The sequence below is a fragment of the Rhizorhabdus dicambivorans genome (assembly GCF_002355275.1).
Classification (GTDB): Bacteria; Pseudomonadota; Alphaproteobacteria; order Sphingomonadales; family Sphingomonadaceae; genus Rhizorhabdus; species Rhizorhabdus dicambivorans.
On record NZ_CP023449.1, the window covers coordinates 396,758 to 451,665 of the forward strand.

Genomic DNA, 54,908 nt, shown 5'->3' on the forward strand with positions numbered 1-54,908 from the left:
CGCTCCTGAGCGCTTATAGGCACGTTCGAGAGCAGCTAGGCGGGTGGTGGCGGTGGCCAGCCGGTCGGGTGTCCAGCGGTGAAGAAGCCCCGCTACCACCTTCTGATCCTTCCAGAAAATCGCCTTGCCCGCGCCGGCCATGACCGAATCGACGCTCTGCCCGGCGGCCACCTCGGCGCGCAGCGGCGCGACCTGGGCGATGCGGCGGAGCAGGGCCCGGACCACGCCGATCGCCTCGGTCGGGCCGATCAGCGCCAGTTCAGCGGCGGCCTGATCGGGCCGCCCGCCCATCACCGCGTCGACGATCGCGCCGAGGTCGCTCTCGTCATTGGCGGCGCCGATCGCGCCCAGAGCGGCCATGTCGGCGGGCTTCGGCTCCTCGGGTGAGGCGTCGAGGAACAGCGCCAGCTTCTCCAGCTCGCGGGCCATCAGCGCCCGATCGGCATTGGTAGCGGCGACCAGCGCCTGTGCCGCGCGCGGATCGAGCCGCAGCCCCAGCTCGCGGGCCAGCTCGGCCGCCACCTGGTCGGCGGCGCGGCCCTCGGGCAGATAGGAAGCGAAGGCGAGGGCGGCGCCAGAGGCCAGCGCCAGCTTCACCAGCTTGGCGTCCTTGCGCAGATTGCCCGCCACCACCACCACCGGATTGCCGGCCGAGGGCGCCTCCAGAAGCGCCTGGGCGGCGTCGATGATCTCGTCCCCGGCCGGATCGACGCGGATATGGCGCGCGCCGCCGAACAGCGAGATCGAGGCGGCCTCGTCCGCTAGCCGGGCCGGGTCTTCCTTGAGCTGCGCCGAGGTCAGGTCGATCCGCTCGGCATCGGCACCCATCGCCTTGTCGATCCGCGCCGCCAGCGCGCGCGATCCCGATTCGTCGGGGCCGTAGAGCAGGATCAGCCGGATCGCGGGATCGGGCTTGTCGAGCGCCCGGGCGATCTGGCCGGCATCGGCCTTCACGGGTTCCTGCTGCGCCCCGCATAGGTGGCGATGCGGGCGACGATCTGGTCGGCGAGCGTGTCGGACAGCCGCTCGAGCGCGGTCTGCTCGGCGGCGACGGTGGCATATTCGGAGCCGGTCACATCGATTCCGGCATCGGCGGCGGCGGTCTGGTCGAGCAGCACGCCACCGGTCGCGGCGTCGAGCAGGCGATAGCGCGCGCGCAGGGTACGGCGTTCGCGGCTGATCGCGTTGTCCTGGCGGATGCCGAGGCCGGTGATGTCGTCGTCGAGCTCGACCTCCAGCCGATAGCGCGCGCTGGTCTCGCCCTGGCGGTGGAGCCGGTCGTTGAGCGCATTGCGCACCAGCCAGCCGCGCTGCCCGCCGATCGGCGCGACCTCGACCGAGCGGAGCGCCACCGCGACCGATCCGTCGCCGCCGCTGCCGTAGAGCGGGCGCAACGCGCAGCCGGGGAGGGTCAGGAAGAGGGCGAAGGCCAGCCATAGCCCGTTCGTGTCGAGCGCAGTCGAGACACGCTGGGGCGCGGAGACGTCCCTCGACTTCGCTCGGGACGAACGGAGCAGGGAGGCGAGCTGTCCGAACCGGCTCATGCGACGATGTTCACCAGCCGGTCGGGCACGACGATCACCTTCTTCGGCGCGGCGCCCTCCAGCAGCTTGGCGATCTTCTCGGATTCGAGCGCCATCCGCTCCAGCGTGTCCTTGGGCGCGCCTTTGGGGGCGGTCAGCGTGTCGCGCAGCTTGCCGTTGACCTGCACCGCGATCGTCACCTCATCGTCGATCAGCAGCGCCGGATCATGATCGGGCCAGGCCGCGTCGGCAACGAGGCCGCTTTCGCCCAGCCGCGCCCAGGCTTCCTCGGCGAGATGCGGCACCATCGGCGCGACCAGGCGGACCAGCGCGCGGGCGGCGGCGGTGCGGCTCGCCGATGGCTGCGCCTTCTCGATCGCGTTGGTCAGCTCGTGGATCTTGGCCACCGCGCGGTTGAAGCCCAGCGCCTCGATGTCGGCGGCGATGCCGGCGATCGCCTTGTGGAGCTTGCGGTCGAGATCCCGGTCTTCGCCCTCGGCGGCGCCTTCGGCCGCGTCGGTGATCCGCCACAGCCGGTTGACGAAGCGCCAGCAACCCTCGATGCCGCTCTCGGTCCATTCCAGGTCGCGCTCGGGCGGGCTGTCGCTGAGCATGAACCAGCGCACCGCGTCCGCCCCGTACTGCTCGACGATCGGCGCCGGATCGACGACGTTCTTCTTGGATTTGGACATCTTCTCGATGCGGCCAACCGTCGCCGGCTCGCCGGTCGCGGTGACGACGCCGTTCGAGACGTCCTCGGGGCTCAGCCAGTTGCCGGCCGGGTCCTTGTAGGTCTCGTGGGTCACCATGCCCTGGGTGAACAGGCCGGTGAACGGCTCCTTGACCGAGATCTTGCCGATCCGCTCCAGCGCGCGGGTCCAGAAGCGGGCGTAGAGCAGGTGGAGGATCGCATGTTCGACGCCGCCGATATATTGCCCCACCGGCATCCAGCTTTCCGCCACTGCCCGGTCGAACGGCTGGTCCGAAGGCTGGCTGGCGAAGCGGATGAAATACCAGGAGGAATCGACGAAGGTGTCGAGCGTGTCGGTCTCGCGCCGCGCGGGCTTGCCGCAGGACGGGCAATCGACATGCTTCCACGTCGCATGGCGGTCGAGCGGATTGCCGGGGATGTCGAACGACACGTCCTCGGGCAGCACCACCGGCAGCTGGTCCTTGGGCACCGGCACGGCGCCGCAGCCCTCGCAATGGATGATCGGGATCGGCGTGCCCCAATAACGCTGGCGCGAGACGCCCCAATCGCGCAGCCGCCAGACGGTGGTGCCGGTGCCCCAGCCTTCCTGCTCGGCGCGGGCGATGACGGCGGCCTTGGCCTCCTCGACCGAAAGCCCGTCGAGGAAGCCCGAATTGACGATCCTGCCGGGGCCGACATAGGCCTCGTTCTGGATCGGCGTGTCGGCCTCTTCCGGCGTCGCCGCCACCACGCGGCGGACCGGCAGCGCATATTTGCGCGCGAAGTCCAGATCGCGCTGGTCGTGCGCCGGGCAGGCGAAGATCGCGCCGGTGCCATAATCCATCAGCACGAAGTTCGCGACGAACAGCGGCAGCTTCCAGTCGGGATCGAGCGGATGGGTCACCGAAAGGCCGGTGTCATAGCCCTTCTTCTCGGCGGTCTCGATCTCGGCCGCCGCCGTGCCGGTGCGCTTGCACTCGGCGATGAAGTCCTGCAGCGCGACATCGTCCTTCGCCAGCGCCTGCGCGATCGGATGATCGGCGGCGACCGCCGCGAAGCTGGCGCCGAACAGCGTGTCGGGCCGGGTGGTGAAAACGTCGAAGCTGTCGATGTCGCCGGCCTTCCGGTCGAGCCGGAAGGTGAAGCGCATGCCCTGCGACTTGCCGATCCAGTTCTCCTGCATCGTCCGGACCTTTTCGGGCCACTGGTCGAGCGTCTTCAGGCCGTCGAGCAGATCGTCGGCGAAATCGGTGATCTTGAGGAACCACTGGCTGAGCTTGCGCCGCTCGACCAGCGCGCCCGAACGCCAGCCGCGCCCGTCGATCACCTGCTCATTGGCGAGCACGGTCATGTCGACCGGATCCCAGTTGACCGCCGATTCCTTGCGATAGACCAGGCCCGCGGCGAAGAGATCGAGGAACAGCGCCTGTTCCTGGCCGTAATAATCGGGCTCGCAGGTGGCGAGCTCGCGGCTCCAGTCGAGCGCGAAGCCGATCCGCTTGAGCTGGGAGCGCATCGCCGCGATGTTGGCGCGGGTCCAGTCGCCCGGATGGACCTTCTTCTCCATCGCGGCATTCTCGGCGGGCATGCCGAAGGCGTCCCAGCCCATCGGGTGAAGCACCTCATAGCCCTTCATCCGCCGGTAACGGGCGAGCACGTCGCCCATCGTATAGTTGCGGACATGGCCCATATGGATGCGCCCCGACGGATAGGGGAACATTTCCAGGACGTAAGACTTGGGCTTGGCACTGTCGTCGCGTGCCTGGAAGGTGCCTTGCTCTTCCCACACGCGCTGCCAGTGCGCGTCGGCCTTGAGATGGTTGAAACGCGCGCTCACGATGCTCTGCTTGGTTGGAGGTTAGCCGCCGGCGACGGTGGCCCGGCGCAGGTCCCGCGCCTTGGTGAGGATGATGTCCTCCAGCTTCTGCGCGGTCGCGGCCTGGACGGCGGCGTCGACCCACTGGCCGTTCGCCAGCACCTGGCGCTGTGGCGCGACGCGGACCGCGTCGGCGCGCAGATCGGCATCGAGGATGGTGACGGTCATCTTCATCCGCTCGGCCGGCTGGTTGGGATTCACATACCAGTCGGTGACGATCACGCCGCCGTTCGAATCGGTCTGGAGCAGCGGCATGAAGCTCAGCGTCTCGAGCGATGCCTTCCACAGATAGGAGTTGACGCCGATCGTCGTCAGCTTGGCGGCCGCGACGTCCGAGGCGAGCTGTGCCTTGTTGCGCCCGCCGCCACAGGCGGCCAGCGAGGCGGCAAGGGCGATCACGGCCACGGTGCGAAGGGTCCGGCTGGTCATTTCAGGTAAGTCCTCGGGGCTCAAAATACGCGAGTTGGGCCGTTATAGACGGATGCGATCCCCTAGCAAGCGCGGTGATGCAGCCGAAGCCGGCGCCGCGCGTTTAACGCGGAGGTCCGACTCTGTGGAGAATCTGCAACAGGCACGGTTTTTCGCGATTCGGCCGCTGGCTTCGACTCAGCGGCGGTGCTAGTGGCCACTATATAAGAAGAGCAATGAGTATCGCAGAATGACGCGCAAGGGGGTTCAGGCAGTGCTGTTCGGCACCGCATTCGCGGTCGCGACGGCGTTTGTCCAGCCCGCAGTCTCCGCGAAGCCGGCTCCCGCTCCCAAGGTCAAGATCGATCGCAAGAAGGCCCGTGGCATCGGTTTCTTCGCGCCGGTCGCGTCGGATGCGCGCCAGGCCGCGCTGTTCGATCGGGTCGGCGGCGGCTTTGCCGAGCCGGCCTTCCGCTTCACGCCCTCGGGCGGTACTTCGAAGCGCGCGGTGACCGTGGCGATCCGTGCCCGGTCCAGCAACCGTGCGCCCGCCGCCCCGGCCGTCGCCGCCGTGGCCCAGGCCAGCACCTCCGCGATCAACGCGGGTCTCGCTCCCTCCGCGTACAGCCTGGGCGCCTCGCTCGGCTGGAAGCATTTCGCGCTGTCGGGCGATTTCGCCCGCATCGACGGCGGCACCGTTCCCGAAGGCCGCGAGCTGGCCGATATCGGCCTGAGCTATTCGGGTTCGAAGTGGAGCACCCGCCTGCTGTTCGGCGCCGAGCGCGCCACCAACAAGCTGGCGATCGGCGGCCCCGACCAGGCGCTCTCGGTCGATCTGGGCGGCTCCTTCTCGCTCACCCGCAACCTCGAGCTGTCGGGTGGCCTGCGCTACAAGACCCAGCGTGAGCGTTTTGACCTGAGCAACGACCAGAAGCTGGACAGCCAGGCGATCTATATCGGCACCGCCTTCCGCTTCTGACGGCTGGCCGGGCTTCGGCCCATGCCCGGCTGCAAATGGCGTCTTTCTCCGCTTCCGGTGCTCACGTACTGAAGTACGCTGCGCTCCGGTTCTCGAAATCCACCATTTTCGCTTGGGCCTGAGCCAAATCCCGGCCAGCCTTCTCGAGATCGTCATTCCAGCAAAAGCTGGAATCTCAGGCGGCTCTTGCGATGGTTCAGCCGCCCCACGCATCGATCGCGGCCCAGCCCCAGGCGCCGGCCCGCATCGCCATCGCGCCCCGCTTGGCATCGATCCCGCCCAGCGCGATCACCGGCAGGCCGGTTGACCGCACGAGCGCGGCGAAGCGCATCCGTCCCAGCGCGGGGGCATGCGGATGCGAGCGGGTGGGGTGGAGCGGGGAGAGCAGGATCGCCATCGCCCCCGAACGCTCGGCCGCCCTGATCTCGTGCAGGTCGTGCGCGGCGGCGGTACCGTAGCGGGGCGGGCCCGGGCGGCGGTGATGCGCGCCATCGGCGCCCCAGCGCCGTGCCTTGGCCGGGCCGGCCGCCAGCAGGACGACGAGGCCGCGCCGCCGGGCGAGGCGCTTCACCCGTTCGAACAGCACGCGCCGTTGCTTTCCGGCGGTGCCCTTGTGGCGGAAGATGATTCCCGATCCCGGCGGCAGGCGGCGGATCGCGGCGAACAATCCGTCACCCTGGCGCTCGTCGGTCATCAGCCACAGGCGCGGAAGCTCGGGGTGGCGGGCGTGCATCACCGCTCCTATAGCGAAGCCCATGTCCGATATCGACACCGCCGCCATCGGGGCCGCCGCCGCCCGTCTTGCCGACATCCGGGCCCGCATCGCCCATGCCGCATCGCTCGCCGGCCGCAAGGGCGATGCGGTGGAGCTGATCGCCATCTCCAAGACCAAGCCGGCCGAAGCGATCCTGCCGCTGATCGAGGCGGGGCAGGCCAGCTTCGGCGAGAACCGGGTACAGGAGGCCGAGGGCAAATGGCCTGCGCTGCGTGAAGGCCGAGCGATTCGGCTGCATCTTGTCGGCCAGCTCCAGTCGAACAAGGCGAAGGAGGCCGTCGCGCTGTTCGATGCGATCCATTCGGTCGACCGGCCTTCGCTGATCGAGGCGCTGGCCAAGGCGATGGACAGCGCGGGCCGGCGCCCTGACTGCTTCGTCCAGGTCAATATCGGCGAGGAGGAGCAGAAGGGCGGCTGCGCGATCGACGACCTGCCAACGATCCTGAAACAGGCGCGTGATGCCGGCCTGCCGGTGGTGGGGCTGATGGCGGTGCCGCCCGAGGGCGTCGAGCCCGCCCCCTATTTCGCGCTGCTGGCCAAGCTCGCCGGCCGGCACGGGCTGGCAGGGCTCAGCATCGGCATGTCCTCGGATTTCGAAACCGCCGTCATGCTGGGCGCGACCCATGTGCGGGTCGGCACGGCGCTGTTCGGTGCGCGGCCGCCGGCGCCCTCGCTGCAGGGCCGGGGCATCGGCTGGGGAATCGGCAACCGCAAGGCGCAGGGCTGAGCCTTTTTCATTCGCGGATGGGGGGTGGACGGCCCCGCCCATTCGTCATCCCTGGGCCATGCTGGGGCTGGCCCCCTGTCAGTTCCGGAACCAGTTCGCCACGGCGAACCAGATCGCAACGCTCGCGCCCACCAGCAGGCTGAACCCCGTCACCGCCCAGAAGGACAGCGGATGATGGGCATAGGGGATGCCGTCGACGTTCATCCCGAACAGGCCGGTGACGAAGGTGAGTGGCAGGAAGATCATCGCGACGATGGCGATGACCAGCGAGCGGCGGTCGATCTTCTCGGCGCGCAGGTCGGTGATCTGTTCGTGGAGCAGCGCCGATCGCTCGCGCACCGCCTCCAGCTCCTCGGCCATGCGCGCGAAGCGGTCGGCGGCCTCGCGCAGGTGGATGCGGTCCTCATCCTCGATCCAGTCCTGTTCGAGCAGCGCCATCGCCTCGAGCGCCTGGCGCTGCGGCACGATGAAGCGGCGATAGCTGATCGCCTTCGACCGGGCGTGGGCGATCTCGCGGCGCAGGTGAAAATGTTCGGAGGACAGCGACAGTTCGCAATCGTCGACCTGGTCGCCCAGTTCGGCGATCACCGGATCGAGCTGGTGGCTGATCTGCACCGCGAGGGCGGCGATCAGGTCGCCGGGATCGAGGAATTCGCCCTTGTCCATGCGCACGCGGAGCTGCTCGAGCCCTGCCAGCCGGCGATAGGTGACCGATACGATCCGCCCGCGCTCGGCCCAGATGCGGATCGAGACCAGTTCGTCGCCTTCTTCCTCGGCATGGGCGCGCGGGCCGCGCAGATTGATGATCACCCCACCGTCGAGCGGCTGGCAGCGCGGCCGGGTCTCGGCGGTGGTCAGGTTGAAGCGCGCGGTCGGCGGCAGGCCATGGCCGCTCCCCTCGCTTCCGGTATCGAGCCAGCGCATCGCCTTCTCGTCATGGCCGTCGAGATGGACCCAGCAGAATTTGCTCTCGCCATGCGCGCCGATGGTCCAGCTCGTTTCGGTCATGCGTATCCCAGGTCGATGGAAAGTCCGCCGCCGGGAGAGACGGGCGGCGCGGCGCAGGGTTCCCGCGCGGCGTCGGCGCGGGCGCGGGCGAGGATCGCGGGCGGCACGTCGGGGCGGTGGAAGACACGGTCGGCCTGGCCCAGCAGCCGCGCCTCGCCCAGGCTGAGATCGTCGGGATCGGCCGAGCGCAGCCGGATCGCGACGAGCCGGTCGGGCATGTCCGCGCCCTCGCCCGTCAGCCAGTCCTCGCACCGGCCTGCAGCGCCGCCGCGCAGCGGATCGAGCGGGCCATTTTCGGAAAGGCCGCGATCGATCGCCCGGCGGCGCCCATCGGCATCGGCCCAGCGCGCCCTGATCCGCGCGCGCGCCGCGAACAGCGCCTCCGCGAGGCGGCCCAGATCGGCGGGGAGCAGCGCCTCCAGCCGCTGGCGCAGCGCCTTGCCGAGCCCGGCCGATCGCCCCCCCGTGCCGATCGCGACCAACACCGGATCACGGTCGACGATCGCGGGCAGGGTGAAGTCGCACAGGGCCGGCCGGTCGGCGGCGTTGACGATCAGCCCGCGCGCGCGGAGGCGGGTGACCGCCGCTTCCGCCGCATGGTCGTCGTCGAGCGCGACGAAGCCGATCCGGGCGGCGGGGTCGCCCTCATCGACGACAAGGCCGCCGGCGCGTTCGATCAGCCGCCGCTTGGCCGCCGCCGCCTCGCCATCGCCGATCAGGACGACCGGCTTGCCGCGAAGATCGAGGAAGATCGGCAGGCTGTGCATGATCCGCCCTTCTCGCGCTCGCGCCGGCTTTTGCCAAGCGGCTTCGCATGGCAGAGGAGGGGCGGAACCAAGGAGACGTCATGACCGCGAAACGCACATTGGGGCAGTTCACCATCAACCCCATCGGGCTGGGCTGCATGTGCCTGAGCCATGGCTATGGCGATCCGACCGATGAGGCCGATGCCGCGCGGTTGCTCCATCGCGCGCTCGATATCGGCTATGATTTCCTCGACACCGCCGCGATCTACGGATCAGGGCACAATGAGGAGCTGATCGGCCGGGTGCTCAAGGCGCGGCGCGGCGAGTTCGTCCTCGCCTCGAAATGCGGTTTCGGCCGGTCCCGCCGCGATCCGCAGCCCGATCGCTTCGTCGATGGCCGGCCCGAGGCCATCGACGAGGTACTCGATCTCAGCCTCGGCCGGCTCGGCGTCGAGCATATCGATCTCTATTATCTCCATCGGCCCGATCCGCTGGTGCCGATCGAGGAATCGGTGGGGGCGCTCGCCCGCGCGGTGGAGGCCGGCAAGATTGGCGCGATCGGCCTGTCGGAGGTTTCGGCCGATCAGCTTCGCCGCGCGCACGCCACCCACCCGATCGCGGCGCTGCAGACCGAATATTCGCTGTGGACGCGCAACCCGGAAATCGCCGGCCTCGCCGCCTGCCGTGATCTGGGCGTGACCTTCGTCGCCTTCTCGCCGGTCGGGCGCGGCTTCCTGGCGGGCGCGCTGGCCGATCGTCCCGCATTGTCGCAGGATGACATGCGCCGTGTCATGCCACGCTTCATCGATCCCCAGCTGACCCACAATCTCGCCTGGTTTGCCGAATATCGCGCCATGGCGGACGAGATCGGTTGCACGCCCGCCCAGCTGGCGCTGGCCTGGCTGCTCCAGCGCGATCCCGCCCTGGTGACGATTCCCGGCACCACCAGCATCGGGCATCTGGAGGAGAATATGGCGGCGGGCGGCCTCAGCCTGTCGCCGGAACGGATGGACGCGCTCGACGCGCTGATCAACCAGCGGACCGTGGCGGGGGCGCGCTATACTCCGGCGATGCAGCGGTCGGTCGCCACCGAGGAATTCGCGTAGACCCGCCCGCGGGAATGGTCAGACCAGCGTCCGGATGAACGCCCGCACCGAATCGGCGATCTCGGGCCGTTCGAGCGCGAGCGCGATGTTCGCCTGGATGAAGCCGGCATTGTCGCCGCAATCATGGCGTTCGCCGTCGAAGGTCTGGGCGTGGAAGGGCTGGACGCCGATCAGCTTGGCCATCGCGTCGGTCAGTTGGATCTCGCCGCCGGCGCCGCGCTCGTTCCGGTCGAGCAGGTCGAAAATCTCGGGCTGGAGGATGTAGCGGCCGACGATGGCGAGCCGCGAGGGCGCGGTGCCGGCGGTGGGCTTCTCAATCATCCTGCGGATCTCGGTCACCGCACCCTCGCTCGTGCCCGGGTCGACGATGCCATATTTGTGGGTCTGGTCCTCGGGTACTTCCAGCACCGCGACGACATTGCCGCCCTTCCGCTCATAGGTGCCGACCATCTGCTTCAGGCAGGGATTGGCGGCGTTCCACAGCAGCTCGTCGGGCAGCAGCACCGCGAAGGGCTCGTCACCGACCAGCGCGCGGGCGCAGGCGACGGCATGGCCCAGGCCCAGCATCTGCTGCTGGCGGACGAAGGCGGCCTTGCCGGGGGCGAGGCGGGTCGCCTCCAGCCGTTCGAGGAACTCGGTCTTGTTCTTGGCGGCCAGATCGGTCTCGATCTCATAGGCCGAGTCGAAATAGTCCTCGATCGCATATTTGTTGCGGCCGGTGACGAAGATCATCTGTTCGATCCCCGCCGCGCGCGCCTCGTCGACGGCGTACTGGATCAGCGGCCGGTCGACCACCGGCAGCATTTCCTTGGGAACGGCCTTGGTCGCGGGCAGGAAGCGGGTGCCGAACCCCGCGACGGGGAAGATGGCCTTGCGGACGGGCTTCATGCTGTTTTCCTCGTTCGATCAGATCCAGGGCGGCAGCTTGTCCGCCGCGATCAACGCCTCGATCGGCTGCCTCTCCCGCACCACCGCCCACTGGTCCCCCGTCACCAGCACCTCAGGCGTCAGCGCGCGCGAATTATAGGTGTTGGCCATCGTCGCGCCATAGGCCCCCGCCGTCATGAAGGTGACGAGGTCTCCGGGCGCGACGGCGTCCATCGCCCGCTTTTTGGCGAAGGTATCGCCGCTTTCACAGATGGGGCCGACGATGTTGGCCGTCATATCGGCACCGTTCGGCGAAACGCTACGGATATCGTGCCATGCGTCATAGAGGCTGGGGCGCATCAGGTCGTTCATCGCGGCGTCGACGATCACGAAGGGATCGCCCACCCCCGGCTTGACCCGGATCACCCGGCTCAGCAGCACGCCGGCATTGCCGACGATCACCCGGCCCGGCTCGAAGAGGAGGCGGACGTTCCAGCCCCGCGTCACGTCGCGGACCATCTCGCCATAGGCTTGCGGAAGCGGCGGGATCGGCTTGGCCGGATCATAGGGCACGCCGAGGCCGCCGCCGAGATCGGCGGTGACGATGGCGTGGCCGGCCGCGCGCAAATCCGCGATCAGCGCGCCGATCTTCTCGAAGGCGGCGCGCGAGGGGCCGAGATCGGTGAGCTGGCTGCCGATATGGACCGCGACGCCGCGGACATCGAGGCCCGGCAGCGCGGCGGCGCGGGCATAGGCGGCGATCGCCCGGTCATAGGCGACGCCGAATTTGTCTTCCGAGCCGCCGGTCGAGATCTTGGCGTGGGTGCCGGCGATCACGTTCGGGTTGATCCGGAAGGCGACCGGCGCCCTGAGGCCCATCGCCGTAGCGACGTCCGAGAGCATTTCGGCCTCGGGCTCGGATTCGATGTTGAACTGGAAGATGCCTTCGGACAGGGCGAGCCGCATCTCCTCCTCGGTCTTGCCGACGCCGGAGAAGACGATCTTGTCCGCGGGAACGCCGGCGGCGCGTGCACGCAGCAGTTCGCCGGCCGAGACGACATCGGCGCCGAGCCCGGCCTTCGCCAGCGTCGCCAGCACTGCCCGGTTCGGATTGGCCTTCACCGCGAAGGCGATCAGCGGGCCGTCCGTGCCCGATTCGACCTCGGCCAGCGCCGCCTTGAACACCGCCACATGGCGTTCGATCGTCGCGGTCGAATAGACATAGACCGGCGTGCCCACGGCGTCGGCAATCACCGGCAGCGGGACATCCTCGGCGTGGAGGACGCCGTCCTTCAGGTTGAAATGGTCCATGTCTTTCCCTGCGCGATCGTTTCGCTGCGCTTTAGGATGCCGGGCTTCCCAAGCAAACCCGACTTTTCTTTCGTCATGCTGAACTTGATTCAGCATCCATTACCGCAACGCCGGGGCAGGAAGCGCATCGTTGCGCGTCTGGAACCTGACTTTCGTCAGGATGACGGTTCATCCTCAACCCGGCGGCGGCAGGTTGAAGCGGTCGTCGGGGCGCTCCTCCGAACGGCGCAGCACGTCGTCGCTGCGGCCTGGGCGGGTCTCGACCGGCGGGGTGAGCAGCGCTGGGACGTCCGGCTGCGTCGCTGCGGTGGCGGGCTTGGGCGGCATGCTGTGGCCGTCGGCCGGCCGCAGCATGTCGCGCTTGCCGCAGGCGGCGAGCGCCAGCAGCAGGGTGGCGGCGAGCAGCGTGCGTATCGTCATGGCTCCATCCCCAATGCCGCCTTGGCCTCGGCGATGCGGGCGCGGACCTGATCGGGCGCGGTGCCGCCATGGCTGGCGCGGCTCGCCACCGACGCGTCGACCGAAAGCGCGCCGTAGACCCGCTCGTCGATCCGTTCGTCGATCGCCTTCAGCGCCTCGATCGGCAGCCGGTCAAGCGCCAGCCCCTCGGCTTCGGCCAGTTTCACCGCCGTGCCGGTGATGTGGTGCGCCTCGCGGAACGGGATGTCGGCGACGCGCACCAGCCAGTCGGCCAGGTCGGTCGCGGTCGAGAAGCCCTGTTCGGCGGCCTGGCGCAGGCGCGGCGTGACGAACTCGCAGGTCTCCACCATGCCGGTCATCGCCGCGATCGACAGCGCCAGCAGGTCGTGCGCCTCGAACACCGGCGGCTTGTCGTCCTGCATGTCCTTCGAATAGGCGAGCGGCAGGCCCTTCATCGTCATCACCAGCGCGGTCATGCAGCCGGCGATCCGGCCGCTATGGCCGCGCACCAGCTCGGCCGCGTCGGGGTTGCGCTTCTGCGGCATGATCGACGAGCCGGTCGAATAGCTGTCGGGCAGCTTGACGAAATTGTATGGCTGGCTCGCCCATACAATAAACTCCTCGGCGAGCCGCGACAGGTGCAGGCTCGCCTGGGTCGCCGCCATCAGATAGTCGAGCGCGAAATCGCGGTCGGACACCGAATCGAGGCTGTTGCGGGTCGGCCCGTCGAAGCCCAGCGCCGCCGCCGTCATCTCCCGGTCGATCGGGAAGCCGGTGCCGGCGAGCGCCGCCGAACCCAGCGGGCAGCGGTTGAGTCGAGCCCGCGCGTCGGCGAAGCGGCTGCGGTCGCGCGCCACCATCTCATGATAGGCCATCAGATGATGGCCTAAGGTGACAGGCTGGGCGACCTGGAGATGGGTGAAGCCTGGCATCACGCTGGCGGCATGTTCCTCGGCGCGGGTGACCAGCGCCACCTGAAGGGCGACCAGCCCGGCCTCGACCGAATCGATCGCATCGCGCACCCACAGCTTGAAATCGGTCGCCACCTGGTCGTTGCGCGAGCGGGCGGTGTGGAGGCGTCCGGCCGGCGCGCCGATCAGCTCGGCCAGCCGCCCCTCGGTCGCCATGTGGATGTCCTCGAGCGCCAGGTCGACCGGCACGCCTTGTTCGGCATATTCGGCGGCGACCTTGTCCAGCCCCTCCGAAATCGCGGCGGCATCGGCCTCGGTGACGATCTTCTGCTTCGCCAGCATCGCGACATGCGCCTTCGATCCGGCGATGTCCTGTTGCCAAAGCCGCTTGTCGAAGGGGATGGAGGCGTTAATCTCGCGCATCACCGCGGCGGGCCCTTCTGCGAAGCGCCCTCCCCACATCTTGTTGGAGTTGTTCGTGCGGCCGTTGATCGCCTGTCTCCTCGCTCTGGCGCTGGCCGCCTGCGATAGTAAACCGAAGGACGCCCCGCAAGGCGGCGTGCCCGCCGAATCGGTCGGCCGGGTCGATATTTCGCAGCGCGGCAAGGATATGCCCGCCATGCCCTTCCTCGACGGCAAGGGCGGGCCGGCGACGCTTACCCAGTTCCGGGGCAAGCCGCTGATGGTCAATCTGTGGGCGACATGGTGCGCGCCCTGCATCGCCGAGATGCCGCATCTCGACACGCTGGCGGGCGAGGACGACCGTTTCCGCCTGATCACCGTCAGCCAGGATCTGGAGGGCGCCAAGGTGGTCGCCCCCTTCTTCCGGGAAAAGGGCTTCAAGGCGCTTACCCAATATAGCGACCAGCAGAATGTGCTGATGGCCGCGCTCGGCACCGAGACGCTGCCGACCACCGTCTTCTATGACGCCAAGGGCAAGGAGCTGTGGCGCGTCTACGGCATGATGGACTGGAACGGCGCCCCCGCGAAGAAGCTGATCGGCGACGCGCTGGGCGGTTGAGCCGTCCGCCTTCGCCGGGGCCGGCCGTGCCGCGCGACGAAGGCGGGAGCGCCGCTCCCCTCAGGACAGGCGGTGCATCGCGCAGAGCTTGTTGCCGTCGGGATCGCGCAGATAGGCCAGGTAGAGCCGGAACGCGCCCATGTCGCGCACGCCGGGCGGGTCCTCGCAGCTGGTGCCGCCATTGGCGACGCCGGCCGCGTGCCACTGGTCGGCCTGTTCGGGCGATGCGGCGGCGAAGCCGATCGTGCCGCCATTGGCGTGGCAGGGCGGCTCGCCATCGATCGGCCTGGTGACGCCGAACATCCCGTTGGGCGACATCCAGAAGATCCGGTTCCTTTCGGTATCGACCCGCCCGGGCTTCACCCCCAGCGTGCCGAGCACTGAATCGTAGAAGCGCTTCGACGCTTCCAGGTCCCCGGTACCGACCATGACATGGCTGAACATTGGCAATCGTCTCCTCTCGTCGGGCCGATGATGGCATCGCCGGGGCGCCGCTGTCGATGGCGACCATTCTTGAAATGCAACGATCCCGTGCCGATCTGGGGAGCATGACCCAGCGCCAGCCCAGCCTCTACATCCCGCATGGCGGCGGCCCCTGCTTCTTCATGGACGATCCGGCCGGTACCTGGACCGGCATGGAGACCTTCCTGAAGGAATTGCCCGGCCGGCTGCCGGAGCCGCCCCGCGCGATCCTGATCGTCTCGGGCCATTGGGAGAGCGAGGGCTTCCTGTTCGGCGCCCATCCCCGGCCCGAACTGATCTTCGACTATTATGGCTTCCCGCCGCACACCTATCAGCTGAGCTGGCCCGCGCCCGGCGATCCGGCGCTGGCCGAACGCGCCGCCGGGCTGCTGCGCGCCGCCGGCTATGCCACCGGCACCGATCCTGATCGCGGCATCGACCATGGCGTGTTCGTGCCACTCAAGGTCGCCTTCCCCGATGCCGATGTCCCGGTGGTCGAAATGTCGCTCGACCAGGGGCTCGATCCGATGCTGGCCTGGTCGGCAGGCCGCGCGCTGCGTCCGCTGCGCGACGAGGGCGTGCTGATCCTGGGTGCGGGGATGAGCTTCCACAACCTGCCCGCCTATCGCCGGCCGCAGGCGAGCGAACCCTCGATCGCCTTCGACGACTGGCTGGCCGACGCGATCGCCGAGCCCGAAGGCCGTGGCGAACGGCTTGCCGGCTGGGTCAATGCCCCCGCCGCCCGCTTCGCCCATCCGCGCGAGGAGCATCTGCTGCCGCTGATGGTCGCGGCGGGCGCCTCCAAAGGGCCGGGGCGGCGTGTCTATGGCGAGATGGTGATGGACACGATGATCTCGGGGTTTGAATTCGCCTGAGCCGCCCGCGGCGGCAGCGACGATCAAAAAGCAGTGGCATTTCCCGGGCCGTTGCGCGAACCATCGCATCGTAACCCAGGAGGCACCATGGCAGCACCCGACGAACCCGGCCGCTTCCGGATCGAGGACGGCAGCTTCCTTGCCCTCGTCCTGATCGTCACCATCGGCTTCGCGCTCGTGGTGGCGCCGTTCTTCGGGGCGATCCTGTGGGGGGTCGTGCTCGCGCTGATGTTCGATCCGGTCTACCGCCGCATCCGCGACAGGATGCCGGGGCGGCCGAGCCTTGCCGCGCTGCTCACCCTGATGGTGGTCATCCTGATCGTGATCCTGCCGGCCGCCTTCCTCGGCACCGCGCTGATCCAGGAGTTCCTGACCGTCTATAACGCGGTCCAGTCGGGCCAGATCGATATCGCGAAGATGTTCGCCCAGGCCACCTCCGCGCTGCCGGACTGGGCGCAGGGCTGGCTCCAGGCCAATGGCTGGACCGATTTCGAAGGCGCGCGCCACCGGATCAGCGAGGCGCTGTCGGGCAGCTTAAGCTCGATCGCGGGCCGGGCGCTGGCGGTGGGGCAGGGGGCGCTCAACCTGGTGCTGATGCTGGGCGTGATGCTCTACCTCACCTTCTTCCTGATCCGCGACGGCGAGGCGCTGACCAAGCGGGTGATCCAGTCGATCCCGCTCGATTCCGACCGGCGCCGCGCCGTGTTCCGCAATTTCACCCTCGTCACCCGCGCGACGATCAAGGGCAGCCTGGTGGTCGCGATCGTCCAGGGCTTCATCGGCGGCGTCACCTTCTGGGCGCTGGGCATCGAGGGCGCCCTGCTGTGGGGCACGATCATGGGCGTCTTCTCGCTGGTCCCGGCGATCGGCTGCGGCATCGTCTGGGTGCCGGTCGCGCTCTATCTGCTCGCCACCGGCGCGCTGGCGAAGGGGCTGATCCTGATCGCGGCCGGGGTGCTGGTGATCGGCATGATCGACAATGTGCTGCGCCCGATCCTGGTCGGCCGCGATACCCGGCTGCCCGATTATGTCGTGCTGATCTCCACGCTGGGCGGGCTGCAGGTGTTCGGCTTCCACGGCTTCATCGTCGGGCCGGTGGTGGCGGCGCTGTTCATCGCCACCTGGGATATCGTCACCGAGCAGCGCAAGGCGGCGGCCTGAGTTATTCCGTCGCCCCGGCGGAGGCCGGGGCCGCAAGAGGCGCCTGCCTGACCGTCGCGGCAGGAACCGCCCACGGCCCCGGCCTCCGCCGGGGCGACGTCATGTCTACTGGATATCTACTGGATTTCCGGCGCGTGGAAGGGCGGGTTGAGCCGTTCGCGCCGGCGCTGGCGGTGTTTGCGCCACAGCCACCAGATCAGCAGGCAGGTGCCCGGCACCGGCAGCGCGATCAATATCTCGGTCTTGTAGGGCGCCATCGCCTTCAGCGCGCGGTCTACGGCAGGGCCGAACAGATAGCCGAGCGTGGTGAAGACCGCCGACCATAGCAGGCAGGCGAGCCCGTTGAGCGCGGCGAAGCGCCGGAGCGGGATGTGCGAAAGCCCGATCGCGATCGGGCTGACCACCCGGAAACCGTAGAGGAAGCGATAGGCGAAGATGAAGCCGGTCGGCCAGCGCTCGATGAAGCCCACCGCCCTGGCGAAGACCGGCTTCTGCCGGGCGTGGACCACGAAAGGCCGGTCGCGGAAGCGGCGGCCGATCTGGAAGAAGAGCTGATCGGCGAAGAAGGCGCCGAAGGCGGTGGCCAGGAAGGCGGCCCAGGCCGGGAACAACCCGTGATTGGCCATCACCCCGCCCGCCACCGCGGCGGTCTCGCCTTCGAAGCCCGCGCCCAGCGCGATCGCCCAGGGCCCGATCGCCGTGACAAGCTGTCCGATGTCCATCCGCTGCGCCGCCCCAAGCCCGTTGCCGCGCCTATAGCAGAGCTTCCGCGTCATCCCAGCGAAAGCTGGAATGACGAAAACAGGATGTTTGCGGCGTCTGTTACGGTCTCGCGGTTGCCCCCTGGCCATCGGGTCATTACATCGGCGCCATCTATTCGAAGGACCCTGAATGCTCCTGCTTCTCCTGCAGATTGCTGACCTGCTGCTGGGCGTGCTGCGCTGGATCATCATCATCCAGGCGATCATGTCGTGGCTGGTCGCGTTCAACGTGATCAACACCTATAACGACTTCGTCCGCCAGGTGCTCTACGCGCTCGACAAGATCACCGAGCCGATCTACCGGCCGATCCGCCGGATCATGCCCGATTTCGGCGCGCTTGACCTGTCGCCGCTGGTGGCGCTGCTGCTGATCATCATCCTGCAGATGGTGCTCAACCATGCCGCCCAGCAGGTGATGCTGGCGGGCGTCTGAGCGCCTGGGCCGAGGCGCCGGGCGGCCTGCATCTCGCGGTGCGCGCGACGCCGAAGGCGGGGCGTGATTCGATCGAGGGGATCGTTACCGCCGACGACGGGCGCGAGCGGCTGGCGATCCGGCTGGCCGCCGCGCCGAGCGACGGCGCCGCGAACGAGGCGCTGGTCCGGCTGGTCGCAAGGGCGCTGGGCGTGGCGAAGCGAGACGTGACGCTGGCCAGCGGGGCGACCGCGCGGCTAAAGAGGCTCCACATAGCGGGCGATCCGGCGAAACTTGCCGCCGCCCTCCAATCCATCATCAGGGAACAGCAATGAGCGCGGACATCATCGACGGCAAGGCATATGCGGCTGGGCTTCGCGGCAAGGTGGCGGCGATCGTACCCGGCTTCCGGGCTGCCGCCGGCCGCGCGCCGGGGCTCGCCGTGGTGCTGGTCGGTGAGGATCCGGCAAGCCAGGTCTATGTCCGCTCGAAGCACAAGGCGACGGTCGAGGCCGGGATGGAAAGCTTCGAGCATCGCCTGCCCGATACCGCCACCCAGGACGAACTGCTGGCGCTGGTCCGCCGGCTCAACGCCGACGACACGGTCGACGGCATCCTGGTCCAGCTGCCGCTGCCCGGCCATCTCGACGAGAATGAGGTGATCTCGACGATCGATCCCGACAAGGATGTCGATGGCTTCCATGTCGTCAACGCCGGCCGGCTCGCGGTCGGCCAGCATGGCTATGTGCCCTGCACGCCACTGGGCTGCCTGATGCTGCTCAAGGACAGGCTCGGCGATCTTTCCGGGCTGAACGCGGTGGTGATCGGCCGGTCGAACATTGTCGGCAAGCCGATGGCGCAGCTGCTGCTCGCCGAAAGCTGCACCGTCACCATCGCGCACAGCCGGACGAAGGATCTGGCCGACGTCGTGCGGCGCGCGGACATCGTCGTCGCGGCGGTCGGCCGGCCGGAGATGGTGAAGGGCGACTGGATCAAGCCCGGCGCTACGGTGATAGACGTGGGCATCAACCGGGTGCCGGGCGCGGAGCCGGGCAAGACGAAGCTGGTCGGCGACGTCGCCTATGCCGAGGCGGCCGGGGTCGCGGGCGCCATCACGCCGGTCCCGGGCGGGGTCGGGCCGATGACGATCGCGGTGCTGCTCCGCAATACGCTGGTCGCCGCGCACCGCCGTGCGGGCGTGCCCCTGGCGAAAGACGCGATTTGATCGCACTGTTCCTCTCGGCCTTCGTCACCCTGTTCGTGGTGATCGATCCTCCGGGCTGCGCGCCGATCTTCGCCAGCCTGACCCGCGACGCGCCCGATCGGCAGCGCCGCGCCATGGCGATCCGCTCGACCGGCATCGCCACGGTGCTGCTGTTCCTGTTCGCGCTGGTGGGGGAGAAGCTGCTCGACACGCTGGGCATCAGCCTCGACGCGTTCCGTATCGCGGGCGGCATCATGCTGTTCCTGATCGCGCTGGAGATGGTGTTCGAGAAGCGCACCGAACGGCGCGAGGGCCGCGCCGACGAGATCAGCCGCAAGGCCGCCGAGGAACGCCGCCCGATCGAGGACATCTCGGTCTTTCCGATGGCCATCCCGATGATCGCCGGGCCGGGATCGATCGCGACGGTGATGCTGCTGGTGTCGCGCAGCCACGGTATCGAACAGACCTTGCTGGTGCTCGGCGCACTGGTGGTGGTGCTGCTGCTGACCGGCGCGGCGCTGCTCGCGGCGGGCCCGATCATGCGGGTGCTGGGGCCGAAGCTGGAGGCGATGATCACCCGCATCCTGGGCGTATTGCTCGCCGCGCTCGCCGCCCAGTTCGTGATAGACGGGATCAGGGCCTCCTTCGGCGTGGCCTGAGCCGGGCGTCTACCCGATCCGCCTCCACAGCCGGTAGGGTGAGTTCTCCGGCAGTTCGACCGGCGTCAGCCAGGCCGGCACCTTGCCGTCGATCAGCTGCATGTAGAATCCGTGCGGCGCCCGGGCACGATAGATGGTCGATTCGGCCATGCCGGGGCAGAGCAGCAGCATCGTCGCGCCGCGTTTTTCCATCACCGCATGGGCGACTTCGGGCGACGCCGCGCGGAAGGCGTGCTGGACGTCGAGGATCGCCTCGCCGTTGCGATGATAGGGGCCGGCGACCGCGCTGTGCTTGGTCATCGTGATCAGGCGCGGGCCCAGATCGATGAAGGTCAGCATCGTCGCGGCCGGCAACTTGTCGAGCTGCGCGAGCGCCGGGATGGTCGAGCAGCGTCCGGGCCGGCTGCCGCCGTTGCGCGTGGCGTCGGCCTTGTCCCTGCGCTCCTGCTTGGCCGGCTTGGGGATCATCGCGATGAACGAGGCCATCTGCCCCGACAGCGCGAAGAAGGCCGCGAGCGTGCCACCCACCCGCACCAGCGACGATCCCGAATCGAGCAGCTTCGGCAGCAGCAGCCACCCCATCGCCGCCGCGCCATAGACGCCCATCAGCTGCGCCTGCGGCCCGAAGCGCGATTGCCAGAACAGGCCGAGCGTGGCGACCAGGCTGAGCAGCGCGATCGAGATCCAGGCCGGCGCCCGCGCGCTGCCGCGCGCGCGGATCGCGGCGATCATTGCGCCGATCGTGCCGATTAGCGGCAGCCAGCCGGTCTGGAGCGCGTCGCGCCACGGCTTGGTGTAGAGCGGCTTCACCTCGCGGATGTTGACGAACCACAGCTTTTCGAGCTCGGGCGAGATCTGCTCGGGCCGCCCCAGGCATTGCGGGAAGCTGGCCACGAAGAAACCGGCGATGATCGCGCCCGCCAGCAGGAGCAGGCCGAGGCGCAGGGCGCGCGCGCCGGCCGGCAGGAAGCTCAGCGCCGTCAGCAGCGCGGCGGTCAGCAGCAGCGTCGAAAGCCAGACCGGCGACAGCACGTCGCAGACTATCGCGCGGTTGTCGTGCGAGGCGAAGCCGCCGAAGGCGATCGCGCAGCCGCCCGCCAGGGTGACCGCATAGGCGCGCATACGGGCGGTTTCCCCGCCGTCCCACACCCAGCGCAGCGCGATCGAGGCGCCGGCCAGCGCCATCAGCGGGATCAGCTCCAGCCCGATGCCGAGCGAGACGGCGGTGGCCAGCCCGGCGGTGGCGCCGCCGCGCCGCCCGTCGCGATCGGCGAGGCCGGCGACGACCAGCGCCAGCATCGCCAGCTGCCAGCCATGATGGTCGATCCGCAGCGGCATCCACATGAACAGGCTGGTCTGCGCGCACATCAGCACCGCGAAGGCGATCGGATAGGCGCGTGGGTGGATGATCCGCCGCGCCGTCAGGATCACCGCCCACAGCGCGGGCGCCAGCGCCAGCATCGGGGCGACCGCGCAGGCGATCCGGACCGCGGTGAACTCTCCCACCAGCGGGCGGAAGATCAGCAGCAGCCCCGCGATCGGCAGGTCGACGATCCGCGACCAGTGGATGTTCAGGCCGTCCGGCGGCGCGAGCTTGTGTTGGCGCAGGTCGAACCAGCCCTGCCCGTGGAGCCAGGCCTGGACCTGGGCCAGCCGCATGTTGTCATCGGTGTCGCTGAGCGCGAGCCAGCGGATCTGGCCCCATTTATAGCCGACGAAATAGACGCAGACGCCCAGGAACAGCAGGACGAAGACGAGTCGCCAGCGGCGCTCGATCCAGGCCATCAGCCGATCCTCGAAGTCCTGCTTGTCCGCGTCCCCCATCCGGTTGCCGATAGGCGGGCGCGGCGCCGCCCGCAACCGCGATGCGCGACCGCGCGCACGGCTTCGTTCGGGCTGCGTTCAGATTGGGCGTGTCCTACTGCACCCATCCGGCAACGGATACGCGGGGACCGGACTGGCAATTTCCACCCCTCGGGAGACGCTCCTTCGGGGTTCCCTTTCCCCGGGGAGCGCTTTCCGGGGTGGGGGGTAACCCTCTCCCATCTTCATGGGAGAGGGTTGGGTGAGGGTCTTCTTCTTTCCTGGGCTTCGGCTTGAAGTGCGCTCAGCAGGGTCGCCAAAACGCCTTCGAAATTCTCGATCACCTCGTTGTTCCAGAAGCGGATGACGCGATAGCCTCGAGTTTCGAAAAGGCTGTCCGGCGCGCGTCGGCTTGCTCGTCATGCTGCCCGCCGTCCAATTCGACGATCAGCCTTGCTTCGTTGCACAGGAAATCGACGACGAATGGGCCGATCGTCGACTGCCGCCGAAATTTGAAGCCACCAAATCGGCGCCCTCTCAGCGCCAGCCAGAGCGTGCGTTCGACGTCGGTCATATCGCGGCGAAGGCGCGCGGCGTGGGGACTGATCTGACGGCGAAGGGGATGCATGGATAAAGGGTAGAAACAAGACCCTCACCCAACCCTCTCCCGCGAAGGCGGGAGAGGGCTAAGAAGGGGGTTTCGCTCCCCGCTTGTCCCCCTCACGCTTTTGTGGAAAAGCGCCGCCATCCTATGGCCGACACGCCTTTCCTCTCGCGCGAACGGATGGCGCTGCTCGGCCAGCTGATCCGCTATGCGATCACCGGCGTGCTCGCCTCGATCGTCAATATCGGCATCTATCACGCGCTGGTGCGGCTGACGGGGATGGACCCGAACCTGGCCTGGACCTGCGGCTTCGTCGGCGCGGCGGCGACCGGCTATGTCATCCATGGCCAGTGGAGCTTCAAGGGGCATGGCGGGCGCGACCGGCAGGCGATGCGGATCGCCCGCTTCGCCATCGTCTCGCTGATCAGCTTCGCGCTCAATAGCCTGTGGGTGTGGCTGCTCGTCCAGCATATGGACCTTCCGATCTGGGCGCCCTATCCCCCGGTGTTATGCGTGACGCCGCTCCTGGTCTTCTGGCTGAACCGCCAATGGGTGTTCGAATGAGCATGCCGCTCGTCTCGATCATCGCCCCCGTCAAAGACGAGGAGGAGGCGATCGCCCCGTTCGTGGCGCGGGTCGGCCAGGTGCTCGACGGGCTGCGTAACCCCGACGGCTCGGTCGTGGGCTGGGAAATCCTGTTTATCGACGACGGCAGCACTGACCGGACGATGGCGGCGATCCTGGTCGCGCACGATGCCGATCCCCGCATCGGCGCGCTGTCGCTGTCGCGCAATTTCGGCAAGGAGGCCGCGCTCTCGGCGGGAATCGACAATGCGCGCGGCGCCGTCGTCATCCCGATCGACGTCGACATGCAGGACCCGCCCGAGGTGATCGGCGCGATGATCGACAAATGGCGCGACGGCTATGAGGTTGTCTATGGCGTGCGGCGCAACCGCATGACCGACAGCCTGCCCAAGCGGCTGACCGCGGACCTTTATTATCGCGCGCACAACTGGCTCTCGATGGACAAGATTCCCGAGCATGCCGGCGATTTCCGCCTGCTCGACCGCAAGGTTGTCGAGGTGATCAGGCGCATGCCCGAGCGCAACCGCTTCATGAAGGGCCTGTTCGCCTGGTCGGGCTTCCGCCAGACCGCTGTCGAATATGACCGGGCCGAGCGCGCGGTCGGCACCACCAAGTTCAACTATTGGAAGCTGTGGCAGCTCGCGATCGACGGCATCACCTCGGCCTCGACCGCGCCCCTGCGCGTCTGGTCCTATCTTGGCGCGATCATCGCGGTGGTGGCGCTGGTCTATGCGGTCTTCATCGGCCTGCGCACGATCATCTATGGCGCCGACGTCGCCGGCTATCCGTCGCTGATGGTGGCGATCCTGTTCCTCGGCGGCGTGCAGCTGCTCTCGCTTGGCATCCTCGGCGAATATGTCGGCCGTATCCTGGTCGAGACCAAACACCGGCCGATCTATATCATCCGCCAGCGGGTGGGCTGCGACGATGCCGACCAGCGGGACGCCGGCTGATGGACCGCGCCACCTATGACCGGATGGCCGAGATCGACCAGACCCACTGGTGGTTCGTCGCCCGCCGCCGGATCATCGCCGCGCTGATCGAGAAGCATCGCCCGAAGCCCGGGCCGCTGCGCATCCTGGAGGTCGGCGCCGGCACCGGATCGAACCTCGCCTTGCTCCAGCGCTACGGCACGGTCGACGCGATCGAGCCCGATGACGGCGCGCGGGGCTTTGCCGAGGCGCGCAGCGGGCTGAAGCTGAAGGGCGGCTATCTGCCGGACGTGCCGCTCGACGACGGCGCCTATGACCTGATCGTGCTGCTCGACGTGCTCGAGCATATTCCCGGCGACGTCGAGGCGCTGACCTATCTTCGCGGCAAGCTGGCGCCAGGCGGCCGCATCCTCGTCACCGTGCCGGGCGCCCCTTGGATGTGGAGCGCGCACGACGTCGCCCATCATCACCAGCGCCGCTATACCGGGGCGCGGCTGCGCTCGGTGTTCGGGCAGGCGGGGCTGAAGCCGCGCTATATGAGCCATTTCAACTCGGTGCTGTTCCCGCTGATCGCGGCGGTGCGCGCGCTGGGCAAGCTCACCGGCAAGGAAGGCGGCGACGATGCGATGCCATCGAAGCCGGTCAATGCCGCGCTGGCCGCGCTGTTCGGTGCCGAGCGCCACTGGGTGGCGAGCCTGCCGGTGCCGTTCGGCGTGTCGATCGCGATCGTGGCCGAGCCGGGGGTTTAGGCAGGACTTCCGTCGTTCCCGCGCAGTCTCCGCCGAACCTGCGCGATCGGCTCATGGGATCGGGTCGACATTCTCGATCTTGTAGAGCGCGCCGCGCTCGCCGCCGTTCCAGATCAGCTTGAGGGTGGGATCGTTGATCGGCCAGTGATCGCGCGAGGCGTTGATCAGCCAGAGATAGTCGAACGCGGCGCGCGGGAAGAGCGCGACCGAGCTTTCGATGCTGCGCGCGCGGGGCGCCCGGCAACGGCGCGGGCGCATCACCTGGGTCGGGTCCTCGGCATAGCCCTTGGCGGGGGCATATTCGATCGAGAGCAGCTGTGCGCCCGGCATCGTCCACTGGCCGTTGACGAAGGCCTCGCGCCGAACGATCGCCATCGCGCCGAGATGCTCCAGGCGCGGCGATTCCCAGCGGCTCAGGCAGGGCAGCTCGACCAGCGCGAACACGCGGGCATGGCGATCGACATGGTCGAGCGCGGCGAGCTGGCCCTCCTGGAAATCGGCGAAGCCGGCGAAGCGGTCGGTCGATTGCCAGACCCGCACCCCGAAGACGAGCAGCGCGATCGCGGCGATGGTGCCGAGCGCGATCCGGTTGGTGGTGCGCGGCACCAGCCCGATCACCCCGATCGCGATGACATAGGGCGCCAGCCGCATGTCGGCATAGGCCGATCCGATCACGATGCGCGGCATCAATATATAGGCGATGATCAGCACCAGGCAGGCGACGCCCAGCGTCCGGCGCATGTTGACGCCGATCTGGCGCCAGCCGATTGAGCCGATGCCGAACAGCACCAGCAGGATCAGTACGCCGACCAGGATGATGTCGAACTCCATCCAGTGGGTGCGCAGCGAGGAGACGAGATAGACATATTTCGCCTTCCAGTTGAACCAGTCGAGCGTCTCGCCCTGCACGTCGCCCGATCGCCACAGGATCATCAGCAGCATCGGCGGGGCGAGCGGCAGGCAGTGCAGCACGCCGCGCCACAGCGATGCTCCGAAGCCGCGCCCTTCGACGTCGCGCATCCGCACGATCTCGGCCGAGAAGGCGAGCAGGCCCAGCACCCCCCAGGCGAAACCGTGGCACAGCCAGATCACGCCGCCGATCGGCAGGAACAGCGCGGCGCGCAGCCGGATGCGGCCCATCCGGGCCAGGTACAGCCATAGCGCGAAGGCGTTGAGCGCCAGCGCCATGCCCAGCACATAGTTGATGAAGCCCCATTGGAAGGGCCAGCAATAGGCGAAGGGCGCCACCAGCCCGGCGGTGGCGGGCAGCCGGCCATGCACCTCGCGCGCGATCAGCAGCAGCCCGGTCAGGGTCAACGGCGGCACCGCCATCACGATCAGCTTCACCCCCAGTTCGAGGCCGAAGATCTTCGACATCGGGATGATCAGCAGATCGACGCCGAGATTGCCCATCAGCGCCCAGCGGAAGCTGAAATATTCGGTGAGCAGCGGCGAGCCGGGATCGGCCAGCTCGACCCGGTAGCGGCCCATATGCCCCATCAGGTCGACGAGCGGCGGCACCTGCGGCTGGATCAGCGGCACGATTGCGATCAGCGCCAGGAAGGCGATGTACCATGGCTGTGTCCACCAGCCGGGCGGCGGCGTTACGGGCGGGGTGGAGCGGAACATCGCCTTTCGCCCTTATGTCGGGCGGGGGGCGGGGGCAAGGGGTGCCGCGCGTTCAGTCCACCCGCCGCCACATTCTCAACCTGTCGGTGCCGAGCGGCACCGGCTCCAGCCAGGCGGGTGCCTCGCCCTTCAGCAGCCGTGCCATCAGCCCGCCGGGGGCCGCGCGGGCATAGAGAAGCGCCTCATGGCCGGCGGGATCGATCAGCAGATAGGCCATATGCCTGTCGCGCATCAGCCGATGGGCTGTCCCGGGCGGGCCGAGGAAGGCGTCGATCACCCGGCGCATCGCCGCCCGCCCGCGATGGTGGCCGCTCGCGGCATAGCTGTGCGGGGTCTCGACCAGCAGGCGCGGGGTAAGGTCGAGGCCGGTGAGGATGGTCGCGCGCGGCAGCCGGGCGAGCGAGGCGAGGCTGGCGCAGGGCGCCATGCACGCCGCCGTCTCCGATGAAGCATCCGCTACATTTCGGGGAAAGCCGGCCAATAGCAGCCCGCCGGCCAGCATCGCGCCGATCGGCGAAAGCGCGACGATCGCCGCCATCGATCCGATCACGCGAAAGGCGGGATAGCGCCACGCGCCGACCCTGTCGCGCGCGCGGCCGAGCAGCCAGGCGGCACCGGGCAGCGCGCAGCCCTGCGCGAAGCCGCCCGCGCGCTGGACGAGCAGCGAAACGGCATAGGCGGCGAGCAGCAATCCGAGCATCGCCAGCCAGTTGCGCGCGGCCGTCCCATCGGGCGCCCGATCCGCCGCGTGCCGCCGGGCGAGCAGCGTGCCGGCGATGCCGACCAGCGGGAAGAGGATCAGCACCAGCGCGTCGCCCGGATCCTGCCGCCAGAAGGGCAGGCCCTCGCGCACCTTTTGATACCAGTGGTGGCGGACCACCGGATCGAGCTGGCCGAACGGCCCGGCTAGGCAGGCGGGGGCGGTGGCGGCGAGCAGGGCGATGCCGATGCCGCCGGCGACGAGCAGGCCGGCGAGGCGCGGCGCCAGGCCCGATCGCGCCGTCACCCGCACCGACAGCGCGGCGAGCAGCGGGCTGAGCAGCAGCGGTCCGAACCAGCCCGGGCTCACCGCGTCGCACCAGGGCTGGGTCCAGCCGGCGCGATCGTGCAGCGCCGCGAAGAGGGCCAGGGTGGCGAGGCCGAGCGCCGCGCAGAAGGCGCCGAAGCGGCGCGCCTCACCCCAGATCAGATAGCGCGCGGCGAGCAGCAGCGCGATCGCGGCGGCCATCGGCAGCGCTTCGAGCGAGATCGCCAGCCAGAGGGCGGTGGCGATCCCGGCGATCACCCCGCCGCGCCCCTGCCTCGGATCGAAGCAGGCGGCGATGGCGAGCAGGCCGAGCATCGTCTGCCAGCCATGATGGTCGATGCGCAGCGGCAGGACATGGAACAGCAGCAGCGGCGCGGTCGCCGCCAGCATCGCCGCGAGCAGCGCCACCCGGCGATCGGCGAGCCGGGCGGTGATCAGCGCCACCGCCGACAGCGAACCGGCGAGCGTGACCAGCGGCACCGCCGAGACGGCGATCCGCTCGGCCGCCCAGGGGCCGAACAGCGGCTGGAGCAGCAGGATCAGCCCGGCCAGCGGCAGATCGACGATCCGCGACCAGTGCATCGGCACGCCGCCGGGCGGATCGATGCGATATTGGGTGACGTCGAAGAAGCCTTGCCCACCCAGCCAGTCGCGGACCTGCTGGAGGCGGAGATAATCGTCGGGATCCCACATCTCCAGCCCGGCGATGTGCGGGCGGGCGATCCAGAGGAGGATGGCCGAGGCGAGCGCCCAGATCAGGGAGACGCCGAGGAGAAGACGGGGACGGGACATCATCTCCCGTCCCGCCTGCGGGAGAGGCCGGGGGTGGGCGCGAGCGTAGCGAGCATCTTCGATCGTCCCGTTGAACTCCGTGAAGGGGCATCGAGCCCTTTCACTCCGTCACCCAACCCGGCCCCTCCCTTGAAGGGAGAGGGAGAGTTATCACGCCGCCCGCTTGTCCGCGATTCGCGTCGGCACGAGCCGCTCGGACTTCAGCGCCGCCGCGACGCCGGCATCGTCGCCTTCGGACCCGGCCTCATGATATTCCGCGTCCTCGTTGACCGCCCAGACATCGTGGCGGCGGGCGCCGGCGGCGATGTTCCGCGCGGTCAGCATCGCCGTCATCATCGCATGGTCCTGGTTGTTGTAGCGGTGCATGCCGTTGCGGCCAACGAAATGGAGGGTCGGATAGCGCGACTCCAGCTCGCCGCGCACCGCCTCGACATGGGCGGCATAATCGTCGTCATAGACCGGATAGGCCTTTTCCTGGCGCACCACCGCGCCGCCGGTCACCTTTGCCGGATCGCACAGGCCGAGCGTCGCCAGTTCCCGCTTCGCCAGTTCGACCAGATCGGCGTCGGATGAGGACCAGAGACCATCGCCCTCGAAGCAGAAATATTCGAGGCCGACGCAGGCCAGGCTCTCGTCGGGCACCATCTCCGGCGACCAGCTGCGGAAATTCTGGATGCGGCCGACCTGCACCCGATCGTCATGGATGTAGATCCAGTTGTCGGGGAACAGGTCCTCCGAGCGGATCATCAGCGCGACGGTCAGGAAGTCGCGATAGTTGAGCTTCATCGCGCGGGGCATGCTCGCCGGCATCGGATGGACGCGGGCCGCCAGCTCGCGCATCGGCGCGGAGCTGATGACATGATCGGCGCGGATGATCGTCTGGCGCCCCTCGGCATCGGTCGCCGAGACCCGCCAGAATCCGCCCGCCTCGTCCCAGGCGAGCTGGTGCAGCTTCTGGCCCATCAGGATGCTGTTGCCATGCTCCAGGATGCGGTCGCGCGCCGCGTCCCACATCATGCCGGGGCCCTTGCGCGGATAGCGGAAGCTCTCCAGCAGCGTCTTGGTTTCCATCCCGTCGTTCGGGCGCCGGTTGAGGCCCAGCGAGCGCTTGAGCCCGTCGAGCACCGCCTTGCCCAGGCTCAGCCCCTTGATCCGCTGCGCCGCCCAGTCGGCCGACATCGCGTCACACGGCATGCCCCACACCTTCTCGGTATAGGTCTTGAAGAAGATGCCGAACAGGCGCGCGCCGAACTGGTTCACCACCCAGTCCTGGAAGCTCTTCACCTCGCGCTTGGGGAACAGCTTCCAGCGGAAGAAGCTCGCCATGCACAGGGTCGATTGCCACAGGCCCAGGTTGCGCAGCGCCTCGAAGGCGCGCAGCGGGTAGCTGTAATATTTGCCGCGATAGAAGATCCGGCTCATCCGTGGCCGCTCGATGAAATCATCGGGCAGCAGCTCGTTCCACAGATCGACCACCTCGCGCGACTTGGAGAAGAAGCGGTGGCCGCCGATATCGAAGCGGAAGCCCTGATGCTCCACGGTACGGCTGATCCCGCCCACCTGGTGCGGGTCCTTCTCGATCAGGGTGACGGTGAAGCCCTCCTTGCCGAGCATGTAGCCGGCGGTGAGCCCGGCGGGGCCCGCCCCGATGATCGCAACGTCGACATGGTTGGTGGCGCGCGGCATGCAGGGTCCCTCGAATACGGATCGCACCCCACGCTATGATCGGGAAGCCGCTAAAGGAGGGTTAACGGGCGTAGCTTCCGGGCCCGTTGCGACCCTTGGCGGTGCCGCCGCTCGAAAAGCTAAGCCCCTGCGCGAAAAGACAGGTGATTCGCTCTCGCGCCCGCCGTGCCGGGCCATAGGATCGGGGCATGAACGACGCTTCCGATACCCTGCCCGGCCTCGATGAGGCGGTCCGCGCTGCGCGGGCGATGGCGCCCCGGCTGGCGGCGCGGGCCCGCGAGACCGAAGCCCTGCGGCGGATGCCGGAGGAGACGCTGGCGGAGTTCCGCGCGGCGGGCTTCTACCGGATGTGCGCGCCGGTCGCGAAGGGCGGCTGGGGCCTCGATGTCGAGACAGCGATCCGGGTCTCGTTCGAATTGTCGCAGGGCTGCGCGTCGAGCGGCTGGGCAGCGGCGCAGATCGGCTTCGAGGCGATCATGGTCCAGGGTTTCCCGCAGGCGGCGCAGGATGAATATTGGGCGCCGGGCCCCGATGTCGGCGCGGTGAGCGGCAACGCGCTGCTCGGCGGCACGGTCGAGCCGGTCGAGGGCGGCCTGCGGATCCGCGACGGGCGCTGGAAATTCGCCAGCGGCGCCGATCAGGCCGACTGGCTGATCCTCACCCAGCCGATGCGCGGCGGCACCGATATGGTGCTGGTGCCGCGCGCCGATTTCGCGATCGAGGACGACTGGCATGTGATCGGCCTGAAGGGCACCGGTTCCAAGCAGGTGACGATCGCCGACGCCTTCGTCCCCGCGCACCGCATCGCGCCGCTGTCGCGCATCCGCTCGCACGCGATGAGCATCTGGATATTGGGGGCGATCGCCTGGGGCGCGGCGCTGGGCGCGCACCGCGATTTCGTGTCGATCCTCCGCGAGCGTCGTTCGTCGAAGGACCTGACCCGACCGGCCCAGCGCGATGGTGTCCAGCTCGCCCTGGCACGATCAGGGGTCGAGCTGGACTGTTGCGCAATGCTGTTCGAGCGCAATCTGGCGCTGTTCCGCAAGGCCGAGGGCGAGGGGCGCGAGCTTTCCGCCGAGGAGGGGCTGATCGTCGCGCGCGACTGTTCCTATGTCTGCGAACTCGCCTATCGCGGCACCCAGAGCCTGTTCGACGAATATGGCAGCAGCGTGATCTATGACGATGTGCCCATCCAGCGCGCGCTGCGCGACATCATGGCGGCAACCCGCCACGGCCGCGTCGCCTGGCATCTCAACGGCAAGAAATACGGGATGTGGCGGCTGGGCCTGCTGTCCGATCTGCCGCCGCCCGCTGATCCCGCATAGCGCCGCTTCCACCATGCCCGAACAGGCTCTAAGCGGATCGTGTGATACCAATCCCGCTCCGCCGCCCCGCCTATGCCCTTGCCTGCGCGCTGGTCGCCGGCTTCGCGCTGTGGGCGCGGGTCTGGAACATCTGGGCCGAGCCGATGTGGCTGGACGAGGCGTACAGCGCCTATGCGGCGGCGCAGGGCTGGGATTTCCTGTGGCATGTCGTGCCCCGCTACGAGACGCATCCGCCCTTCTATTATTCGCTGCTGCGCGGCTGGACGCTGATCGCGGGCGACGGGCTGGTCGCGCACCGGCTGCTCGGGGTGGTCGCCGGCATGGCGACGCTGCCGCTGCTGGGGTTCGCCGCCGTGCGGCTGGCGCGGCTCGCGGGGGTGCGGGCGGCCCCTGTAGCGCTTGCTACAGTCGCCATCGCCGCGGTGTCCCCGGTGCTGATCTGGATGACGCGGGAGGTCCGGCCCTATGCGCTGATGATCCTCGTCTATGCCGGGGCGACGCTCGCGCTGCTGATCATCGCCGAACGGCGCGGGCGGGGCGAGCCGCTGGCGGGCCGCGCCTTTGCCGGCTGGCTGGCCTGCGGGGCGCTGATGCTGTGGCTCCACAATCTCGGGCCGCTCTATGCCGGCGCGATGGGGCTGGCGCTGCTCTGCGTGCTCGACGTGCGGCGGATGACCGGGCGGGACTGGGCCTGGTTCGCCGGCGGCCATGCACTGGCGATCGCGCTGTGGCTGCCGGCCTTGTTCATCCTGCTCGATCAGGCCCCCGAATGGGTGCGCGCGACCTGGCTCAAATATAGCTCCACCGACATCCTGCGCCGCGCCACCTATATGTTCACCGGCCCGCGCGACGATTTCCGCACCGCCGCCGCGATCCTGGCGCTGTGCGGGGGTGCTGTGCTGTGGCGGGCGCGGCGGCGTGGGCTGCTCGCGGCGCTGCTGATCCTGGCGCTGCTGCCGGTGACGGTGTCGGTGCTGATCTCGGCGACGGTCGCCCCGGTCTTCATCATCCGCACCATGACCGCGCTCGCCATGCCGGCGATGCTGCTGATGGGGCTGGGCGTCGGCTGGACCGATGGGCGCCGGGGCTGGCTGCTGCCGGCGGGCGCGCTTGCCTGGCTGGTGGTGGCACAGGCGCAGTTCGATATCCGCGCGCGCCAGCATGTGAAGCGCGACTGGTATCGCACGGTCGAATGGCTCGCACCCCGCTTCCGGCCCGGGGATGTCGTCTTCGCCTATCCGAACGAGGGCGCGCTGCCGTTCGACCGGGCGGTGCGCGATTACGGGCTGGCGATGCCGAGCCGCCCGATCCCCACTGCGATCCCCTCGCTGAACCCGCCCCCGGGCAGCTGGTATGTCAGCGGCTCGCGCGGCGTCCCCTCGCTCGACCGCCCCCATCTCCGCGCCATCGCCGAGGAGCCGGCGACCCGCGCGGTGCCGACCATCTGGCTGCTGCGGCTGGGGCCCTGGGCCTATGACAAGGGCGACGTCCTCCTGGAGGAATTGTCGAAGGGACGCGTCGAGGCGGGCCGGTTCAAGGACGGCGCGATCGATGTGGTGGGGTTGCGGCGGCGCGAGATCAGCGAAGACAGGCGCTTGGCCTATCGGATGCCCAAGACCGAGGTTGAGCGTATCCGGAAATGCTTGGGCGGACGATTGACGCAGCCCGCTGACACCCTGTTGACCGGCTGCTTTCCGTTCATGCCGTCCGAGAAGATGCAGGGTTTCTGGCTGATCGAGTTCGAAGCTTCGCGCTTCATCGAGAGCAACAAAACGGAGCCGGACAAACGCATCGATATCTCGATGACGACCCCACATCTCCATCTGATGTCGGGCGCGATAGCGAAGGAGCCGCAATTCAAGGGCTATCCGCTGGCGTTCCGTGTGCAATTCATCGGGCGGCGCGCGTTGATGCCGGGCATACCCGGCACAGGGGAGGAGATGGTGATCGTTGACCGGATGCTGTCGAAGGAGCCAATTCCTGCCCCGCAAATCCATAGGCTCGGGCTCAATCGGTAAACTCAAAAGCCGGTCACCCCAGCGAAGGCTGGGGTCCATGTCTCTCATCGGCCAGATGGCATCTGAGAAGGAAACAGACATGGATGCCAGCCTGCGCTGGCATGACGGTCTACGGGTGAAGCTTTACCGCCCGTCGCGGCGGCCGAGCAGGCGCAGGCGGAGCGCGTTGAGCTTGATGAAGCCCGCCGCGTCGCGTTGGTCATAGGCGCCGGCGTCGTCCTCGAAGGTGACGACCTTCTCCGAATAGAGCGTATTGGGCGACTTGCGGCCGACCACATAGACCCCGCCCTTGTAGAGCTTCAGCCGGACGGTGCCGGTCACCTTCTCCTGGCTGTGGTCGATCGCGGCCTGGAGCATCTCGCGCTCGGGGCTGAACCAGAAGCCGTTGTAGATCAGCTCGGCATAGCGCGGTGCCAGCTCGTCCTTCAGATGCGCGGCGCCGCGATCGAGGGTGATCTGCTCGATGCCGCGATGGGCGAGATGATAGATGGTGCCGCCCGGCGTCTCGTACATGCCGCGGGACTTCATGCCGACGAAGCGATTCTCGACCAGATCGAGCCGGCCGATGCCATGCTTGCGGCCATATTCGTTCAGCGTCTCCAGCAGCGTCGCCGGGCTCATCCCCTCGCCGTTGATCGCGACGCCGTCGCCGCGCTCGAAATCCACGGTGATGAACTCGGGCGCGTCGGGGGCGTCCTCGGGGTTGACGGTGCGCGAATAAACATAGTCGGGCACCTCCTCCCACGGATCCTCGAGCACCTTACCCTCGGACGAGGTGTGGAGCATGTTCGCGTCGGTCGAGAAGGGCGATTCGCCGCGCTTGTCGCGCGGGATCGGGATCTGGTGCGCCTCGGCGAACTCGATCAGCCGGGTGCGGCTGGTCAGGTCCCATTCGCGCCACGGGGCGATCACGCGGATGTCGGGGGCAAGGCCGTAATAGCCCAGCTCGAAGCGGACCTGATCATTGCCCTTGCCGGTGGCGCCGTGGCTGACCGCGTCGGCGTCCACCTGACGGGCGATCTCGATCTGGCGCTTGGCGATCAGCGGGCGGGCGATCGAGGTGCCGAGCAGGTAGAGGCCTTCGTAGAGCGCGTTGGAGCGCATCATCGGGAAGACATAGTCCTTCACGAACTCCTCGCGGAGATCGTCGATGAAGATGTGGTGATCGGGCACGCCCATCAGCTTGGCCTTGGCGCGCGCGGGCTCCAGTTCCTCGCCCTGGCCGAGATCGGCGGTGAAGGTGACGACCTCGCACTGGTAGGTCTGCTGCAGCCACTTGAGGATGACGCTCGTGTCGAGCCCCCCCGAAAAGGCCAGCACCACCCGCTTCACGTCATTCGCCATCGTCAAAACCCTTTGCGCAATCGGCGCGGCCCTTGCCACGCAAGGCCCCGCCATTCAAGAAGCTAGGGATGTTTGATGGCATATCGAGGATGGTGATCGCGGCGCTGCTGCTGGCGGCGCCCGCCATCGCGCAGGAACTGCCGATGACGCGCAAGGGGCTGGACAGCGCGCTGGCCCAATATTTCGCGGGGGCCGACCGCAACCATGACGGGCGGCTCGACCGGCCCGAAGCCGCCGACGCGCTGGGTTTCGCGCGGCAGATGCTGACCGCGAAGCGCGATGTCGAGCCGTTCGTGATGGACGTCGCCCCCGATGGCCGGCCGCGCATCGCGCTCAACGAGAACGGGCCGCTGAGCCGCGGCGGCGTGATCGACCTCATCTATCGCCGCACCGATGCCAATGGCGACGGTTTCCTGTCGCTCGCCGAGGTGCAGGCGGTGGGCCGCGAGCGATTCGACGCGGTCGACCGCGATCGCGACGGCATCCTCGACGAGCAGGAGCGCGAGTCGGCGAAGCGGCAGATGGGGCTTTTCCAGCAGATATTGGGCGCGGGGCAGTAGCGGCCTGCCATCGGTCATCCTGGACCGTGATAGAGCCTGGTTCAGGCCCCAACCGATCAGGATCTAGTCGACCGGTGCCTGCCAACGCGACCGCATCCAGTCGATTCCTTCGGTGGGGCGTCCTGCCGCATCACGGGCCGGGCGATAATGGCCGCGCGCTTTCACTAGGCGGCAGGCATGCTGGTCCAGCTCGGGATGGGTGCTCGGGTCGGTGATCGTGCAATCCGCCACACGGCCGGTGGCGGAGACGGTGATGAGCATGTCCGAGACGACGACCTCGCCCCGCTTCAGGGCACCCCTCGGCAGATCGCTCGTGGTCACCCACAGGCCGGCGTCGGAGCCGCGCTTCGGCGGCGCTGCCTTGCTGGTCGCTGCATCGATCGCCGTATCGAACGCCTCCCACATCCAGGCGAAATCGAACGTGCCGGCAACCGGCTTGCCCATGTGGTCGCGGGCGGGCTGAAAGTGGCCGTTGGCGATAACGGCGGCGCATATCCTGTCGTCGAGCATGGCGTGGCCGCTCGACCGGGTGACCGTGCAATCGCGCGGCGCGCCGTCAGGCGAGACGGCGATGGACACTCTGGTGCGAACTCGCTCGCCGCGCTTCAATATACGCGCCGGCACTCCCACATTGCCCAGCCAGGCCCCGGACGCCTCCATCCTCGGCGGGGTCGGCGCGGTGGCCAGCGATACGGCGGCCATGGCTATAAGCATCAATCCCGGCATGTCGCACCCCTTTGGGCCGATATCCCACATCAGCCATCGCCCGAACGCAAGCCGGATGAACGCCCGTTCAGCTTCGTGCCCGCAATCCCGCCTTATATTTCAAGGCCGACATGATATTTTCAGTGCCGAACTATAGCGGCAAGATTCGGCTTCTAGACCGCATCTCAAGGCGGACCGGCATTTCTCCCTGTTGTTGCCGGTCCGCCGACCGTTCAGACCGATTCGTCACGAAGGATATCAAGATGACCAAGACCCGCTGGATCGCCGGAGCCGCGCTTGCCGCGACGCTGGCCGCCGCCACCGCCTTCGCCGCCCCCGGCGAGCGCTCCGATGGCCCGCCCAGGACCCGCGCCGAGGTGCAGGCGAAGATCGCCGACCATTTCAAGAAGCTCGATGCCAATGGCGACGGCTATGTCACCAAGGACGAGGCTGAGGCGGCGCGCGCCAAGAAGCGCGCGGCCTTCGCCGAGAAGCGGCAAGAGCGCCGTGCCGAGCATTTCGCGATGCTCGACAAGGACAGCAACGGCGCGCTGTCCAAGGACGAATATATGGCGCCCCGGGCGCCGCGTGACGGCGAGCGCGGCCATCGCTTCGGCGGGCAGCATCGCGGCGGCCACGGCATGAAGATGGGCCATGGCGGCTTTGGCGGCCGGATGTTCGAGCGGGCGGATGCGAACAAGGACGGCAAGGTCAGCCTCGCCGAGGCGCAGGCTCCCGCGCTCGCCATGTTCGACCGGGTCGATGCCAACCGCGACGGCACGATCAGCCCCGAGGAGCACAAGGCCGCCCGCGACGCAATGCGCGCCAAGTGGAAGGAACAGCGCGAGGCCCGCGACAAGCAGGGCTGAGGCCGGCATCCCCTCCAGACCCTCTCCCCCGCCGGGGAGAGGGTTTTCCTATGGCCGTGACAGCATGGCCCTGAAACCGGCCGCCGCCATATCGGCGAAAGCCCGCAATTCCGCCTCGCTCGCGCCATCGCGGGCGGCGGCGCTCATGCCCTTCAGGGCGGTGGTGACGACCGTGGCGAGCAGGTCGGCGCGCCCGGGCTCTTCCACGGCGATGCGCGCGGCGATCATCGCCCGGCTCTCGTCTATCATCCGCGCGGTCAGCGCCTGCGCCTCCGCGTCGCCGCTTCCGCGTGCGCCATCGAGCACCAGGCAACCGGCGACGCCGTCACGTTTCGCATAGAGCCGCGCCGCGTCGCGCAATATCCGGTCCACCGCCTCGGCGGCCCCGCCTTGCCCGGCCAGCGCTTCGGGGACGAACCGGCCGAAGCCCCCGGCATAGCGTTCGAGCACCTTGCCGAACAGCGCGGCCTTGCTGCCGAAGGCGTTGTAGAAGCTCGGCGGGGTGATGCCGAGCGCCTTGCCGATGTCGGCGACCCCGACTCCGTCATAGCCCTTTTCCTGGAACAGCTGCTGCGCGGTCTCGATGGCGGCATCCGGATCGAATCCGCGCGGCCGGCCCCGGGGCTGCGATTTTTTTGTAGCGACCATTATAAAAACCTCTTGCATCGGCTCACGGCCATTAATATAGCGATCACTATAGAAATGCAAAGGAGCTTTCCCATGGCACAGATATCGAACCGCAAGACGGTCATCCTCGGCGGCAGCCGGGGTATCGGCGCGGCGCTGGTCCGCAAGTTCGCGGGCGCGGGCGACCGGGTCGTCTTCACCTTCGCCGGATCGGCGGACGCCGCCGCCGCGCTGTCGGCCGAGACCGGCGCCGAGGCGATCCGCGTCGACAGCGCCGACCGCAGGGCGCTGACCGCCGCGATCGCCGCGCAGGGGCCGATCGACCTGCTGCTGGTCAACGCCGGCACGCTGGTGATGGGCGATCCGCTGGAAAGCGACGCCGACGCGATCGACCATATGATCGACGTCAATGTCCGCGCGCCCTATCACGCCTCGGTCGAGGCGGCGCGGACGATGCCCGACAATGGCCGCATCCTGATCATCGGATCGACCAATGGCGATCGCATGCCCTTCGCCGGCGGCGGCGCCTATGCGATGACCAAGTCGGCGATCCAGGGCATGGTGCGCGGACTGGCGCGGGACTTCGGGCCGCGCGGCATCACCATCAATGCGATCCAGCCGGGGCCGGTCGACACCGACATGAACCCCGCCGCGGGCCCGATGGCGGAGACGATGCACGGTTTCATGGCGATAGGCCGCCATATCCATGCCAGCGAAATCGCCGATTATGCCGCCTTCCTGGCCAGCCCCTCGGCGGCGATGATCACCGGATCGATGCAGACGATCGACGGCGGCTTCGGAGCTTGATTTGCTGGGCCCTCAGGCGCCGGGCGCCGAGCGTCCGCTCGGCTTGGCTTTCCTCGCATAAGCTCGGGCGCGCATTCGCGCTTGCGGAACATGCTATGTTCCGTTTGCCTTATGACGATGCTGTCACCCCGGCTCGCGCTGGTTGAACACCGACCAGCCGGTGGCCACCGCCAGCCGCTCGAGCGCGAGCGAGCCCAGGGTCGAATTGCCGCGATCGTTGAGTCCGGGCGACCAGACCGCGATCGAGGCGATGCCGGGGACGATCAGCATGATGCCGCCGCCCACCCCCGACTTGCCGGGGATGCCGACCCGGAAGGCGAACTCGCCCGATCCGTCATAATGGCCGCACAGCATCATCAGCGCGTTGATACGGCGCGCGCGCATCGGCGAGATGACGTTGAAGCCGGTATCGGGGTGCTGGCCCTCCAGCATCAGGTAGCGGCCGGCGCGGGCGAGCTGCTCGCAGGTCATCGTCAGCGCGCACTGGTGGAAATAGACGCCCAGCACCTGCTCCACCGGATGGTGGATATTGCCGAAGCTGCGCATGTAATTGGCCAGCGCGGCGTTGCGGAAGCCGGTCTCGGCCTCGCCCTTCGCCACCTCGTCGTCGATCATGATGCCGTCGTCGCCGGCGATCTGGCGGACGAAGCGCAATATCTCGCCGATCGCCTCCTTCGGCTGGTGGCCGGCGAGGATGACGTCGGCGACGACGATCGCGCCGGCGTTGATGAACGGGTTGCGCGGGATGCCGTGCTCGGCCTCGAGCTGGACGATCGAGTTGAAGGCATTGCCCGAAGGCTCGCGCCCGACCCGCTGCCACAGCGAATCGCCGACCTTGCCGAGCGCGATGGTGAGCGCGAACACCTTCGACACCGACTGGATCGAAAAGGGCATAGCGGCGTCGCCGGCCGAATACATCTTCCCGTCATGGGTGGCGATGGAGATGCCGAAATGCTTCGGATCGACCCGGGCGAGGCCGGGGATATAGTCGGCCACCTTGCCGCGATCAGCTTGGCCCGCCATCTCCTCGGCGATGCGGTCGATGATGGCCTGGAGGTCCGGAGCGGCAGTCACCGGCATATCGAACCCCCCGATCTCAAATCCCCGTATGCGCGATCACACCCGCATCGGCATCAGGACATACAAGGCGGGCGCCTTGTCATTTTCCCGGATCAGCGTCGGCGCGGCGGCGTCGGCGAGGTGGACCTCGACCATGTCGCCGTCGATCTGGCCGAGGATGTCGAGCAGATAGCGCGCGTTGAAGCCGATTTCGAACCCGCTGGAGGCATAGTCGCCGGGAACCTCCTCGGCGGCGGTGCCGTTCTCGGGGCTCGTAACCGACAGGGTGATCTTGTCGCGATCGAGCGCCATCTTCACCGCGCGGGTCTTTTCCGAAGCGATGGTGGCGACGCGGTCGACGCCCTCCATGAAGCTCTTCGGATCGATCCTGAGCAGCTTGTCGTTGGCGGTCGGGATCACCCGGTTATAGTCGGGGAAGGTGCCGTCGATCAGCTTGGAGGTGAGGATCGCGGTGCCCAGGCCGAAGCGGATCTTGGTCGACGACAGCGAGATGTCGACCGAGCCGTCGACCTCGTCGAGCAGCTTCCTCAGCTCGCCCACGCATTTGCGCGGCACGATGATGTCGGGCATCCCCTCGGCGCCGTCGGGGCGCGGGATGGTGACACGGGCGAGGCGGTGGCCGTCGGTGGCGGCGGCCTTCAGCACGTCGTCCTGCACATGGAAGAAGATGCCGTTGAGATAGTAGCGGGTCTCTTCGGTCGAGATGGCGAAGCGGGTCTTGTCGATCAGCTGCTTCAATATCTCGGCGGCGAGCTCGAACTTGGTCGGCAGCTCGCCCTCGGCGATCATCGGAAAATCGTCCTTGGGCAGGGTCTGCAGGTTGAAGCGGGCGCGGCCCGCCACGACCTGCATCTTGCCGTCGGCGGCCGCCAGCTGGACCTGGCTGCCCTCGGGCAGCTTGCGGGCGATATCGAACAGGGTGTGGGCGGAGACGGTGATCGCGCCCGGCTGGTCGACAGCGGCGGCGACCTGCTCGACGATCTGCAGGTCGAGGTCGGTCGCCATCAGGCGGAGCGTGCCCTCCGATGTCGCCTCGATCAGTACGTTGGACAGGATCGGGATCGTATTGCGCCGCTCCACCACCGACTGGACGTGGCCCAGGCTCTTCAGAAGCGTCGCGCGTTCGATCGTTGCCTTCATGGACTGCCCCGGCATCCCCGATGTTCAAAGGAAGGCGACTATAGCGCGGCTTCGCAGCCCCGCTAGTCCCCAGCTGCAACTAAGCGGGGATAATTCGGTGAAGGTCCGCCGGCCTGCCATGGAAAAAGGGCCCGGCGTTTCCGCCGAGCCCTCTCTGCCTGGAACGGGTGCAACCGATCAGAAGCGGAAGCCGAAGCCCGCGACGACCTGATGGCGCGAAAAGCCGTTCTCATAGTTGGAATAGCGATATTCGGTCTTCACATAGCTGTTCTGGCCGATCGCATATTCCGCACCCGCACCGACCCGGTAGCCGTCGAGATTGGTCTTGCCGAGCGTGGTCTGGGTGGTGCCGTCATTGCTCGTCAGCTTCGCCTGGGCGTTGGTGTAGCCGCCCTTGGCGTAGAGCAGGGTGCGGCCGCCGACCACGGTGCCGAGCCGGCCGCCGACATAGAGATCGCGGCCCGTCTTGGCGCAGACGCGCGGATCGGCGACGGTGCGCGAACCCGCGCATTGCTTGACGCTCGAATCGGCGGCCTCGGCCTCGATACCGACCAGCGCGCCGCCGGCCTGGAAATCATAGCCGGCGCCCAGACCATAGTGGACGCCGTCGTCATGACCGTTGTTCTGGACGCGATCCCAGCCGGCGAGACCTTCGACGCGGGGGCCAGTGAAGGGCGCGCGATCCTGGGCAAGGGCGGGGGTGGCTGCGCTGGCCGCAAACAGGGCGGCGACAACGATGCTGCGCATAGTATAACTCCATTTCTACCTCGTCTCCGGGCCTTGTTGGAGACGTGGGTGGCCTAGTGCACCAACCCGCCGGAGGTTGCATGAACGCCAGATAAACAACGGAAAATGTGGCATTTTTGCCACGAACCGAAGGTCGGGGGGTTGACGGATTGAAGGCCCGGATTTGCTGGCTGATCGCGGTGCCGATGCTGATTTCGGCGGCCCCGCCTGGGCGGACGCCGCTCGGAATTTTTTCGGACTGGGGTGCCTTTCGCGATGCAAATCCGCCGCGCTGCTATGCGATCGCGACCCCCAAAAGGCGTGGCGACGGGGCATGGCGCAGCTTCGCCGCGGTCGGCATCTGGCCGCGCCAGCGCATCTCCGGCCAGGTCCATTTCCGCCTGCGCCTGGCGCGCGCGCCGAACAGCCCGGTGCGCTTGATCTTCGCCGACCGCGATTTCGCGCTGACCGCCGCTGCGGCCGACGCCTGGGCATTTGATGCGCGCCAGGACGCGGCGATCGTCGCCGCGATGCGTTCCAGCACCTCGATGCGGATCGCCTGGGTATCGAAGGACGGCCGCGACCGCTCCGACGGCTATCTGCTCAAGGGCGTGGCGACGGCGATCGACGCGGCGGCGCTGGGCTGCGCGCGGCGATAGCCTTTCGTCCCTCACCTAACCTCTCCCGCCTTCGCGGGAGAGGTTAGGTGAGGGTCTTCTTTCTTCTTCTGTCTGTTTGCTGGTTGGAAAAAGAAGAAGACCCTCACCCCGACCCTCTCCCGCGAAGGCGGGAGAGGGAGGAAGGAAGCGATCTCCTCACTCCTCCATCGCCACCTTCGCCAGTTCGTCGGCCTCGATCAGCAGCGCGTCGTCGGCCAGCCCCTGCGCCACCGTCTCGCGGCCGATCAGCACCAGCACGGGCACCGCCAGCGGGGAGACGCGGTCGAGCTTCACGTGGACGATGCGCTCCGCCGCGCGCTCGATCAGAGCGCCCAATCGCCCGACGTCGGTCATCTTCGCCCGCGCATCGGCCCAGGCGGCGTCGAGCAGCAGATGATCGGGCTCGTAGCGGCGCAGCACGTCATAGATCAGGTCGGTCGAGAAGGTGACCTGGCGGCCCGACTTCTTCTTGCCGGGGTGCTGGCGCTCGACGAGCCCGCCGATCACCGCCACCTCGCGGAAGGCGCGCTTGAGCAGCGCCGACCGCTCGACCCAGTCGACGAACTCGTCTTCCAATATCGTCGCGGAGAACAGGCTGGCGGGATCGGTGACGGGGTGGATCGAATAGCAGGCGATCGCATAGTCGCTCGCCACGAAGCCCAGCGGCGACAGCCCCATGCTCTCCATCCGCCGGGTCAGCAGCATGCCGAGCGACTGGTGCGCGTTCCAGCCTTCGAAGCTGTATATCACCATATAATGGCGCTTCTCGTGCTGGAAGGTCTCGACCAGCAACTCGTCGGGGGCAGGCAGGCGCGATCGGCGGGCCTGCATCTCCAGCCAGTCGCGGACATCGTCGGGGAAGCGCGGCCATTCGGACGGGTCGTGGAGATAGCGGCGCACCCGCTCGGCCAGATGGGTCGAGATCGGCATGCGCGCGCCGCCATAGGTGGGGATGCGCGCGGGCTTGGTGGTGGCGCGGACGATCAGGTCGGTCAGGTCGATCTTCTGGACCTCCAGCGCCATCCCCATGAAGAAGAAGCAGTCGCCGGGTGCCAGGGTGACGCCGAACCCCTCCTCGACCTTGCCGAGGCTGCGGCCGTTCCTGAAGCGCACGTCGAGCATCGGCGCCTCGACGATGATGCCGGCGTTCAGGCGATGCTGGGCGGCGAACTGGGGATGGCTGATCCGCCAGCGGCCGTCCGGATCGCGGGTCAGCCGGCGATATTTCTCGTAGGCCTTCAGCGCATAGCCGCCATTGGCGATATAGTTCAGCACCCGGTCGAACTGCTCGGGCGTAAGCGTCGCATAGGGCGCCGCGCGCCGGACCTCGGCAAGCATGTCCCCGGCTTCGAACGGGCCGGCGCAGGCGATCGCCATCACATGCTGGGCGAGCACGTCGATGCTGCCCGGCCGGAACGGCTCATTGTCGAGCTCGTCCGCCTCGATCGCGTCGATCGCGGCGCGCCCTTCGAGATATTCGAAGCGGTTGCCGGGAACGATCACCGCCTCGCTCACCTCGTCGAGCCGGTGATTGGCGCGGCCGAGACGCTGGAGCAGGCGCGACGCCCCCTTGGGCGCGCCCATCTGGATGACGAGATCGACATCGCCCCAATCGACGCCGAGATCGAGGCTGGCGGTGGCGACCAGTGCGCGCAGCCGCCCCTCGGCCATCGCCGCCTCGACCTTGCGGCGCGCCTCCTTGCTCAGTGAGCCATGGTGGATGCCGATCGGCAGGCCCATCGCGTTGACCTTCCACAGGTCCTGGAAGATCAGTTCGGCGAGGCTGCGGGTGTTGCAGAAGATGATCGTGGTCTTGTGGGTCTCGATCTCGGCCATCACCTGCTCGGCGGCATAGCGCCCCGAATGGCCGGCCCAGGGGATGCGCCCTTCCGGGATCAGGATATCGACCCGGGGCTCGGCGCCGCGTTCGCCCTGCACCAACGCCACCGATTCATAGTCGCCATCGCCCGACAGCCAGCCGCGATAGGCATCGACATCGGCGACCGTCGCCGACAGCGCCACCCGGCGCATCTCCGGGGCCAGACTTTCCAGCCGGGCGAGCGAAAGGGCGAGCAGGTCGCCGCGCTTGGTGGTGGCGAAGGCATGGACCTCGTCGATCACCACCGTCCTAAGGCCGGCGAACAGCGCCGCGCTGTCGGGATAGGACAGCAGCAGGCTCAGCGATTCGGGAGTGGTGAGAAGGATCTGCGGCGGCTTGACCCGCTGCCGCGCCTTGCGATCGGAGGGCGTGTCGCCGGTGCGGGTCTCGACCCTTATGTCGAGGCCCATCTCCGCGATCGGGGTCAGCAGGTTGCGCTGCACGTCGACCGCGAGCGCCTTAAGCGGCGATACATAGAGGGTGTGGAGGCCTTTCCCGCCGCCCGCCTCGATCAGCTCGACGAGCGTGGGGAGGAAACCGGCCAGCGTCTTGCCGGAGCCGGTCGGCGCGACGAGCAACGCATCGCGCCCCGCCCGCGCGGCGGCAAGCATCTCCAGCTGATGCCGGCGCGGCGCCCAGCCCCGGGCGGCGAACCAGTCGGTGAGGGGGGTGGGGAGGTTGGCCACACCAACCCTTTTACGTCATCCCAGCGAAGGCTGGGATCCATGTCTCTCTCGACGGGAGATGCCATCGCCTGATGCGACAGACATGGACCCCAGCCTTCGCTGGGGTGACGGGTTGGATTGGATCAATGCGCGACCTGTTCGCCGCGCTCCAGCCCGGAAGCCGCCAGCTGCTCGTCGATCTGGGCGAGCAGGCGGTCGAGCCCGGCCTGGTCCTTCGCCTCGGCGCGGGCGACCAGCACGTCCTGGGTGTTCGACGCGCGCAGCAGCCACCAGCCATCCGGGGTGTTGACCCGCGCGCCATCGGTGCGGTTGACCTCGGCGCCCGAGGCTTCGAGCCGGTCGAGCACTTCCTCGACCACCTTGAACTTGCGGCTCTCGTCAACCTGGAAGCGCAGCTCGGGGGTGTTCATCAGCACCGGCATCCGGTCCTTGAGCGCGGTCAGCGACCCGCCCAGCTGGCTGATCGCCTCGATCAGGCGCACCGCCGAATAGAGCGCGTCGTCAAAGCCATACCAGCGATGCTTGAAGAAGATATGGCCCGACATCTCGCCCGCCAGCGGGCTGTGGGTCTCGGCCATCTTGACCTTGATCAGGCTGTGGCCGGTCTTCCACATGCAGGGCTCGCCACCCAGTTCCTTCACCCGGTCGAACAGGGCCTGGCTGGCCTTGACGTCGGCGATGATGGTGCCGCCGGGCACCTCCTTCAGCACCGGCTCGGCGAGGATCGACAGGATCTGGTCGCCCCAGACGACCCGGCCCCGGCCGTCGATCGCGCCGATCCGGTCGGCGTCGCCGTCGAAGGCGATGCCGAAGTCCAGGCCCTTCTCCGCGACCAGCGCCTTCAGGTCGGCGAGGTTCTTCTCCTCGGTCGGGTCGGGGTGGTGGTTGGGGAAGCGACCGTCGATATCGGCGTAAAGCACATGGTGCTCGCCGGGCAGGCGCGCGACCAGTTTCTCCAGGATGCGGCCGCCCGCGCCATTGCCATTGTCCCAGCCGATGCGGAACGCCCGGCCGGAAAAGTCCTCCAGCAGCCGATCGACATAGAGGTCTTCGATGTCGGCGTCGCTGACGGTGCCGGCGCCTTCCTCCCAGTCGCCGGTCGCCGCCATCTCGCCGATCGACTGGATCTGGCCGGCGAAGAAGGGCTTGTGGCCCAGCACCATCTTGAAGCCGTTATAGTCGGCGGGGTTGTGGCTGCCGGTGATCTGGATGCCGCCGTCCACCTCCAGCGTCGCCTCGGCGAAATAGAGCATCGGCGTGGGGCCGAGGCCGGTGCGGACGACATCGACGCCGCTTTCGGTCAGGCCGCGCACCAGTTCGTCGCGCAGGCTTTCGGACGAGACCCGCCCGTCCCAGCCGACCGCCACCCGCGTGCCGCCGGCGCGGCGCACATGGGTCGCGAAGCCCCGCCCGATCGCATAGGCATCGGCGGTCCCCAATGTCTTCCCGACGATCCCGCGTATGTCATATTCGCGCAAGCTGGTCGGGTCGAAACGATGGGTCAAAGGGGCCTCCGTGGTCGATATATCGAAAAAAGATCCTCCCTGCCGCGAAGCGGTGGGGAGGGGGACCGCTTGAAGAGCGGTGGAGGGGTGTCCGACCTCGATCGCTGGAAAACCCCTCCACCATGCTGCGCATGGTCCCCCTCCCCATCTGCGATGGGGAGGATCTTGCTGTCCGAACTTCTCTAGCGCTTCTGTAGTTCCGCCAGCAATATATCCCGCGCGGCATTCACCCTGCTGGCCAGTTCGGCCGATCCACCCTGGTCGGGATGGACCTTCGCCACCAGCCGGCGATGCGCGTTGCGGATCGCATCGGGATCGGCCCCCGGCTCGACGCCGAGCACGCGGCGGGCCTCCTCGACGTCCATGCGGGGCGGGGTGCCGGCGCCGGCCAGGCCGGGCTGGACGAGCAGCCAGACGCCGGGCAGGAACATCGGCAGCGCGACCGCCCAGGCGCCTTTCGTCAGCAGGAACAGGCCGCCGATCGCCGACGCCGCGGCGATCAGCTGCTGGCGCGAGAGATTGCGCCCCCAATACCACCAGGCGACCCCGGCGGCCGCCAGCAGCAGCAATATCACCCCGCGACAGCCTGGGGCTGATGCTGCGGCCATTGCGACAGCGCCAGCCCCGCCACCATCTCGCGCAGTTCCTGGCGCGCCGCGACATGGCCGATGCCGGCCTCGCTGCCGATCGCCTTCAGGTCGAGCAGGGTGAGCCCCTTGGGGAAGAGTTCGCGATAGATGACGCGCTCGGAGAGACCGGGGATGACGCGGAAGCCGACCCGCTTGGCGAGGTCCTGCATCGCGTCGGCGACGCGGCGCATGTTGCGCGCCTCCAGATGCTGGAGGCGGTTGCGCAGCAGTACCCAGTCGACCGTGCCGCCGTCGATCCGGCCGCGCGTCTTGCGCGCCTCCCACACCAGTTCGGCGTAGAAGCTGGGGCGGCGGATCTTGAAGGTCTCGGGATCGACCTGGCCGATCAGGTCGAGATCGACGAAGCTGTCGTTGATCGGGGTGACCAGCGTGTCGGCGCGGACGATCGCGGCGCGGGCATGCTCGTCGTCGCGGCCCGGCGTGTCGATGACGATGACGTCATGGTCGGCGGAAAAGCCGTTGATCAGGTCGTCGAGCAGATGGCCGCGCGCGCTGTCGAAGGTCTCGAAGGTCGGGGTCGGCAGCGGCTGGCCGATCCGCCGCTCGGTCGCGACGCGGTTCTCCAGATAGCGGGCTAGCGTGCGCTGGCGGGTGTCGAGGTCGATCGCCGCGACCCGCCTGCCGGCGGCGGCGAGCGCGACCGCGACATGCACCGAGGTGGTCGACTTGCCCGACCCCCCTTTCTCGTTGGCGAAGGTGATCAGATGGGCGTTCGGCAAACTTCGTTCCCTTCACCGCACCGTGCTTGATCCGCCGGGCGGCCTTGTCCAAGGAGCTTCCACTGAAAGGGGTCTATAGTCGGTGGATATCGTCCGGAACATAGCTGATCTGCGAGCGGCGGTCGCAAAACTGAGGATAAGTGGCGCGTCGGTGGCGCTGGTGCCGACGATGGGCGCGCTCCACGCCGGCCATATCGCCCTTGTGGACGCCGCCCGCGCCAAGGGGTGCCAGGTCGTCGTCTCGATCTTCGTCAACCCCACCCAGTTCGGCCCTAACGAGGATCTCGACGCCTATCCGCGCCGCGAGGCGGCCGATGTCGCGATGCTGGAGGCGGCGGGAGCGGCGCTGCTCTGGGCGCCCGACGTCGCCACCATGTATCCGGCGGGCTTCGCCTCCACCGTCAGCGTGGAAGGCGTGAGCGAGCGCTGGGACGGCGCCGCCCGGCCCGGCCATTTCGCCGGGGTGGCGACGGTGGTCACCAAGCTGTTCCAGCAGGTGAAGCCCGACATCGCCCTGTTCGGGGAGAAGGATTTCCAGCAGCTGGCGGTGATCCGCCGCTTCGTCGCCGATCTCGACATCGACATCGAGATTGTCGGCGTGCCGACCCAGCGCGAGGATGACGGCCTGGCGATGTCCTCGCGCAACGCCTATCTCGGCCCCGAGGAGCGGGTGACGGCCCGCACCCTGCCGCGCGCGCTGGGCGAGGCCAAGGCGGCGATCGAGAAGGGCGGCGACGTCAAGGCGGCGCTCGATGCCGCGATCACGCGGCTCAGGGACGCCGGGTTCGATCCGATCGACTATGTCGCGCTGGTCGATGCCGCGACCCTCGAGCCGGTCGAGCGGCCGGACGGCGAAGCCCGCCTGATCGCGGCGGCGAAGCTGGGGCGGACCCGGCTGATCGACAATCTGGCGGTGGGCAAAGCCTGACCGTCGAATCAGCCCGCCACCGGCAGCCTGATCGTCCCGTCCGGTTCATATTCCAGCGGCCCATAGGCCAGCACCGCGTCGAGCGTCAGGGGGGCGTAGAGATGGGGGAACAGCGCGCCACCGCGCGACACCTCCCACTTCAGCGCGTCGCCGAGCACCGACAGGTCGACCGTGACGATATGGACATCGTCCCGCCCGGCGAAATGCCTGGCCAGCGTCTCGCCGAGCTGGTCGGCGGTCGACATGTGGATATAGCCATCGGCCAGGTCGACCGGTGCGCCGTCGAAGCGGCCATCCGCCTCCAGCCGCGCCAGCTCCGGCCCGAGCAATATCTTGTAGGCGACCGCCTCCGCCACGATCAGAAGCTCGGCACCGGGGTTTCGCCCGAATAGTCGTAGAAGCCCTTGCCGGTCTTGCGGCCCAGCCAGCCGGCCTCGACCAGCTTCAGCAGGATCGGCGCGGGGCGATATTTGGGATCGCCGAAATCGGCCTGGAACACCTTGAGCACCTCGACGATCGTGTCGAGGCCGACCATGTCGGCCAGGGTCAGCGGGCCCATCGGGTGGCCGCAGCCCAGCTTCATGCCCGCATCGATGTCAGGGATCGAGGCGAGCCGTTCGCCCGCCGCGAAGGCCGCTTCGTTGAGCAGCGGCAGCAGGATGCGGTTGACGACGAAGCCGGGGCTGTCGGTGGCGAGGATCGTGGTCTTGCCGGTCTTGCGGCCGAATTCGCGCGCCGCCTCGACCGCCGCCTCGCCGGTGGCGAGACCCCTGATCAGCTCGAGCAGCGGCATCAGCGGCACCGGGTTGAAGAAGTGCATGCCGATGAAGCGCTGTGGATCGGGCACCGCCTGCGCCAGCCGGGTGATCGAGATCGACGAGGTGTTGGTGGCGAGGATCGCGGTGGGGCTGAGCACCTTGGCGATGGTCTCGAAGATGGTGCGCTTGACGGCCTCGCGCTCGGTGGCGGCCTCGATGATGATCTCGGCGGCGCGCATCGGCTCCAGATCGGCGACCGGCACGAGCAGCGCGTCGGCCGCGTCGCGCTTGGCGGCGTCGAGCTTGCCGCGCTCGACCGCCTTGTCGAGCTGCTTGACGATCCCGGCCTTGCCCTTGGCGGCGACGTCCAGCGAGACGTCGGACAGCAGCACCTTGATGCCGGCCTGTGCCGCGATCTGGGCGATGCCCGCGCCCATCTGCCCCGCGCCGACCACGCCGATGACGTCCACCATGATGCTGTCTCCCAAACGACCGTTACAGCGGCCTGTTAGTCGGCCGCGCCGGTCTTCGCAATCGCAACATTCCACTCTTTGCCGACCTGCTGGTCTTTTTCAGAGGGTAGCCGGGCGGCATGCTGCACCGCGAATCGCGTGGGGTCGAGCCGTGCCAGCGCCCAGACCGCCGCGCCGCGCACCACCGGCGCCGGATCGTCGAGCAGCGCCTCGACCATCGGCACCAGGCCCGCTCGCCGGCTGTTGCCGGCGGCGATCAGCGCGTTGCGCAGCATCCGGTCGCGACCGATGCGCTTGATCGGAGATCCCGAGAAGATCGCCCGGAAGGCGGCGTCGTCCATTGCCAGCAGGTCGGCCAGTTCGGGTGCGGCCAGCTCGGCGCGGGCGGCGAAGGCGCGGTTGGCGGCGCCGGCCTGGGCGAATTTGTTCCAGGGGCAGACCGCCAGGCAATCGTCGCAGCCATAGATGCGGTTGCCGATGGCCGAACGGAATTCATGCGGGATCGGCCCCTTATGCTCGATCGTCAGATAGGAGATGCAGCGCCGCGCATCGACCACATAGGGGCGGGGGAAGGCATCGGTCGGGCAGGCCGTCTGGCAGGCGTCGCAGCTGCCGCAGCGATCGTCATGGGCCTCGTCGGGCGGCAGATCGAGGCTGGTCATGATCGCGCCGAGGAACAGCCAGCTGCCATGATCGCGCGAGACGAGGTTGCTGTGCTTGCCCTGCCAGCCGATCCCGGCGGCGGCCGACAGCGGCTTCTCCATCACCGGGGCGGTGTCGACGAATACCTTCAGCTCGCCCCCGGCGCGATCGACCAGCCAGCGGGCGAGATGCTTCAGCGCCTTCTTGACGATGTCATGATAGTCGGCGCCCTGCGCATAGACCGAGATGCGGCCGATGCCGGGTTCGTCTGCCAGCCGCATCGGATTCTCGCGCGGGGCATAGCTCATGCCCAGCATGATCAGGCTGCGGGCCTCGGGCCACAGGGCCTGCGGCCGCGCCCGCTGGCCTTTGCGCGCCTCCATCCAGTCCATCGATCCGTGCGCGCCGGCCTCCAGCCAGTCGTCGAGCCGTTCCGCCGCTTCCGGCGCCGCATCGGCGCGGGCAAAGCCGCACGCGGCGAAGCCCAGCGCCAGCGCCTCGGCGCGGATCGCCTCGCGCAGCGAAGAGGGATCGGTGGTCATTCCATAGACTCCTATCCTCCGCCGTCGTCCCGCGTCAGCCCGAATGACGATGATGGGCTGCGAATCCGGGCAGGATTGTAACCAAGCCCAAGGTTGAACCGTATCCTTTCCGTCTCCACATGCGGAGAAGACCAAGGAGAAGGCGGTGATCGATCGGCGTGGCTTGCTGGGCGCGGGGATGGCGACCGCGGTGACCGCGATCATCGCGGGCCGGGCCTTTTCGGCACCGAAGGAGAAGCAGGGCTTCGCCTTCACCCTGAGCGACGCCGAATGGCGCAAGCGGCTGAGCCCCGATGCCTATGCGACGCTGCGCCACGAAGCGACCGAGCGGCCCTTCACCAGCCCGCTCAACAAGGAGCACCGCACCGGCACCTATCTGTGCGCGGGCTGCGATCTGCCGCTCTTCTCCTCGCTCACCAAATATAATAGCGGCACCGGCTGGCCCAGCTTCTGGCGCCCGCTGCCCCGCGCGGTCGGCACCAGCACCGACTATGCGATCGGCTATGCGCGGACCGAGGTGCATTGCAGCCGCTGCGGCGGCCATCTCGGCCATGTCTTCGACGATGGCCCGCCGCCCAGCGGCAAGCGCTACTGCATGAACGGCGTCGCGCTGAAATTCGTGCCGAAGAAGGCCTGATCGCGCGGCTTCAACGAAAAAGCCCGGCCACCCCTGGGGATGGCCGGGCTTTTTCGTCAGGCGTTCGCCCGATCAGCTGAGCGGGGTGAGATTCACCGCAGCATATTTGCCCCGACGATCGACCTCCAGCTCGAACTCGAGCCGGTCGCCTTCGTTGAGGTTGGTCATGCCGGCGCGCTCGACGGCCGAGATGTGGACGAAGGCATCGGGCTGGCCGTCATCGCGCTGGATGAAGCCGAAGCCCTTCATCGCGTTGAAGAACTTGACCGTGCCGGTGGCCTTTTCGCCGGTCAGCTGGCGCGACGGGCCGCCACGCGGCGCACCGCCGAAACCACCTTCGCGCGGCTCGCGGGGTGCGCGCTCCTCGACCGGAAGCGGATCGCCCTCGATCTTGAGGTCGGTCGCGGAAATGCGACCGCCGCGATCGACGAGGGTGAACTCGAGCGGCTGGCCTTCGGCCAGGCCGGTCAGGCCGGCCTGCTCGACCGCGGAGATATGAACGAACACATCCTCGCCGCCATCGTCACGAACGACGAAGCCGAAACCCTTCTGGCCGTTGAAGAATTTGACGACGCCCTTGCCCTCGCCGATGACCTGGGCCGGCATGCCGCCACGGCCACCGCCGCCGCCGCCGCCGAAACCGCCGCCGCCACCGCCGCGGAAACCGCCGCCGCCGCCGCCACCGCCGAAGCGGTCACCGCCGCCGCCGCCGTAGCCGCCGCCACCGCCGAAACGGTCACCGCCGCCACCAAAGCGGTCGCCGCCGAAGCCGCCGCCGCCGCCATAGCCACCGTAACTCTCGTCACCGAAGCCGTCGCGCTTGTCCCTGCCGCCGCGCGGACCGCGCTTCCCTCTATCGAAACCCATGCCTTGCAGATCTTCCCGAATCGCGCCCCGAGCATCGAAAGGATGTGGCGCCGGGCGTTGGCCCATCATCCCTCCGGCGCGCAAAAATCAGACGCGCCTGAACAGAGGCATAAAGCAAAGTAAAGCGTCTAGCGAGCGGTTTCGCCATGCAAAGGCCTGTAACCGCACGCCGATTTGGCCCAAACTGTCGCCGAGACGAGCATGTAACCGTATTTTCTTACCCCCTGCGGCATCGGCGCAACGCGATTCCCGGGCTAGGGTCGCGCCTCTTCAGTCCGAGTCGCGCCAAGTCTCAGGCCGCCCTCGGCTGATTCCCTGATGAACGATTCGGACAAAGCATGACTGACATTGCCGCCATTTTCGCCGATCCCGCCAACTGGGCCGCGCTGGCCGCGCTGGTGACGATGGAAGTCGTGCTCGGCATCGACAATCTCATCTTCATCTCGATCCTCACCAACAAGCTGCCGGAGCAGTATCGCGCACGGGCCCGCGCGATCGGCATCGGTCTGGCATTGGGGCTGCGCCTGGTGCTGCTGAGCCTGATCGCCTTCATCGTCACCCTGACCCGGCCGATCCTCGATCTGTTCGGCCATCCGCTGTCGTGGCGCGATATCATCCTGATCGCGGGCGGACTCTTCCTGGTCTGGAAGGCGACCAAGGAGATCCACCACAATGTCGACGTGCAGGGCGACGACGGGCTGTTCGACACGGAGCGCGCCGGGCTCTCCTTCGGGGCGGCGATCGTCCAGATCATCCTGCTCGACCTGGTCTTTTCGATCGATTCGATCATCACCGCGGTGGGCATGACCGATCATGTGCCGATCATGTTCATCGCGGTGATCGCCGCGGTCGCGGCGATGATAACCGCCGCGGGCCCGCTGTCGCGCTTCATCGAGAAGAACCCGACGGTGGTGATGCTGGCGCTGGCCTTCCTGTTCATGATCGGCATGACGCTGATCGCCGAGGGCTTCGGGGCGCATGTGCCCAAGGGCTATATCTATGCGGCAATGGCCTTCTCGGCGGCGGTCGAGGGGCTGAACATGGTGCAGCGCCGGCGCAGGAAGCGGTAGCGGCCCGCGCCCGGCCGCGGCGGCCCGTCGGCCACATGCCGTTCAGCATCGCTGTGCCAAATGAGGCACTCGTTCGTTCGAGTGTCGTGATGCATATCGATATCCATTCGAGGAAGGTCCGGCTGGCCGCCGGCGCGGCGGCATTCCTGGGGCTCGTCGCCTGGCTGGTGCCGCCGACGACGCCGCAGTCGCGGCCCTCGCCGTTGCGCGCCTTCGCCACCATCGATCCGCACCGCGACGATGCGGCCGCCCTGCCCAGGGGCCGCACCGCCACCGTCTGGAGCGCCGAGGCCTGGCGGCGCTGGCATGCGGGCGAAGCCGCCGCCCCGCCGCCCCTGGCCGTGCCTGCGCCGATGCCGGTACTGCCGCCGCCGCGGGTGGCCGCCCCCCGCCGTGCCGCGCCGCCGCCGCCCGCCGCCGACGAGGATCGCTATTGGGAGGAGCGGGAGGCCGAGGATCGCCGCTGGGCCGAGCGTCGGCAGGAGGATGAACATCGCTGGCGGCAACGCTGGCGTGAGGAGCGCCGCTGGTCCGAGGAGGGCGACCGCTGGGACCCCGATGGCGAGGACCGCGCCTATGAGCGGCGCGAGCGTGTCATCGAACGGCGGATGCGCCGCTTTCCCGACGACGACCCCTATTATGAGGGGGAAGACGAAGGGTGAGGCGGCGCGCCGGGTTCGCTTCGCGATGGCGCATGGCGCTTCCACCCCGGACGATCAGGCCCTAAGAAGGCGGCATGTCCGCCGACCGCTTCGAACGCCACCGCCAGCCCTGGACCCCCGACGAGGTGCAGAAGCTTCACACCCTCGCGAAAAAGGGCATGGCGCTCAAGGCGATCGCCAAGGCGCTCAAGCGCAGCGAGGAATCGACCAAGGACCGCGCCAAGGCGGACGGGCTGAACATCGCCAAGCTGCGCTGACCCTCTGCCGTATTGCTGTTGCATATATGCCATACACCTCGCCACGATCGCATCCGTGCCGCTTTTCGATTGGCCGTGGCCCGGTAACTCGGTCATGAAGCGGTCATGAAGGGTGGGAGCGAATCGGGAGCGGGCAAGCCGGCAGGCGCGTCTGAGCGCATATTGCGGGCGCTGGCGGCGGAATTCCCGCGGCTGCACGATCGCCAGTCCTTCCTGGACAGCGCCGCGCTCAAGGCCTGGTACGAGAAAGAGGGCGAAACGCTCAGCGACAATGAGCGCCAGGCGGTCACCCGCGCGCTCAGCCGGCTGGTCAGCGACGGCAGCATTTCCGAAGTACTGTGGCCCAGCGGCCATGCGGACAAGGTGCAGCTCCCCGAGCAGGGGATGATCGCGGTCTCGGTCAATCTCGGCTCGCTGCGCGAGGAACGGCTTGCCTGGGAAGCCCAGCGCGAAGGGCCCGAGCCGAGCCAGGAACGCATCGTCACCGAGATCATCACGCGCACCCGGCCCTGGATCGACGCCAATCTGGACGGGGGCAAGCTGCCGTTGCTGCTGGTCAACGCCAGCATCATCCACGGATCCAACGCCTTCGATATCCTCATCAGCGCGCAATATCGCAACCCCTACAACCTGCTGCGCTACACGCGTGAGGTGGTACAGGTGGCGCCGCATGTCGCCGGCACCCACACGATGCTGGTTGCCCAGAATTACGGCTTCCCGGATTTCGCCGCCAAGCGCTGAACTTCTCTCTTTGCGACTGCCTCGCAATTGCATCATTACTTGCCGGACCCTGTCGCGCCACTGATCGAAATCTTGGATCAGCCTCGGCGGAATTATCGATTTGCTTTTTGATCGCCGCCACGACCTGATGCTCTCCAAACAATAGAAATGCGGAGTCCGGTTCCAGCGAGAAGGAGAGCGATCATGGGTCTGAAGGGCAGCAAGACGGAAGAGAATCTCAAGGCCGCGTTTGCCGGCGAGAGCCAGGCCAATCGCCGCTATCTCTATTTCGCGCAGAAGGCCGACATCGAAGGCTATAACGACGTCGCCGCCGTGTTCCGCT

The 54,908-nt window shown here is 68.1% G+C and carries 57 protein-coding genes and 1 pseudogene (2 of these 58 running past the window's edge); 26 read left to right on the forward strand and 32 right to left on the reverse strand.

The window, feature by feature from the left end; translation table 11 throughout:
* The 4 genes in view from holA to CMV14_RS01850 are tightly spaced (at most 21 nt apart) and all read right to left on the reverse strand, a layout consistent with a single transcriptional unit that may run on beyond the window.
* Positions 1–954, reverse strand: partial view of a DNA polymerase III subunit delta gene (holA, locus tag CMV14_RS01835; RefSeq protein WP_066960068.1) — the 5' portion only. It extends 69 nt beyond the left edge of the window; the window shows 954 of its 1,023 coding nt (coding positions 1–954); its start codon is at positions 952–954; its stop codon lies beyond the left edge, outside the window.
* A complete protein-coding gene (gene lptE, locus CMV14_RS01840) occupies positions 951–1,544 on the reverse strand; it encodes an LPS assembly lipoprotein LptE (protein ID WP_083215699.1) in 594 nt (197 codons plus the stop codon). The genes holA and lptE overlap by 4 nt, the downstream gene beginning before the upstream one ends.
* A complete protein-coding gene (gene leuS / locus CMV14_RS01845; protein WP_066960070.1) occupies positions 1,541–4,051 on the reverse strand; it encodes a leucine--tRNA ligase in 2,511 nt (836 codons plus the stop codon). Before leuS ends, lptE begins: the two co-directional genes overlap by 4 nt.
* A 21-nt stretch (positions 4,052–4,072) precedes the next feature.
* On the reverse strand, positions 4,073–4,519 hold the full coding sequence (locus tag CMV14_RS01850) for a DUF3576 domain-containing protein (RefSeq protein WP_066960073.1): 447 nt from the start codon (positions 4,517–4,519) through the stop codon (positions 4,073–4,075).
* Positions 4,520–4,748: 229 nt separating this feature from the next.
* On the opposite strand from CMV14_RS01850, the gene CMV14_RS01855 reads away from it, so the two are divergent.
* On the forward strand, positions 4,749–5,477 hold the full coding sequence (locus tag CMV14_RS01855; protein ID WP_066960076.1) for a hypothetical protein: 729 nt from the start codon (positions 4,749–4,751) through the stop codon (positions 5,475–5,477).
* Between the two features lie 196 nt (positions 5,478–5,673).
* On the opposite strand, the gene CMV14_RS01860 is transcribed toward CMV14_RS01855, so the two are convergent.
* A complete protein-coding gene (locus CMV14_RS01860) occupies positions 5,674–6,210 on the reverse strand; it encodes a thiamine phosphate synthase (RefSeq protein WP_066960415.1) in 537 nt (178 codons plus the stop codon).
* A gap of 22 nt (positions 6,211–6,232) precedes the next feature.
* On the opposite strand from CMV14_RS01860, the gene CMV14_RS01865 reads away from it, so the two are divergent.
* Entirely contained in the window at positions 6,233–6,979 is a 747-nt protein-coding gene (locus tag CMV14_RS01865) for a YggS family pyridoxal phosphate-dependent enzyme (protein ID WP_066960079.1), read from the forward strand.
* Between the two features lie 78 nt (positions 6,980–7,057).
* On the opposite strand, the gene CMV14_RS01870 is transcribed toward CMV14_RS01865, so the two are convergent.
* Positions 7,058–7,987: a zinc transporter ZntB gene (locus tag CMV14_RS01870; RefSeq protein WP_066960081.1), complete on the reverse strand. Its 930-nt coding sequence runs from the start codon at positions 7,985–7,987 to the stop codon at positions 7,058–7,060.
* Positions 7,984–8,754, reverse strand: coding sequence for a precorrin-2 dehydrogenase/sirohydrochlorin ferrochelatase family protein (locus CMV14_RS01875; RefSeq protein WP_066960085.1), 771 nt, complete (start codon positions 8,752–8,754; stop codon positions 7,984–7,986). The genes CMV14_RS01870 and CMV14_RS01875 overlap by 4 nt, the downstream gene beginning before the upstream one ends.
* 80 nt (positions 8,755–8,834) lie before the next feature.
* Here CMV14_RS01875 and CMV14_RS01880 point away from each other — a divergent pair, with 80 nt between their 5' ends.
* Positions 8,835–9,839, forward strand: a complete 1,005-nt coding sequence (locus tag CMV14_RS01880) for an aldo/keto reductase (RefSeq protein WP_066960088.1) — start codon at positions 8,835–8,837, stop codon at positions 9,837–9,839.
* An 18-nt stretch (positions 9,840–9,857) separates the two neighbouring features.
* Here CMV14_RS01880 and galU read toward each other — a convergent pair whose 3' ends face one another.
* The 4 genes from galU to argH form a co-directional block, all read right to left on the reverse strand.
* A complete protein-coding gene (gene galU, locus CMV14_RS01885) occupies positions 9,858–10,727 on the reverse strand; it encodes a UTP--glucose-1-phosphate uridylyltransferase GalU (protein WP_066960091.1) in 870 nt (289 codons plus the stop codon).
* A gap of 18 nt (positions 10,728–10,745) precedes the next feature.
* On the reverse strand, positions 10,746–12,017 hold the full coding sequence (gene lysA, locus CMV14_RS01890) for a diaminopimelate decarboxylase (protein ID WP_066960095.1): 1,272 nt from the start codon (positions 12,015–12,017) through the stop codon (positions 10,746–10,748).
* Positions 12,018–12,191: 174 nt separating this feature from the next.
* On the reverse strand, positions 12,192–12,437 hold the full coding sequence (locus CMV14_RS01895; protein ID WP_066960098.1) for a hypothetical protein: 246 nt from the start codon (positions 12,435–12,437) through the stop codon (positions 12,192–12,194).
* On the reverse strand, positions 12,434–13,810 hold the full coding sequence (argH, locus tag CMV14_RS01900) for an argininosuccinate lyase (protein ID WP_066960101.1): 1,377 nt from the start codon (positions 13,808–13,810) through the stop codon (positions 12,434–12,436). Before argH ends, CMV14_RS01895 begins: the two co-directional genes overlap by 4 nt.
* 16 nt (positions 13,811–13,826) lie before the next feature.
* Between argH and CMV14_RS01905 the strand changes: the two genes are divergently transcribed.
* Positions 13,827–14,369: a TlpA family protein disulfide reductase gene (locus CMV14_RS01905; RefSeq protein ID WP_238147157.1), complete on the forward strand. Its 543-nt coding sequence runs from the start codon at positions 13,827–13,829 to the stop codon at positions 14,367–14,369.
* Positions 14,370–14,429: 60 nt separating this feature from the next.
* On the opposite strand, the gene CMV14_RS01910 is transcribed toward CMV14_RS01905, so the two are convergent.
* Positions 14,430–14,813: a VOC family protein gene (locus CMV14_RS01910; protein WP_066960104.1), complete on the reverse strand. Its 384-nt coding sequence runs from the start codon at positions 14,811–14,813 to the stop codon at positions 14,430–14,432.
* Positions 14,814–14,887: 74 nt separating this feature from the next.
* Between CMV14_RS01910 and CMV14_RS01915 the strand changes: the two genes are divergently transcribed.
* Complete coding sequence (locus tag CMV14_RS01915) at positions 14,888–15,706, forward strand: DODA-type extradiol aromatic ring-opening family dioxygenase (RefSeq protein WP_066960421.1); 819 nt, start codon at positions 14,888–14,890, stop codon at positions 15,704–15,706.
* A gap of 87 nt (positions 15,707–15,793) precedes the next feature.
* Positions 15,794–16,867 carry an AI-2E family transporter gene (locus CMV14_RS01920; RefSeq protein ID WP_066960107.1) on the forward strand — a complete coding sequence of 358 codons (1,074 nt, stop codon included), beginning with the start codon at positions 15,794–15,796 and terminating at the stop codon, positions 16,865–16,867.
* A gap of 116 nt (positions 16,868–16,983) precedes the next feature.
* Here CMV14_RS01920 and CMV14_RS01925 read toward each other — a convergent pair whose 3' ends face one another.
* Positions 16,984–17,589, reverse strand: a complete 606-nt coding sequence (locus CMV14_RS01925) for a DedA family protein (protein WP_066960424.1) — start codon at positions 17,587–17,589, stop codon at positions 16,984–16,986.
* 169 nt (positions 17,590–17,758) lie between these two features.
* On the opposite strand from CMV14_RS01925, the gene CMV14_RS01930 reads away from it, so the two are divergent.
* Genes CMV14_RS01930 through CMV14_RS01945 form a run of 4 tightly spaced genes read left to right on the forward strand, consistent with a single transcriptional unit; the run spans position 17,759 to position 19,903 of the window.
* Positions 17,759–18,061, forward strand: a complete 303-nt coding sequence (locus CMV14_RS01930; protein ID WP_066960110.1) for a YggT family protein — start codon at positions 17,759–17,761, stop codon at positions 18,059–18,061.
* A gap of 38 nt (positions 18,062–18,099) precedes the next feature.
* On the forward strand, positions 18,100–18,375 hold the full coding sequence (locus CMV14_RS01935; protein ID WP_238147162.1) for a DUF167 family protein: 276 nt from the start codon (positions 18,100–18,102) through the stop codon (positions 18,373–18,375).
* Positions 18,372–19,265 (forward strand): bifunctional methylenetetrahydrofolate dehydrogenase/methenyltetrahydrofolate cyclohydrolase FolD, encoded by an 894-nt coding sequence (gene folD / locus CMV14_RS01940; protein ID WP_066960115.1) that lies wholly within the window; start codon positions 18,372–18,374, stop codon positions 19,263–19,265. The genes CMV14_RS01935 and folD overlap by 4 nt, the downstream gene beginning before the upstream one ends.
* Positions 19,262–19,903, forward strand: coding sequence for a MarC family protein (locus CMV14_RS01945; RefSeq protein WP_066960118.1), 642 nt, complete (start codon positions 19,262–19,264; stop codon positions 19,901–19,903). Before folD ends, CMV14_RS01945 begins: the two co-directional genes overlap by 4 nt.
* 9 nt (positions 19,904–19,912) lie before the next feature.
* On the opposite strand, the gene CMV14_RS01950 is transcribed toward CMV14_RS01945, so the two are convergent.
* Positions 19,913–21,688: an AcrB/AcrD/AcrF family protein gene (locus CMV14_RS01950; protein WP_176488967.1), complete on the reverse strand. Its 1,776-nt coding sequence runs from the start codon at positions 21,686–21,688 to the stop codon at positions 19,913–19,915.
* Positions 21,689–21,951: 263 nt separating this feature from the next.
* Positions 21,952–22,334 (reverse strand): annotated as a pseudogene (locus tag CMV14_RS27535) (endonuclease domain-containing protein).
* 123 nt (positions 22,335–22,457) lie between these two features.
* Between CMV14_RS27535 and CMV14_RS01960 the strand changes: the two are divergent.
* From CMV14_RS01960 to CMV14_RS01970, 3 genes are read left to right on the forward strand one after another with little or no spacing between them, the layout of a single operon-like run.
* Entirely contained in the window at positions 22,458–22,874 is a 417-nt protein-coding gene (locus CMV14_RS01960; RefSeq protein WP_066960126.1) for a GtrA family protein, read from the forward strand.
* Positions 22,871–23,848: a glycosyltransferase family 2 protein gene (locus CMV14_RS01965; protein ID WP_176488968.1), complete on the forward strand. Its 978-nt coding sequence runs from the start codon at positions 22,871–22,873 to the stop codon at positions 23,846–23,848. Before CMV14_RS01960 ends, CMV14_RS01965 begins: the two co-directional genes overlap by 4 nt.
* On the forward strand, positions 23,848–24,576 hold the full coding sequence (locus CMV14_RS01970; protein ID WP_066960132.1) for a class I SAM-dependent methyltransferase: 729 nt from the start codon (positions 23,848–23,850) through the stop codon (positions 24,574–24,576). The genes CMV14_RS01965 and CMV14_RS01970 overlap by 1 nt, the downstream gene beginning before the upstream one ends.
* 51 nt (positions 24,577–24,627) lie before the next feature.
* Here CMV14_RS01970 and CMV14_RS01975 read toward each other — a convergent pair whose 3' ends face one another.
* The 3 genes from CMV14_RS01975 to CMV14_RS01985 form a co-directional block, all read right to left on the reverse strand.
* Positions 24,628–26,205, reverse strand: a complete 1,578-nt coding sequence (locus tag CMV14_RS01975; protein ID WP_066960135.1) for a hypothetical protein — start codon at positions 26,203–26,205, stop codon at positions 24,628–24,630.
* Positions 26,206–26,257: 52 nt separating this feature from the next.
* Complete coding sequence (locus CMV14_RS01980) at positions 26,258–28,024, reverse strand: hypothetical protein (RefSeq protein WP_238147164.1); 1,767 nt, start codon at positions 28,022–28,024, stop codon at positions 26,258–26,260.
* A gap of 150 nt (positions 28,025–28,174) precedes the next feature.
* A complete protein-coding gene (locus CMV14_RS01985; RefSeq protein WP_066960141.1) occupies positions 28,175–29,710 on the reverse strand; it encodes an NAD(P)/FAD-dependent oxidoreductase in 1,536 nt (511 codons plus the stop codon).
* 188 nt (positions 29,711–29,898) lie between these two features.
* Between CMV14_RS01985 and CMV14_RS01990 the strand changes: the two genes are divergently transcribed.
* Together CMV14_RS01990 and CMV14_RS01995 are read left to right on the forward strand one after the other, a co-directional pair.
* On the forward strand, positions 29,899–31,035 hold the full coding sequence (locus CMV14_RS01990) for an acyl-CoA dehydrogenase family protein (RefSeq protein WP_066960146.1): 1,137 nt from the start codon (positions 29,899–29,901) through the stop codon (positions 31,033–31,035).
* A gap of 41 nt (positions 31,036–31,076) precedes the next feature.
* Positions 31,077–33,053 (forward strand): glycosyltransferase family 39 protein, encoded by a 1,977-nt coding sequence (locus CMV14_RS01995; protein ID WP_066960148.1) that lies wholly within the window; start codon positions 31,077–31,079, stop codon positions 33,051–33,053.
* A gap of 123 nt (positions 33,054–33,176) precedes the next feature.
* On the opposite strand, the gene CMV14_RS02000 is transcribed toward CMV14_RS01995, so the two are convergent.
* Entirely contained in the window at positions 33,177–34,397 is a 1,221-nt protein-coding gene (locus tag CMV14_RS02000; RefSeq protein WP_066960151.1) for an argininosuccinate synthase, read from the reverse strand.
* Positions 34,398–34,465: 68 nt separating this feature from the next.
* On the opposite strand from CMV14_RS02000, the gene CMV14_RS02005 reads away from it, so the two are divergent.
* On the forward strand, positions 34,466–34,957 hold the full coding sequence (locus tag CMV14_RS02005; RefSeq protein ID WP_066960153.1) for an EF-hand domain-containing protein: 492 nt from the start codon (positions 34,466–34,468) through the stop codon (positions 34,955–34,957).
* Positions 34,958–35,020: 63 nt separating this feature from the next.
* On the opposite strand, the gene CMV14_RS02010 is transcribed toward CMV14_RS02005, so the two are convergent.
* Positions 35,021–35,683: an energy transducer TonB gene (locus tag CMV14_RS02010; RefSeq protein WP_176488969.1), complete on the reverse strand. Its 663-nt coding sequence runs from the start codon at positions 35,681–35,683 to the stop codon at positions 35,021–35,023.
* Positions 35,684–35,925: 242 nt separating this feature from the next.
* Here CMV14_RS02010 and CMV14_RS02015 point away from each other — a divergent pair, with 242 nt between their 5' ends.
* Positions 35,926–36,531, forward strand: coding sequence for an EF-hand domain-containing protein (locus CMV14_RS02015; RefSeq protein WP_066960159.1), 606 nt, complete (start codon positions 35,926–35,928; stop codon positions 36,529–36,531).
* Positions 36,532–36,579: 48 nt separating this feature from the next.
* On the opposite strand, the gene CMV14_RS02020 is transcribed toward CMV14_RS02015, so the two are convergent.
* Positions 36,580–37,179: a TetR/AcrR family transcriptional regulator gene (locus CMV14_RS02020; protein WP_066960162.1), complete on the reverse strand. Its 600-nt coding sequence runs from the start codon at positions 37,177–37,179 to the stop codon at positions 36,580–36,582.
* Positions 37,180–37,251: 72 nt separating this feature from the next.
* Between CMV14_RS02020 and bdcA the strand changes: the two genes are divergently transcribed.
* Positions 37,252–37,965 carry an SDR family oxidoreductase gene (gene bdcA / locus CMV14_RS02025; RefSeq protein ID WP_066960163.1) on the forward strand — a complete coding sequence of 238 codons (714 nt, stop codon included), beginning with the start codon at positions 37,252–37,254 and terminating at the stop codon, positions 37,963–37,965.
* A 123-nt stretch (positions 37,966–38,088) separates the two neighbouring features.
* Here the strand turns inward: bdcA and CMV14_RS02030 are convergent, their stop codons facing one another.
* The 3 genes from CMV14_RS02030 to CMV14_RS02040 form a co-directional block, all read right to left on the reverse strand.
* Entirely contained in the window at positions 38,089–39,045 is a 957-nt protein-coding gene (locus CMV14_RS02030) for a glutaminase (protein WP_066960166.1), read from the reverse strand.
* A 36-nt stretch (positions 39,046–39,081) separates the two neighbouring features.
* On the reverse strand, positions 39,082–40,185 hold the full coding sequence (dnaN, locus tag CMV14_RS02035) for a DNA polymerase III subunit beta (protein ID WP_066960169.1): 1,104 nt from the start codon (positions 40,183–40,185) through the stop codon (positions 39,082–39,084).
* Between the two features lie 177 nt (positions 40,186–40,362).
* Complete coding sequence (locus CMV14_RS02040) at positions 40,363–40,932, reverse strand: outer membrane protein (protein ID WP_066960172.1); 570 nt, start codon at positions 40,930–40,932, stop codon at positions 40,363–40,365.
* Between the two features lie 149 nt (positions 40,933–41,081).
* On the opposite strand from CMV14_RS02040, the gene CMV14_RS02045 reads away from it, so the two are divergent.
* Positions 41,082–41,570: a hypothetical protein gene (locus CMV14_RS02045; protein ID WP_066960175.1), complete on the forward strand. Its 489-nt coding sequence runs from the start codon at positions 41,082–41,084 to the stop codon at positions 41,568–41,570.
* Between the two features lie 156 nt (positions 41,571–41,726).
* Here the strand turns inward: CMV14_RS02045 and CMV14_RS02050 are convergent, their stop codons facing one another.
* The 4 genes from CMV14_RS02050 to CMV14_RS02065 all read right to left on the reverse strand — a co-directional run bounded on the left by CMV14_RS02050 (position 41,727) and on the right by CMV14_RS02065 (position 47,009).
* Positions 41,727–44,135, reverse strand: a complete 2,409-nt coding sequence (locus CMV14_RS02050; RefSeq protein WP_066960182.1) for a ligase-associated DNA damage response DEXH box helicase — start codon at positions 44,133–44,135, stop codon at positions 41,727–41,729.
* Between the two features lie 122 nt (positions 44,136–44,257).
* Positions 44,258–45,640, reverse strand: coding sequence for a phosphoglucomutase/phosphomannomutase PgmG (gene pgmG / locus CMV14_RS02055; RefSeq protein ID WP_066960185.1), 1,383 nt, complete (start codon positions 45,638–45,640; stop codon positions 44,258–44,260).
* Positions 45,641–45,822: 182 nt separating this feature from the next.
* Positions 45,823–46,215, reverse strand: a complete 393-nt coding sequence (locus CMV14_RS02060) for a J domain-containing protein (protein ID WP_066960188.1) — start codon at positions 46,213–46,215, stop codon at positions 45,823–45,825.
* Positions 46,212–47,009, reverse strand: coding sequence for a division plane positioning ATPase MipZ (locus tag CMV14_RS02065; RefSeq protein ID WP_066960191.1), 798 nt, complete (start codon positions 47,007–47,009; stop codon positions 46,212–46,214). The genes CMV14_RS02060 and CMV14_RS02065 overlap by 4 nt, the downstream gene beginning before the upstream one ends.
* A gap of 82 nt (positions 47,010–47,091) precedes the next feature.
* Here CMV14_RS02065 and panC point away from each other — a divergent pair, with 82 nt between their 5' ends.
* The gene (gene panC, locus CMV14_RS02070) at positions 47,092–47,937 is read left to right on the forward strand and encodes a pantoate--beta-alanine ligase (RefSeq protein WP_066960193.1); all 846 of its coding nucleotides are present in this window, start codon (positions 47,092–47,094) and stop codon (positions 47,935–47,937) included.
* A gap of 8 nt (positions 47,938–47,945) precedes the next feature.
* Here panC and CMV14_RS02075 read toward each other — a convergent pair whose 3' ends face one another.
* Genes CMV14_RS02075 through queG form a run of 3 tightly spaced genes read right to left on the reverse strand, consistent with a single transcriptional unit; the run spans position 47,946 to position 50,352 of the window.
* On the reverse strand, positions 47,946–48,293 hold the full coding sequence (locus CMV14_RS02075; protein ID WP_066960195.1) for a DUF952 domain-containing protein: 348 nt from the start codon (positions 48,291–48,293) through the stop codon (positions 47,946–47,948).
* Between the two features lie 2 nt (positions 48,294–48,295).
* Entirely contained in the window at positions 48,296–49,165 is an 870-nt protein-coding gene (locus CMV14_RS02080) for a 3-hydroxyacyl-CoA dehydrogenase family protein (protein ID WP_083215705.1), read from the reverse strand.
* Between the two features lie 38 nt (positions 49,166–49,203).
* Positions 49,204–50,352: a tRNA epoxyqueuosine(34) reductase QueG gene (gene queG, locus CMV14_RS02085; protein ID WP_066960199.1), complete on the reverse strand. Its 1,149-nt coding sequence runs from the start codon at positions 50,350–50,352 to the stop codon at positions 49,204–49,206.
* 178 nt (positions 50,353–50,530) lie between these two features.
* Between queG and msrB the strand changes: the two genes are divergently transcribed.
* Complete coding sequence (msrB, locus tag CMV14_RS02090; RefSeq protein WP_066960427.1) at positions 50,531–50,989, forward strand: peptide-methionine (R)-S-oxide reductase MsrB; 459 nt, start codon at positions 50,531–50,533, stop codon at positions 50,987–50,989.
* A 72-nt stretch (positions 50,990–51,061) separates the two neighbouring features.
* On the opposite strand, the gene CMV14_RS27350 is transcribed toward msrB, so the two are convergent.
* Positions 51,062–51,856 (reverse strand): cold-shock protein, encoded by a 795-nt coding sequence (locus CMV14_RS27350; RefSeq protein WP_066960430.1) that lies wholly within the window; start codon positions 51,854–51,856, stop codon positions 51,062–51,064.
* A 338-nt stretch (positions 51,857–52,194) separates the two neighbouring features.
* Here CMV14_RS27350 and CMV14_RS02100 point away from each other — a divergent pair, with 338 nt between their 5' ends.
* The 5 genes from CMV14_RS02100 to CMV14_RS02120 form a co-directional block, all read left to right on the forward strand.
* A complete protein-coding gene (locus CMV14_RS02100; protein WP_066960201.1) occupies positions 52,195–52,926 on the forward strand; it encodes a TerC family protein in 732 nt (243 codons plus the stop codon).
* Positions 52,927–53,015: 89 nt separating this feature from the next.
* Positions 53,016–53,588 (forward strand): hypothetical protein, encoded by a 573-nt coding sequence (locus CMV14_RS02105; protein ID WP_066960203.1) that lies wholly within the window; start codon positions 53,016–53,018, stop codon positions 53,586–53,588.
* Positions 53,589–53,662: 74 nt separating this feature from the next.
* Complete coding sequence (locus CMV14_RS02110; RefSeq protein WP_066960204.1) at positions 53,663–53,845, forward strand: hypothetical protein; 183 nt, start codon at positions 53,663–53,665, stop codon at positions 53,843–53,845.
* Positions 53,846–53,950: 105 nt separating this feature from the next.
* Positions 53,951–54,586, forward strand: coding sequence for a hypothetical protein (locus CMV14_RS02115; RefSeq protein ID WP_238147166.1), 636 nt, complete (start codon positions 53,951–53,953; stop codon positions 54,584–54,586).
* Between the two features lie 183 nt (positions 54,587–54,769).
* Positions 54,770–54,908, forward strand: partial view of a rubrerythrin family protein gene (locus CMV14_RS02120; protein WP_066960205.1) — the 5' end (the start) only. It continues 278 nt past the right edge of the window; the window shows 139 of its 417 coding nt (coding positions 1–139); its start codon is at positions 54,770–54,772; its stop codon lies off the right edge, out of view.

Bases quoted from the DNA above. Each gene is read 5' to 3' on its own strand.
- lptE (WP_083215699.1), bottom strand. From the start codon at position 1,544: ATGAGCCGGTTCGGACAGCTCGCCTCCCTGCTCCGTTCGTCCCGAGCG.
- CMV14_RS01850 (WP_066960073.1), bottom strand. From the start codon at position 4,519: ATGACCAGCCGGACCCTTCGCACCGTGGCCGTGATCGCCCTTGCCGCC.
- CMV14_RS01855 (WP_066960076.1), top strand. From the start codon at position 4,749: ATGACGCGCAAGGGGGTTCAGGCAGTGCTGTTCGGCACCGCATTCGCG.
- CMV14_RS01860 (WP_066960415.1), bottom strand. From the start codon at position 6,210: ATGCACGCCCGCCACCCCGAGCTTCCGCGCCTGTGGCTGATGACCGAC.
- CMV14_RS01865 (WP_066960079.1), top strand. From the start codon at position 6,233: ATGTCCGATATCGACACCGCCGCCATCGGGGCCGCCGCCGCCCGTCTT.
- CMV14_RS01870 (WP_066960081.1), bottom strand. From the start codon at position 7,987: ATGACCGAAACGAGCTGGACCATCGGCGCGCATGGCGAGAGCAAATTC.
- CMV14_RS01875 (WP_066960085.1), bottom strand. From the start codon at position 8,754: ATGCACAGCCTGCCGATCTTCCTCGATCTTCGCGGCAAGCCGGTCGTC.
- CMV14_RS01880 (WP_066960088.1), top strand. From the start codon at position 8,835: ATGACCGCGAAACGCACATTGGGGCAGTTCACCATCAACCCCATCGGG.
- galU (WP_066960091.1), bottom strand. From the start codon at position 10,727: ATGAAGCCCGTCCGCAAGGCCATCTTCCCCGTCGCGGGGTTCGGCACC.
- lysA (WP_066960095.1), bottom strand. From the start codon at position 12,017: ATGGACCATTTCAACCTGAAGGACGGCGTCCTCCACGCCGAGGATGTC.
- CMV14_RS01895 (WP_066960098.1), bottom strand. From the start codon at position 12,437: ATGACGATACGCACGCTGCTCGCCGCCACCCTGCTGCTGGCGCTCGCC.
- argH (WP_066960101.1), bottom strand. From the start codon at position 13,810: ATGTGGGGAGGGCGCTTCGCAGAAGGGCCCGCCGCGGTGATGCGCGAG.
- CMV14_RS01910 (WP_066960104.1), bottom strand. From the start codon at position 14,813: ATGTTCAGCCATGTCATGGTCGGTACCGGGGACCTGGAAGCGTCGAAG.
- CMV14_RS01915 (WP_066960421.1), top strand. From the start codon at position 14,888: ATGCAACGATCCCGTGCCGATCTGGGGAGCATGACCCAGCGCCAGCCC.
- CMV14_RS01920 (WP_066960107.1), top strand. From the start codon at position 15,794: ATGGCAGCACCCGACGAACCCGGCCGCTTCCGGATCGAGGACGGCAGC.
- CMV14_RS01925 (WP_066960424.1), bottom strand. From the start codon at position 17,589: ATGGACATCGGACAGCTTGTCACGGCGATCGGGCCCTGGGCGATCGCG.
- CMV14_RS01930 (WP_066960110.1), top strand. From the start codon at position 17,759: ATGCTCCTGCTTCTCCTGCAGATTGCTGACCTGCTGCTGGGCGTGCTG.
- folD (WP_066960115.1), top strand. From the start codon at position 18,372: ATGAGCGCGGACATCATCGACGGCAAGGCATATGCGGCTGGGCTTCGC.
- CMV14_RS01950 (WP_176488967.1), bottom strand. From the start codon at position 21,688: ATGGCCTGGATCGAGCGCCGCTGGCGACTCGTCTTCGTCCTGCTGTTC.
- CMV14_RS01960 (WP_066960126.1), top strand. From the start codon at position 22,458: ATGGCCGACACGCCTTTCCTCTCGCGCGAACGGATGGCGCTGCTCGGC.
- CMV14_RS01965 (WP_176488968.1), top strand. From the start codon at position 22,871: ATGAGCATGCCGCTCGTCTCGATCATCGCCCCCGTCAAAGACGAGGAG.
- CMV14_RS01970 (WP_066960132.1), top strand. From the start codon at position 23,848: ATGGACCGCGCCACCTATGACCGGATGGCCGAGATCGACCAGACCCAC.
- CMV14_RS01975 (WP_066960135.1), bottom strand. From the start codon at position 26,205: ATGTTCCGCTCCACCCCGCCCGTAACGCCGCCGCCCGGCTGGTGGACA.
- CMV14_RS01980 (WP_238147164.1), bottom strand. From the start codon at position 28,024: ATGTCCCGTCCCCGTCTTCTCCTCGGCGTCTCCCTGATCTGGGCGCTC.
- CMV14_RS01985 (WP_066960141.1), bottom strand. From the start codon at position 29,710: ATGCCGCGCGCCACCAACCATGTCGACGTTGCGATCATCGGGGCGGGC.
- CMV14_RS01990 (WP_066960146.1), top strand. From the start codon at position 29,899: ATGAACGACGCTTCCGATACCCTGCCCGGCCTCGATGAGGCGGTCCGC.
- CMV14_RS02000 (WP_066960151.1), bottom strand. From the start codon at position 34,397: ATGGCGAATGACGTGAAGCGGGTGGTGCTGGCCTTTTCGGGGGGGCTC.
- CMV14_RS02005 (WP_066960153.1), top strand. From the start codon at position 34,466: ATGTTTGATGGCATATCGAGGATGGTGATCGCGGCGCTGCTGCTGGCG.
- CMV14_RS02010 (WP_176488969.1), bottom strand. From the start codon at position 35,683: ATGCCGGGATTGATGCTTATAGCCATGGCCGCCGTATCGCTGGCCACC.
- CMV14_RS02015 (WP_066960159.1), top strand. From the start codon at position 35,926: ATGACCAAGACCCGCTGGATCGCCGGAGCCGCGCTTGCCGCGACGCTG.
- CMV14_RS02020 (WP_066960162.1), bottom strand. From the start codon at position 37,179: ATGGTCGCTACAAAAAAATCGCAGCCCCGGGGCCGGCCGCGCGGATTC.
- bdcA (WP_066960163.1), top strand. From the start codon at position 37,252: ATGGCACAGATATCGAACCGCAAGACGGTCATCCTCGGCGGCAGCCGG.
- CMV14_RS02030 (WP_066960166.1), bottom strand. From the start codon at position 39,045: ATGCCGGTGACTGCCGCTCCGGACCTCCAGGCCATCATCGACCGCATC.
- dnaN (WP_066960169.1), bottom strand. From the start codon at position 40,185: ATGAAGGCAACGATCGAACGCGCGACGCTTCTGAAGAGCCTGGGCCAC.
- CMV14_RS02040 (WP_066960172.1), bottom strand. From the start codon at position 40,932: ATGCGCAGCATCGTTGTCGCCGCCCTGTTTGCGGCCAGCGCAGCCACC.
- queG (WP_066960199.1), bottom strand. From the start codon at position 50,352: ATGACCACCGATCCCTCTTCGCTGCGCGAGGCGATCCGCGCCGAGGCG.
- msrB (WP_066960427.1), top strand. From the start codon at position 50,531: ATGGCGACCGCGGTGACCGCGATCATCGCGGGCCGGGCCTTTTCGGCA.
- CMV14_RS27350 (WP_066960430.1), bottom strand. From the start codon at position 51,856: ATGGGTTTCGATAGAGGGAAGCGCGGTCCGCGCGGCGGCAGGGACAAG.
- CMV14_RS02100 (WP_066960201.1), top strand. From the start codon at position 52,195: ATGACTGACATTGCCGCCATTTTCGCCGATCCCGCCAACTGGGCCGCG.
- CMV14_RS02105 (WP_066960203.1), top strand. From the start codon at position 53,016: ATGCATATCGATATCCATTCGAGGAAGGTCCGGCTGGCCGCCGGCGCG.
- CMV14_RS02110 (WP_066960204.1), top strand. From the start codon at position 53,663: ATGTCCGCCGACCGCTTCGAACGCCACCGCCAGCCCTGGACCCCCGAC.
- CMV14_RS02115 (WP_238147166.1), top strand. From the start codon at position 53,951: ATGAAGGGTGGGAGCGAATCGGGAGCGGGCAAGCCGGCAGGCGCGTCT.